Annotated in this window: 51 protein-coding genes (2 of these 51 cut by a window edge); 27 read left to right on the top strand and 24 right to left on the bottom strand. The window is 43.7% G+C overall.

The features are described 5' to 3' along the window. The 10 genes from PSU72_RS01370 to PSU72_RS01415 all read left to right on the top strand — a co-directional run. A protein-coding gene (locus PSU72_RS01370) for an ANTAR domain-containing response regulator (protein WP_300429920.1) crosses the window boundary here: on the top strand, positions 1-244 show its 3' portion. Its footprint begins 332 nt before the window's first position; 244 of the gene's 576 nt are visible here — the last part of the coding sequence; the start codon falls outside the window, past its left edge; the stop codon is at positions 242-244. Between the two features lie 279 nt (positions 245-523). Further along, a complete protein-coding gene (locus PSU72_RS01375; protein ID WP_300429922.1) occupies positions 524-1,813 on the top strand; it encodes a CmpA/NrtA family ABC transporter substrate-binding protein in 1,290 nt (429 codons plus the stop codon). A gap of 63 nt (positions 1,814-1,876) precedes the next feature. Then, positions 1,877-2,839, top strand: coding sequence for a nitrate ABC transporter permease (ntrB, locus tag PSU72_RS01380; protein WP_300429924.1), 963 nt, complete (start codon positions 1,877-1,879; stop codon positions 2,837-2,839). A 47-nt stretch (positions 2,840-2,886) separates the two neighbouring features. Then, positions 2,887-3,723 (top strand): ABC transporter ATP-binding protein, encoded by an 837-nt coding sequence (locus PSU72_RS01385; protein WP_300429926.1) that lies wholly within the window; start codon positions 2,887-2,889, stop codon positions 3,721-3,723. Positions 3,724-3,856: 133 nt separating this feature from the next. Continuing rightward, positions 3,857-5,254 (top strand): alginate export family protein, encoded by a 1,398-nt coding sequence (locus PSU72_RS01390; RefSeq protein WP_300429928.1) that lies wholly within the window; start codon positions 3,857-3,859, stop codon positions 5,252-5,254. A gap of 246 nt (positions 5,255-5,500) precedes the next feature. Next, on the top strand, positions 5,501-7,930 hold the full coding sequence (gene nirB, locus PSU72_RS01395; protein ID WP_300429930.1) for a nitrite reductase large subunit NirB: 2,430 nt from the start codon (positions 5,501-5,503) through the stop codon (positions 7,928-7,930). 150 nt (positions 7,931-8,080) lie between these two features. Continuing rightward, positions 8,081-9,286: a nitrate/nitrite transporter gene (locus PSU72_RS01400; RefSeq protein ID WP_300430151.1), complete on the top strand. Its 1,206-nt coding sequence runs from the start codon at positions 8,081-8,083 to the stop codon at positions 9,284-9,286. A 31-nt stretch (positions 9,287-9,317) separates the two neighbouring features. Further along, positions 9,318-11,012, top strand: coding sequence for a bifunctional protein-serine/threonine kinase/phosphatase (locus PSU72_RS01405; protein ID WP_300429932.1), 1,695 nt, complete (start codon positions 9,318-9,320; stop codon positions 11,010-11,012). Between the two features lie 62 nt (positions 11,013-11,074). Then, positions 11,075-11,404: a nitrite reductase small subunit NirD gene (gene nirD / locus PSU72_RS01410; protein ID WP_300429934.1), complete on the top strand. Its 330-nt coding sequence runs from the start codon at positions 11,075-11,077 to the stop codon at positions 11,402-11,404. Between the two features lie 67 nt (positions 11,405-11,471). Beyond that, entirely contained in the window at positions 11,472-14,186 is a 2,715-nt protein-coding gene (locus PSU72_RS01415; protein WP_300429936.1) for a nitrate reductase, read from the top strand. Positions 14,187-14,234: 48 nt separating this feature from the next. On the opposite strand, the gene PSU72_RS01420 is transcribed toward PSU72_RS01415, so the two are convergent. Then, complete coding sequence (locus PSU72_RS01420; protein WP_300429938.1) at positions 14,235-15,656, bottom strand: sensor domain-containing diguanylate cyclase; 1,422 nt, start codon at positions 15,654-15,656, stop codon at positions 14,235-14,237. Between the two features lie 330 nt (positions 15,657-15,986). Here PSU72_RS01420 and alkB point away from each other — a divergent pair, with 330 nt between their 5' ends. Then, positions 15,987-16,625, top strand: a complete 639-nt coding sequence (gene alkB, locus PSU72_RS01425) for a DNA oxidative demethylase AlkB (protein WP_300429940.1) — start codon at positions 15,987-15,989, stop codon at positions 16,623-16,625. Position 16,626: 1 nt separating this feature from the next. Here alkB and PSU72_RS01430 read toward each other — a convergent pair whose 3' ends face one another. Next, positions 16,627-16,968, bottom strand: a complete 342-nt coding sequence (locus PSU72_RS01430; RefSeq protein ID WP_300429941.1) for a cupin domain-containing protein — start codon at positions 16,966-16,968, stop codon at positions 16,627-16,629. A gap of 111 nt (positions 16,969-17,079) precedes the next feature. On the opposite strand from PSU72_RS01430, the gene PSU72_RS01435 reads away from it, so the two are divergent. The 4 genes from PSU72_RS01435 (at position 17,080) to gndA (ending at position 20,554) form a co-directional block, all read left to right on the top strand. Beyond that, a complete protein-coding gene (locus tag PSU72_RS01435; protein WP_300429943.1) occupies positions 17,080-18,063 on the top strand; it encodes an L-threonylcarbamoyladenylate synthase in 984 nt (327 codons plus the stop codon). Positions 18,064-18,173: 110 nt separating this feature from the next. Further along, on the top strand, positions 18,174-18,533 hold the full coding sequence (locus PSU72_RS01440; RefSeq protein ID WP_300429944.1) for a hypothetical protein: 360 nt from the start codon (positions 18,174-18,176) through the stop codon (positions 18,531-18,533). 107 nt (positions 18,534-18,640) lie between these two features. After that, positions 18,641-18,859, top strand: coding sequence for a hypothetical protein (locus tag PSU72_RS01445; protein WP_300429946.1), 219 nt, complete (start codon positions 18,641-18,643; stop codon positions 18,857-18,859). Between the two features lie 183 nt (positions 18,860-19,042). Beyond that, a complete protein-coding gene (gndA, locus tag PSU72_RS01450; RefSeq protein ID WP_300429948.1) occupies positions 19,043-20,554 on the top strand; it encodes an NADP-dependent phosphogluconate dehydrogenase in 1,512 nt (503 codons plus the stop codon). 193 nt (positions 20,555-20,747) lie between these two features. Here gndA and PSU72_RS01455 read toward each other — a convergent pair whose 3' ends face one another. From PSU72_RS01455 to PSU72_RS01475, 5 genes are all read right to left on the bottom strand, one after another. Then, entirely contained in the window at positions 20,748-21,707 is a 960-nt protein-coding gene (locus PSU72_RS01455) for a TerC family protein (protein WP_367186076.1), read from the bottom strand. Between the two features lie 47 nt (positions 21,708-21,754). Further along, entirely contained in the window at positions 21,755-22,834 is a 1,080-nt protein-coding gene (locus tag PSU72_RS01460; protein WP_300429952.1) for an AI-2E family transporter, read from the bottom strand. Between the two features lie 9 nt (positions 22,835-22,843). Continuing rightward, the gene (locus PSU72_RS01465; RefSeq protein ID WP_300429954.1) at positions 22,844-23,377 is read right to left on the bottom strand and encodes a TIGR00645 family protein; all 534 of its coding nucleotides are present in this window, start codon (positions 23,375-23,377) and stop codon (positions 22,844-22,846) included. 21 nt (positions 23,378-23,398) lie between these two features. Further along, complete coding sequence (htpX, locus tag PSU72_RS01470; RefSeq protein WP_300429956.1) at positions 23,399-24,277, bottom strand: protease HtpX; 879 nt, start codon at positions 24,275-24,277, stop codon at positions 23,399-23,401. Positions 24,278-24,359: 82 nt separating this feature from the next. Further along, on the bottom strand, positions 24,360-24,707 hold the full coding sequence (locus tag PSU72_RS01475) for an HPF/RaiA family ribosome-associated protein (RefSeq protein ID WP_300429958.1): 348 nt from the start codon (positions 24,705-24,707) through the stop codon (positions 24,360-24,362). A gap of 112 nt (positions 24,708-24,819) precedes the next feature. Between PSU72_RS01475 and nhaR the strand changes: the two genes are divergently transcribed. Then, positions 24,820-25,716, top strand: a complete 897-nt coding sequence (gene nhaR, locus PSU72_RS01480) for a transcriptional activator NhaR (RefSeq protein WP_300429960.1) — start codon at positions 24,820-24,822, stop codon at positions 25,714-25,716. A gap of 26 nt (positions 25,717-25,742) precedes the next feature. Here nhaR and PSU72_RS01485 read toward each other — a convergent pair whose 3' ends face one another. Together PSU72_RS01485 and PSU72_RS01490 are read right to left on the bottom strand one after the other, a co-directional pair. Further along, a complete protein-coding gene (locus tag PSU72_RS01485) occupies positions 25,743-26,492 on the bottom strand; it encodes a dienelactone hydrolase family protein (RefSeq protein WP_300429962.1) in 750 nt (249 codons plus the stop codon). 172 nt (positions 26,493-26,664) lie between these two features. After that, entirely contained in the window at positions 26,665-27,297 is a 633-nt protein-coding gene (locus tag PSU72_RS01490) for an alternative oxidase (protein ID WP_300429963.1), read from the bottom strand. Positions 27,298-27,620: 323 nt separating this feature from the next. Here PSU72_RS01490 and thiS point away from each other — a divergent pair, with 323 nt between their 5' ends. The 4 genes from thiS to PSU72_RS01510 all read left to right on the top strand — a co-directional run bounded on the left by thiS (position 27,621) and on the right by PSU72_RS01510 (position 30,463). Further along, on the top strand, positions 27,621-27,836 hold the full coding sequence (gene thiS, locus PSU72_RS01495; protein ID WP_300429965.1) for a sulfur carrier protein ThiS: 216 nt from the start codon (positions 27,621-27,623) through the stop codon (positions 27,834-27,836). A gap of 79 nt (positions 27,837-27,915) precedes the next feature. Next, a complete protein-coding gene (locus PSU72_RS01500) occupies positions 27,916-28,701 on the top strand; it encodes a thiazole synthase (RefSeq protein ID WP_300429967.1) in 786 nt (261 codons plus the stop codon). Beyond that, positions 28,698-29,081 carry a Co2+/Mg2+ efflux protein ApaG gene (apaG, locus tag PSU72_RS01505; RefSeq protein WP_300429969.1) on the top strand — a complete coding sequence of 128 codons (384 nt, stop codon included), beginning with the start codon at positions 28,698-28,700 and terminating at the stop codon, positions 29,079-29,081. Before PSU72_RS01500 ends, apaG begins: the two co-directional genes overlap by 4 nt. Before the next feature lie 44 nt (positions 29,082-29,125). Further along, positions 29,126-30,463, top strand: coding sequence for a murein transglycosylase A (locus PSU72_RS01510; protein ID WP_300430153.1), 1,338 nt, complete (start codon positions 29,126-29,128; stop codon positions 30,461-30,463). A gap of 87 nt (positions 30,464-30,550) precedes the next feature. Here PSU72_RS01510 and pqqA read toward each other — a convergent pair whose 3' ends face one another. From pqqA to PSU72_RS01570, 12 genes are all read right to left on the bottom strand, one after another. Then, complete coding sequence (gene pqqA, locus PSU72_RS01515) at positions 30,551-30,622, bottom strand: pyrroloquinoline quinone precursor peptide PqqA (protein WP_012777389.1); 72 nt, start codon at positions 30,620-30,622, stop codon at positions 30,551-30,553. A gap of 140 nt (positions 30,623-30,762) precedes the next feature. Then, complete coding sequence (locus PSU72_RS01520) at positions 30,763-32,430, bottom strand: hypothetical protein (protein WP_300429971.1); 1,668 nt, start codon at positions 32,428-32,430, stop codon at positions 30,763-30,765. A 1-nt stretch (position 32,431) separates the two neighbouring features. Then, positions 32,432-33,799, bottom strand: coding sequence for an MFS transporter (locus PSU72_RS01525; protein WP_300429973.1), 1,368 nt, complete (start codon positions 33,797-33,799; stop codon positions 32,432-32,434). A gap of 51 nt (positions 33,800-33,850) precedes the next feature. After that, positions 33,851-35,227 (bottom strand): DUF3999 domain-containing protein, encoded by a 1,377-nt coding sequence (locus PSU72_RS01530; protein WP_300429975.1) that lies wholly within the window; start codon positions 35,225-35,227, stop codon positions 33,851-33,853. A gap of 45 nt (positions 35,228-35,272) precedes the next feature. Then, positions 35,273-38,080 carry a DUF2339 domain-containing protein gene (locus tag PSU72_RS01535; protein WP_300429976.1) on the bottom strand — a complete coding sequence of 936 codons (2,808 nt, stop codon included), beginning with the start codon at positions 38,078-38,080 and terminating at the stop codon, positions 35,273-35,275. Positions 38,081-38,104: 24 nt separating this feature from the next. Next, positions 38,105-39,340 carry an amidohydrolase family protein gene (locus PSU72_RS01540; protein WP_300429978.1) on the bottom strand — a complete coding sequence of 412 codons (1,236 nt, stop codon included), beginning with the start codon at positions 39,338-39,340 and terminating at the stop codon, positions 38,105-38,107. Between the two features lie 27 nt (positions 39,341-39,367). After that, on the bottom strand, positions 39,368-40,993 hold the full coding sequence (locus PSU72_RS01545; RefSeq protein WP_300429980.1) for a YiiX/YebB-like N1pC/P60 family cysteine hydrolase: 1,626 nt from the start codon (positions 40,991-40,993) through the stop codon (positions 39,368-39,370). A 26-nt stretch (positions 40,994-41,019) separates the two neighbouring features. Further along, positions 41,020-43,152, bottom strand: a complete 2,133-nt coding sequence (gene aas / locus PSU72_RS01550; RefSeq protein WP_300429982.1) for a bifunctional acyl-ACP--phospholipid O-acyltransferase/long-chain-fatty-acid--ACP ligase — start codon at positions 43,150-43,152, stop codon at positions 41,020-41,022. A 52-nt stretch (positions 43,153-43,204) separates the two neighbouring features. Next, a complete protein-coding gene (locus PSU72_RS01555; RefSeq protein ID WP_300429984.1) occupies positions 43,205-43,510 on the bottom strand; it encodes an ArsR family transcriptional regulator in 306 nt (101 codons plus the stop codon). Between the two features lie 129 nt (positions 43,511-43,639). Next, on the bottom strand, positions 43,640-45,151 hold the full coding sequence (locus PSU72_RS01560; RefSeq protein ID WP_300430155.1) for an ammonium transporter: 1,512 nt from the start codon (positions 45,149-45,151) through the stop codon (positions 43,640-43,642). Positions 45,152-45,161: 10 nt separating this feature from the next. Continuing rightward, a complete protein-coding gene (gene glnK / locus PSU72_RS01565; protein WP_013149302.1) occupies positions 45,162-45,500 on the bottom strand; it encodes a P-II family nitrogen regulator in 339 nt (112 codons plus the stop codon). 68 nt (positions 45,501-45,568) lie between these two features. After that, complete coding sequence (locus PSU72_RS01570; RefSeq protein ID WP_300429987.1) at positions 45,569-46,345, bottom strand: TorF family putative porin; 777 nt, start codon at positions 46,343-46,345, stop codon at positions 45,569-45,571. A gap of 177 nt (positions 46,346-46,522) precedes the next feature. Between PSU72_RS01570 and PSU72_RS01575 the strand changes: the two genes are divergently transcribed. From PSU72_RS01575 to PSU72_RS01605, 7 genes are all read left to right on the top strand, one after another. Next, positions 46,523-46,768: an accessory factor UbiK family protein gene (locus tag PSU72_RS01575; RefSeq protein ID WP_300429989.1), complete on the top strand. Its 246-nt coding sequence runs from the start codon at positions 46,523-46,525 to the stop codon at positions 46,766-46,768. Next, on the top strand, positions 46,765-48,312 hold the full coding sequence (locus tag PSU72_RS01580; protein ID WP_300429991.1) for a YifB family Mg chelatase-like AAA ATPase: 1,548 nt from the start codon (positions 46,765-46,767) through the stop codon (positions 48,310-48,312). Before PSU72_RS01575 ends, PSU72_RS01580 begins: the two co-directional genes overlap by 4 nt. Positions 48,313-48,314: 2 nt before the next feature. Further along, entirely contained in the window at positions 48,315-48,992 is a 678-nt protein-coding gene (locus PSU72_RS01585; protein WP_300429992.1) for an ion channel, read from the top strand. A gap of 92 nt (positions 48,993-49,084) precedes the next feature. Further along, a complete protein-coding gene (metH, locus tag PSU72_RS01590) occupies positions 49,085-52,882 on the top strand; it encodes a methionine synthase (RefSeq protein ID WP_300429994.1) in 3,798 nt (1,265 codons plus the stop codon). Between the two features lie 13 nt (positions 52,883-52,895). Then, positions 52,896-54,278, top strand: coding sequence for a UDP-N-acetylmuramate:L-alanyl-gamma-D-glutamyl-meso-diaminopimelate ligase (gene mpl, locus PSU72_RS01595; RefSeq protein WP_300429996.1), 1,383 nt, complete (start codon positions 52,896-52,898; stop codon positions 54,276-54,278). An 81-nt stretch (positions 54,279-54,359) separates the two neighbouring features. After that, entirely contained in the window at positions 54,360-55,316 is a 957-nt protein-coding gene (locus PSU72_RS01600) for a TonB family protein (protein ID WP_300430157.1), read from the top strand. Positions 55,317-55,461: 145 nt separating this feature from the next. After that, positions 55,462-55,773 (top strand): ferredoxin, encoded by a 312-nt coding sequence (locus tag PSU72_RS01605; protein WP_300429998.1) that lies wholly within the window; start codon positions 55,462-55,464, stop codon positions 55,771-55,773. Between the two features lie 3 nt (positions 55,774-55,776). Here PSU72_RS01605 and PSU72_RS01610 read toward each other — a convergent pair whose 3' ends face one another. The 3 genes in view from PSU72_RS01610 to nudB are tightly spaced (at most 42 nt apart) and all read right to left on the bottom strand, a layout consistent with a single transcriptional unit that may run on beyond the window. Further along, positions 55,777-56,223, bottom strand: a complete 447-nt coding sequence (locus PSU72_RS01610; protein ID WP_300430000.1) for an HIT family protein — start codon at positions 56,221-56,223, stop codon at positions 55,777-55,779. Beyond that, positions 56,223-57,347: a quinolinate synthase NadA gene (gene nadA, locus PSU72_RS01615; RefSeq protein ID WP_300430002.1), complete on the bottom strand. Its 1,125-nt coding sequence runs from the start codon at positions 57,345-57,347 to the stop codon at positions 56,223-56,225. Before nadA ends, PSU72_RS01610 begins: the two co-directional genes overlap by 1 nt. A gap of 42 nt (positions 57,348-57,389) precedes the next feature. Beyond that, on the bottom strand, positions 57,390-57,671 hold the 3' portion of the coding sequence (nudB, locus tag PSU72_RS01620) for a dihydroneopterin triphosphate diphosphatase (protein WP_300430004.1). The gene runs 165 nt beyond the window's last position; only the last 282 of its 447 coding nucleotides appear in the window; its start codon lies beyond the right edge, outside the window; its stop codon occupies positions 57,390-57,392.

The raw sequence follows: 57,671 nt of genomic DNA on the forward strand, positions 1-57,671 counted from the left end.
AGTGATAGACGCAGCAATTGCGCGTTTTGAAGAATTTAAGAATTTACGTGTGGCTTTAAATGAAGCGAACACCAAGTTAAGTGAAAGAAAATTAGTCGAACGTGCAAAAGGCTTGATTATGAAGCAGCGTAAGATTGATGAAGATGAGGCGTACAACTTACTGCGCTCCATGGCGATGCAAAAACATATGCGCATCGGTGCATTATCAAAGCAAATTATAGAGGCAGCAGAGTTGCTGCTTTAGTTGGACGGTAATGAAGTAGGTTAACAGCGATATTCAATGGCGAATATGATTGTTAACAAAAGTAACAAATTTAGAGCCAAAGCTGGCTCAAATTAAATGTAATTCAAGGCAAAGGCGTCTTGGTAAGCAATTGATTCTCTGTAGGAGAGTTGATTGCTTACCAGACGCCTTTTTTGGTGGGCAGAAATAGCGCTACAAGTTTTAAGTAACGATTTTTTAAAATGCAGATTTAGATAGTTTTAAGTTTAGATGGTTTGATTAATTCAGGAGATTAAAAAGATGAATACTAACGATACAGCACTTAATCTAGAGGTTAAGCCAACGGTAGATAATAGCCGTCGTGACTTCTTTCGCACGACGATGGCAGGCGCTTTTGGCGCTGCTGCAGTGATGGGTATTGTGCCAAAAGGTATCAGTACCAATGCTTACGCAGCTGGTTCAGATGCGCCAGAAATTACTGAAGTGAAAATTGGTTTTATTCCTCTGACTGACTGCGCACCGATTGTTGTGGCTGCAGAGATGGGCTTTGATAAAAAATACGGCATCAAAATCACGCCATCAAAAGAAGCTTCTTGGGCAGCGATTCGCGATAAAACAGTGAATGGTGAGTTACATGCAGCTCACGTGTTATATGGCTTAGTGTATGGCGTGCAACTGGGTATTGGCGGCCAACAAAAAGACATGGCAGTGTTAATGACGTTGAACCACAACGGTCAAGGCATTACTTTAGCCAATCAGCTAAAAGATAAAGGCGTTAAAGATGGCCATAGCCTAAAGCGCTTGCTCGACAACGAAAACCGCGATTACACATTTGCGCAAACTTTCCCAACGGGTACACATGCAATGTGGCTTAACTACTGGCTTGCGGCAAATGGTATCAACCCAATCAAAGACGTTAAAACTATTGTAGTTCCTCCACCGCAAATGGTTGCCAATATGCGTATCGGCAATATGGATGGTTACTGCGTAGGTGAGCCATGGAATGCTCGCGCAATTTATGACAAAGTGGGTTACACCGTTGCTACCTCTCAAGATATTTGGGTAGATCACCCTGAGAAAGTATTGGGTACTACAGCTGAGTTTGTTGCTAAAAACCCGAATACTTCACGCGCCATGATTATGGCAATTCTAGATGCTTGTCGTTATATCGAAGCAACAGAAAACCGCGCAAAAGTCGCTAAATTAATTTCAGGCAAAGCGTATGTGAATGCGCCTGAAGAAGTGATTGCTGGCCGTTTTGTGGGTGATTACGACAATGGTATCGGTAAAAAATGGAAAGATCCTAACTTCATGAAGTTCTTTGAAGATGGCAAAGTGAACTTCCCATACTTGTCAGACGGTATGTGGTTCTTAACACAGCACAAACGTTGGGGCTTGTTGAAATCTGATCCAGATTACTTAGCGGTTGCTAAGAAAATCAATCAAGTGCAGCTCTACACAGAGGCAGCAACACAATTAGGTATTAGCGTACCAAAAGATGTGATGCGCTCAAGCAAGTTGATGGATGGCGTGGTGTGGGATGGTAAAAATCCAGCGGCCTATGCCGCTTCATTCAAGATAAAAGCATAAAGCTTTTTAAAAGAAACTCAGTTTAAAGAGACACTTAGGTTTAAAGAAACTCAGGAGCCAATTATGAGCGCGACTAGTATAAGTAAAGAAAGCTTAAAAGCCATCATGCAAAGTAAAGAAACTGTTGTAAGCAAAGGAGCTGCTATGGCTGATACAGAGAAAGTAGTGATTGCCGAAGCTGCAAAAACTGAAGTGGCAAAAGTAGTGACCAAAAAGAGTAGTGCGCTATTGAGCAATAAGCCAAGTAAACGCAAAGCACAAATCTATAGTGTTTTGAATGTGATTTTGCCGCCAGTCTTTGGTGTTTTGCTGCTACTCGCAGTTTGGACATTGATCTCTCATCAATCGCCTAATTTGCCAGGCCCGCTCAAAACTTGGTATTCAGCGATTGAGTTATTTAGCGATCCGTTTTATGTCAATGGGCCAAATGACCAAGGTGTGGGTTGGAATATTCTAGCTTCGTTACAGCGTGTGGCTTTAGGTTTTAGCTTGGCAGCGCTAGTGGGCATTCCGCTTGGCTTCATTATTGGTCGCTTTGAGTTTATGTCTCGTATGACCTCGCCTATCATCAGCTTATTGCGTCCTGTTTCACCGTTAGCTTGGTTGCCAATTGGCTTGCTTGTTTTCAAAGCAGCCAATCCAGCGGCGATTTGGGTGATTTTTATCTCAGCGATTTGGCCGATGATTATCAACACCTCCGTAGGCGTTAGTAAAGTGCCGCAAGACTATATGAACGTGGCTAAGGTGCTTAATTTAAGCGAGTGGAAAATTGTGACTAAAATCCTGTTCCCCTTCGTTTTACCTTACATGATGACAGGTGTACGCCTTTCTATCGGCGTGGCATGGTTAGTGATTGTGGCAGCTGAGATGCTAACAGGTGGCGTAGGTATTGGCTTCTGGGTGTGGGATGAATGGAACAACCTGAATGTAGAACACATCATCATCGCAATTTTTGTAGTAGGTATTGTCGGCTTGCTTTTAGAGTTCGCGCTGACACAAATCGCCAAAAAATTCAGTTATGAGTAATTTGTTTGCTAACTAATTAAATTTTAGACATTACTTTAGGAATAATCATGGAAAAAATACTGAACCCAGAAAAAGCAAATGCTGATAGATATGTGCAATTAGAGAATGTTGATATGACATTCTCGACCAAAAAAGGTGACTTTAACGCACTAAAAAATATCAACCTGAGCATTAAAGAAGGTGAGTTCATCTCAATTATTGGTCACTCTGGTTGCGGAAAATCAACGGTGTTAAACCTGATTGCAGGCTTAACAAAGCCAACAGAAGGCTTGTTGTTTTGCGCAGGTCGCGAGATTGCAGGGCCAGGACCAGAGCGTGCGGTAGTTTTTCAAAACCACTCATTGTTACCTTGGCTAACCTGCTATGAGAATGTGTATTTAGCAGTAGATCGCGTATTTGGCGCTAGTGCAGATGCAAGTGAAAGCAAAGCGCAGCTTAAAGCACGCACTGATGCTGTATTAGAGTTGGTAGGTTTAACGCATGCAACAGATAAACGCCCGAATGAGATTTCAGGTGGTATGAAGCAGCGTGTAGGGATTGCCCGTGCTTTGGCGATGGAGCCAAAAGTGTTGTTATTAGATGAGCCATTTGGCGCATTAGACGCTTTAACTCGCGCAAATCTGCAAGATGAGCTCATGAAGATTATGGCTAAAACTGGCTGTACAGCGGTGATGGTGACGCATGATGTGGATGAAGCCATTTTACTGTCTGACCGTGTAGTGATGATGACCAATGGCCCATCAGCGGGCATAGGTGAGATTTTAGAAGTGAATCTACCTCGTCCAAGAGCGCGTTTAGCGCTAGCTGAAGACAAAGACTACAACCATTTACGTAGTGAAGTATTGCGCTTTTTATACGAGCGCCATGCTAAAAAAGCAGCATAACGGTATATAAGCAGTCACCTAATTCTAATAAAAATGCTTAGTAGGTCGGGTTTTAACCCGACACATCGGACTAAAGTCCGACCTACAAATAATCATGTAAATATAACAATGTAAATTAAAAGGGAATACAAAAATGAACACTAAATTTAAATCTAGCAGCACATTTAAACTTAACCTCTTAATGGCTTGCACGACTTTAGCGCTTACAAGCATGGCGCAAAATGTTTATGCGGAAGACGCGGTAGCGGAACCAGAATACACTTTCTTAGATTCAGTTAAAGAAGGCAAGCCGATGACCAGCTTCAGGCTGCGTTATGAAAATGTACAACAAGATGGTAACGGCCCTGCAGGAACTCCATTTGCAACCAAGCCGCTAGAAGACGCCAATGCTTTTACATTACGTAGCTTAATCGGCTGGCAAACATCACCATTTCACAATTTTAGTTTTGCCGCACAAATCATTAACGTGACTAAGTTAAATGATAACTATAACGATGGTACTGCATTTTCACCTGCTATTTCTGCGGGCTCTAATCAGCCTGATCACCTCGGATATGCCAAAGTTGTAGACCCTGATCAAACTAATATCAATCAAGCTTACATTGACTGGACTGGCCTTAAAAACACTAAATTCCGCTTAGGTCGTCAACAAACTAATTTAGACAATGTACGCTTTATTGGTGACATTGGTTTTAGACAAGTCATGCAAGTGTTTGATGGTGTTTCTGTGACCAATAAATCTATTCCTGATACCAATGTATATGCAGCACACTTTGAATCAGTCAACCAAATCAATACCAGATACCGCACTGCTGGCGCGTTAGATATTGTGAATGCTAAATATAGTATTTCCGGCACTGAGGGTATAACAGGCTATGGTTATTTTTCAAAATTTGATGACTTAGGTTTTGGTAATGCTTGGTTTGGTGGAACAACCAATGCAGGTAGAAATCAATCAAATAAGACATTAGGTTTACGTTTAGATGGTGTACATCCCTTCAATCCAAACTTCAGAGCGGCTTACACGGCTGAGTACGCCAAACAAACGGATTACTCTGGTGGCGATAGTCTTATCGATGCGCATTATTTGAAACTAGGCGGCGGCGTTGGTTTTGACGCATTTAATATCCGTATCGACCAAGAAACGCTCTCAAGCAATGATGGTAAGTTTGCCTTCCAAACGCCATTTGGCACGAATCACTTATTCCAAGGCTGGGTCGATAAGTTTCTAGCGACGCCAAGACAGGGTATTAAAGATACCTTTGTTACTGCAACTTATCGTTTAGATGATTTCCTATTCTTTGCTGATTACCATGTGATTAATTCTGATGTAGATTTCGCTAAAGTCGGTGGAGGTACTGGAGATAAGTACGGTAAGGAGTGGAATGTCGCTGTAACATATAACGTGAATAGTAACATTATGACTAAGCTTGAATACGGTAAGTTTACTGAGAGCGACCAATATGTAGCTACTGCTAACCGCATTCGCGACACAGATAAGCTTTGGTTAACTGCAATGTACACATTCTAAGGCGATTTAATATCAGTTTAAAAAACAATTATGTTTAGATACTTATGCACCATGATGGATTTCCATTTTGGTGCATAAGTACGTTTGTGGGCTTAATTCAAAGATAATTTATTGAATATATAAACTTAAGCAGTTGTATTTAAATAAGATTTAAATTTTCTTGTTTGTTGGTATAGATATTGCTTTTATGGGTCTGTAACTTTGAATTAATGCACCAAATAATCTAACTGAAAAGACGATTGAATTATGCAAAAAATGAAATTAGTAGTAGTTGGTAACGGCATGGCAGGCATGCGTACGGTAGAAGAGTTGCTTAAAATTGCACCTGACATCTACGATATTACTGTGTTTGGTGATGAGCCTTATCCTAACTACAACCGTATCATGCTATCGCCAGTGCTGGCGAATGAGCAGACGATTGACGACATCATTCTAAACACGCGTGAATGGTATGCCGAGCATAACATCACGCTACATACCAATGCGCGCGTCAACAAGATTGATCGTAAAAACCGCGTGGTTTATGCTGAAGATGGCACTAGCGCAGAATATGATCGGTTACTTTTGGCTACTGGTTCCAAGCCATTTATGCCGCCTATCCCGGGCAAAGATCTTGAAGGCGTTTTAGGCTATCGCGACATTAAAGATACTAATGACATGATTGCCGCTGCAAAGAAATACAAGCATGCGGTGGTAGTTGGTGGTGGTTTGCTTGGTTTAGAAGCGGCTAATGGCTTAAGCATTCAAGGTATGGATGTGACTGTCATCCATAGAAACGAATGGTTGTTAGAGAAGCAATTAGATAAAACTGCAGGCATCATGCTGCAAAAATCTTTAGAGGCTAAAGGTCTTAAATTCCATCTGTCTACCAATACGGAAACTATCATTGGTGATGAAAACGGCCGTGTTAAAGCGGTTCAGTTTAAAGAAGGCTTTGAGTTGCCTGCTGATTTATTAGTACTTGCTGTAGGGATTCGTCCGAATTTCGCACTGGCTGAATCTGCTGGTATCCACTGTGACAAAGGTGTGGTGGTGAATGACACCATGCAGACTTTCGATCCACGTGTGTATGCAGTTGGCGAATGCGTTGCGCATCGCGGTATTTCATACGGTTTAGTTGCGCCGTTGTTTGAAATGGCAAAAGTCTGCGCAACGCATTTAGCTAATTTTGGTATTGGTTTATATAAAGGTTCTGTGACGTCAACAAAACTAAAAGTCACAGGGATTGATTTATTCAGTGCTGGCGACTTCACTGGCGACGACGAAACAGAAGAGATTGTTTTGCACGATGCAGTTGGTGGGGTATACAAAAAACTCATCATCAAAAACGACAAAATCGTTGGTGGCGTGCTTTATGGGGATACCACGGACGGTTCGTGGTATTTTCAAATGCTTAGGGATGGCAAGCCTATCCATGAGATTCGTGATCACTTGTTGTTTGGCCCATCTGCGATTGGAGATACTGGCCATCAAGGTCAAAACCAAGCATCCACCATGACCAATGAAATGGAAGTATGTGGTTGTAATGGCGTGTGCAAAGGTACCATCGTTAAAGCGATTCAGGACCAAGGTTTATTCACTATTGATGATGTGAAAAAACAAACTAAAGCAGGTTCAAGCTGTGGTTCATGCGTGGGTTTGGTTGAGCAGATTTTAGCTTCTACTTTAGGCGGCGGTTATGCGCCACCTTCAACCAGCAAGGCAGTTTGTGGTTGTACCGATAGAAATCATGAAGAAGTCCGTGCGGAAATTCGTACACATAAATACTTAAACATTCCAGATGCTATGACGGGCATGGGATGGCGCACGCCGAACGGTTGCGCTACTTGCCGTCCAGCGCTTAACTATTACCTGCTTTCTACTTGGCCGCATGAAGCAAAAGATGATCCGCAATCACGCTTTATTAACGAGCGTGTGCACGCCAATATTCAAAAAGATGGTACTTATTCAGTGATTCCACGTATGTATGGTGGCGTAACTACGCCAGACCAACTGCGCAAAATCGCCGATGTTGCCGATAAATATGCCGTGCCTATGGTAAAGGTGACAGGTGGTCAGCGTATTGACTTGTTGGGCGTGAAAAAAGAAGACCTAGTCGATATGTGGGCAGATTTAGATATGCCTTCTGGATATGCTTACGGCAAAAGTATCCGTACGGTTAAAACCTGTGTGGGTAGTGAGTTCTGCCGTTTTGGTACGCAAAATTCAACCCAAATGGGTATTGATATTGAAAAAGCATTTGACCACATGTGGGCGCCACATAAAGTTAAATTTGCAGTTTCAGGTTGCCCGCGTAACTGTGCAGAATCTGGCATTAAAGACGTTGGTATTATTGCGGTAGATTCAGGCTGGGAAATCTATGTAGGCGGTAACGGCGGTATTAAAACCGAAGCCGCACAATTCTTATGTAAAGTAAAAACCTCTGATGAAGTACTAGAATATTCAGGTGCTTTCATTCAAGTGTACCGTGAAGAAGCGCGCTACTTAGACCGCACGGTGCATTGGCTAGAGCGCGTTGGTTTGGAGTATGTAAAACAACGCATACTTGAAGATGTAGAAGGCCGTAAAGCCGCTTATGAGCGCTTGATTTATACCTTGCAAGGTTCTGTAGATCCTTGGGCTGAGCGTGTGAAAAATCGTGATAAACATAAAGAATTTGAGATTATTGAGGTTTAAAAACCTGCTGACAGCAATGGAAGGTCGGACTTAAGTTCGCCCTATTTCACTCACGTGGCATCTCGACTTGAATTGTCTAGATGCTACGTGAGAATGGTTAAAGTTGTCGTGTGTTGCGTAACAAGATAATGAGTTCAAAAAGGAAATATGATGCAAAAAAGTTTTTGGCAAGTAGGACATAAACCAACGCTGTTCTCAGCGTTTCTATACTTTGATTTAAGCTTTATGGTATGGGTATTACTCGGGCCATTAGCGGTGCAAATCGCTGCTGATTTACATTTATCGCCTGCACAAAAAGGCTTGATGGTGGCAACGCCAGTATTGGCTGGTGCACTATTACGTATTGTTATGGGCGTGTTGGTCGATCAAATCAAACCAAAAATGGCTGGTTTAATTGGTCAAATTATTGTGATATTAAGTTTGCTTATGGCGTGGCTACACGGCATAGAAACTTTTCAGCATGCGCTTATGTTGGGCATAGGCTTAGGTTTTGCTGGCGCCGCGTTTGCAGTTGCTTTGCCGCTTGCAAGCCGCTGGTATCCGCCAGAGCATCAAGGTACAGCGTTAGGTATTGCTGGTGCAGGCAACTCAGGCACCGTGTTTGCTGCATTGTTTGCGCCAAGTTTAGCTGTAGCTTATGGTTGGAATAATGTATTTGGTTTGGCGTTAATTCCGTTAGGCATTGCGATGTTTGTGTACATCATTTTTGCAAAAGATAGCCCAGATGCGCCGCCAGCTAAGTCACTTAGCCAATACGTGGCTATTCTGAAAGACAAAGACGCTTGGTGGTTTATGTTTTTTTACAGCGTGACTTTTGGTGGTTTTGTTGGTTTAGCTTCATCACTCACTATTTACTTTAATGATCTTTATAGCCTAGGTGCAGTTAAGGCGGGTTACTGTACAGCAGCATGTGTTTTTGCCGGCTCACTAGTTCGCCCAATTGGCGGCTTGGTAGCTGATCGTATCGGCGGCGTTCGCACACTATTAACTATGTACAGCATTGCAGCTGTGTTACTCGTGATTATGAGTTTTGGTCAACCGACTTATCAGTTAGCACTTGCGATTATTATCCCTGTGATGGCGATTTTAGGTATGGGTAATGGCGCCGTGTTTCAATTGGTACCACAACGCTTCCGTAAAGAAATCGGTGTGATGACTGGCTTGGTGGGTATGGCTGGCGGTGTAGGTGGTTTCTACCTTGCGGCAAGTTTAGGCTACTTTAAACAAACTCACGGCAACTACCAAATTGGTTTATTGATATTCGCTGGTTTGGCTGTGTTAGCGATGATAGGTCTAGCTGGCGTTAAAACCAGATGGAGAACTACTTGGGGCAGTGTAACAACAGCTAAAGTTTAAGTTAGCAGAAATAGCGCTGTAAAATAGCCCCATGTCATTAAAATTTGAAATAGGCCAATCCAGCCTAACCGGTCCGCGCACACGTAATGAAGATTACGTGGGTGTGGTCACACCAGCGAGTGCGCAGTTAAGCATTAAAGGCGCACTGTTGGCGGTAGCGGATGGCGTCAGCGGCAATGCAGGTGGTGGTGAAGCCTCTGAAATGACCATGCGCACGGTGACCTCAGATTACTACGCCACACCAGATACATGGGAACCACTGACGGCACTAGATAAAGTGCTGACAGCAGCCAATCGCTGGCTAATCGCCCAAGCGAATGCAAACCGCGATATGGTTGGCATGGCGACTACGCTTTCGTTATTGGTATTGCGTGGGCAGCATTATTATTCGGCCCATGTGGGCGATACGCGTATTTACTTGCTGCGAGATGGCAAGTTAAAGCAACTCACTACTGACCACGTGTGGGATAGACCTGAAATGCGCCACGTGTTAAAGCGCGCAGTTGGTTTAGACCGACATTTAGAAGTGGATTATGCAGATGGCACGCTTCAAGTCGGCGACGTATTTGCTTTGATGAGTGATGGTGTTTGGGATGTGCTAGGCGAGCAAAATATTCATAAAACGATGGCGCTTTATGACAGCCCGCAAATGATTTGCGACGAACTCACTAAATTAGCCATTGAAAAAGGCAGCACCGACAACAGCACGGCGGTTGCCGCCAGAATTACGCAACTTGGCGAAGAAACCCTTTCTGAGTTGTTAGCTGACGGTAAACACCTAGTTGTGCCAAATAAATTGCAGGTAGGCGAAACCATAGATGACTTCGAAGTGACCGAGGTTTTATATGAATCTCGCGCAAGTTTGTTATACAAAGTACGTCACCTCAACAGTCGGCAGCTTTTTGTATTAAAAACATTGCAGCCCTTATTAGCCAATGATGTCGATAGTTGCAATGGCTTGCTTAATGAGGAGTGGCTGGCAAAGCGCGTGGTTTCTCAATATGTGCCGCAAGTATTCCCAGTGGCCGCAGAGAAACGCAGCAAACTTTATTATGTGATGAGCTGGCATGAAGGTTCGACGCTGCAACAGCGCTTAGATAGCGGGCATCATTTTACTGTAGCTGGCGTGGCTAAAGTCGGTATAGATTTGTTACGCGGTGTGGCGGCATTGCACCGACTCAATATCGTACATCGGGATATTAAGCCGGATAACATTCATCAAGCGACAGATCAGCGATTGCGTATTTTGGATTTAGGTGTAGCCTTAAGTAGCATGATTGTTGCCACAGAGATGACACAAAACCCTGGTACACCGAGCTTTATGGCACCAGAGTTATTTGATGGTACGCCAGCCACAGTACAGAGTGATATTTATGCTGCAGGTGTCACGCTTTATCATTTACTTACCCGTAAATATCCGCATGGTGAGATTGAGCCGTTTCAACGCCCAAAATTTGGTGAGCCGATTCCACCAACAAGATATAGACCAGATATACCGTATTGGTTAGAGAATATTATTCTTAAAGCCATTGCGCGCGATATAAAGGTGCGTTTTGAAACGGCAGAAGAAATGCTGTTAGCACTTGAACATGGCGAGTTAAAGCCAATTTTAGCACCAGCACGCACACCACTTATTGCGCGAGCTAGATTAGTTAAATGGCAGTGGATCGCAATTTTTTCATTTGTAATCAATCTGCTGTTAATTTATTTGCTGATTGTTTCATAAATAGTTTCGTAAATTTGTTAATAAGTTTAAATGTCCGTAAGTTTGAGTTAAGGTAAAAAATCATGAGTAACTGGGTAAAAGTAGCGCCATTTGAAGACATTCCAAAGTTAGGCGCGCGCGTTGTTCGCACAACAAACAAAGACAATATCAGCGTTGATATTGGCGTATTCCGTTTAGAAGATGACCGCATATTCGCCGTCAATAACAGCTGCCCACATAAAGGTGGGCCACTGTCAGAAGGCATCGTATATGGCGATAAAATTGCTTGTCCGCTACATAGCTGGAAAATCAGTTTAGTCGATGGCAAAGCAGAAGAGCCAGATGTCGGTGAAACTGCCTGTTTTAACACCAAGGTTGAAGACGGCGTTGTGTATTTAGAGTTAAAAGACTAGTTTAATTAAAGCTAGTCTAACTAAGACTCAAATTCCTAAAAGAACCAAATTTAAAGTTCAGCTAAAAGTGATTAAAGAAACCAAATCGACTTGTTGTTACTGCGGCGTTGGCTGCGGCGTCATCATATCTAGCCAAAATGACAAGATTATTGACATCAAAGGTGACCCTAATCACCCCGCTAACTTTGGGCGCTTATGCACCAAAGGGGCTACGCTGCATCTTACTGCCAAGCTTGATAATCGCCTGCTTTATCCTGAAATGCGTCTAACACGTGAAGCAACGCGCAAACGTGTTTCTTGGGACGACTCACTTAACTACTTAACTGAACAATTTGCGCAAACCATAGAAAAGCACGGCCCTGACTCCGTTGCTTTCTATATTTCAGGTCAATTGTTAACTGAAGATTATTATGTGTTCAACAAACTCGCCAAGGGTTTGATTGGTACCAATAACGTCGATACGAATTCACGTCTTTGCATGAGTTCTGCTGTCACGGGCTACAAAGCCACACTGGGTTCAGATGCACCACCAGCGTGTTATGAAGATATAGACTCTACCGAATGCTTATTTATCACGGGTTCAAATACTGCATTTGCACACCCGATTATTTTCCGCCGCATTGAAGATGCTAAGAAAAATAATCCAAATCTGAAAATTATTGTGGTTGACCCACGCCGCACGGATACTGCGCAAGCGGCAGATTTGCACTTGGCTATTTTGCCTGGTACAGACGTCGCTTTATATAACGGTATGTTGCACGTATTACTGTGGGAAGGCTTGCTGGATATGGCTTTCATCAAGGCTCATACCAATGGTTTTGATGCGCTAAAAGATACCGTGCGCGAATACACACCAAAAATGGTGGCAGATATTTGCGGCATTAAAGAAGCGGATATTATCACGGCGGCTAAATGGTTTGGTAAAGGCCCTAGCCTTTCTATGTATTGCATGGGTTTGAATCAAAGCATACACGGCACAGATAAAAATGCGGCCTTAATTAACTTGCATTTAGCCACTGGGCAAATTGGCAAGCCAGGTGCAGGGCCATTCTCACTGACAGGTCAACCTAACGCAATGGGCGGACGTGAAGTGGGAGGCATGGCGAATTTATTATCTGCTCACCGCGATTTAGCAAACCCAGAACACCGCGCAGAAGTTGCTAATTTTTGGGGTGTAGAAAGCGTACCAGCAACGCCTGGTAAAACGGCGATTGAAATGTTTGATGCCGTGAAAGATGGCAGCATTAAAGCCATTTGGATTGCCTGCACCAACCCCGCGCACTCTATGCCAGATGTGAATAATGTGATTACTGCCTTACAAAATGCGGAGTTGGTGGTAGTACAAGATGCCTATAACAACATCGACACCAACCAATATGCGGATGTGTTGTTACCAGCTAGCACTTGGGGCGAGAAAGAAGGCTCAGTCACAAACAGCGAGCGACGCATTACCCGCGTCAATCCTGCCGTTCCAACGCCAGCAGAAGCGCGCCATGACTGGGCGATTATGGTCGATTTTGCACAACGTTTAGAAAAACGTTTAGCAAAAAATTCCAACTTGTTTCCATATACAACGACTGAAGAAATCTTCAATGAACACCGCGAAAGTACACGTGGTCGAGATTTAGATATTACTGGCTTAAGCTATAGCTTGCTTAACGAGCAAGGCCCACAACAATGGCCGTTCAAGGCTGGCGATACCACTGGCGCAGCGCGTTTATACACGGATGGCGTGTTTCAAAAACCAGACGGCAAAGCACAGTTCGTCAATACTATCTACAAAGGCACTGCTGACAAAACTGATGCGCGTCATCCGCTACATTTACTCACAGGCCGCTTGCGTGACCAATGGCACGGTATGAGCCGCACAGGTACGGTGGCGCAACTGTTTAACCATGCCGAAGAACCTGTGATACAAATGAACGCAGATGACATGATGCGCCGCTCCATCAAAAATGGTGACATTGTTAAAGTGAGTAATAAACGCGGTAGTTTAGTGTTGGCAGCCCAATTGTCTGATGAAGTGCAAGCTTCACAAACCTTTATAGCGATGCATTGGGGCAGCCAATTTATGCACGGTTTGGGCGTGAATGCATTAATGCCGCCAACTTTTGATAAAATTTCAAAACAACCCGAGCTTAAACACACCGCAATCAAAATTGAAAAGCTAGAGTTGCCGTGGCGCATGACTGTGATGCGCACCATTCAGAACTTAGATATGCTGGAAAAAGTTCGTGGATTATTAGCCAACTTTGACTATGCGACTTGCGGTTTATTTGGTCGAAAAACTGACCATCATGTCGGTATGCTGATTTTACGCGCTGCCCACACGCAAGCGCCAACTAGTGCATTGATAGAACAGATTGACCAAATACTGGAGATGACAGATGACATGCCATTGCTCAACTATCAAGATGCAAAACGCGGCATTAGCAAACGCATTTTAGTCAGTAACCATAGTGGAAAACCAGAAGTTACTGGCGTACGCTTGGTAGGTGAAACACTCGCTACCGATTGGCTGAAAGAAGTCATGACTTCAGGCGAATTTACAGCAGAACTTCGCCGCTGGGCGCTCGCACCACTGAGCACTCCGCCAGCAGGGCAACGCAGCCGTGGCAAGATTATTTGTAATTGTTTAGATGTCGCCGAAAACGATATTATCGAAACCATACAGCTGGGCGCAGACTTGATTACTCTGCAAAATAAACTGAAATGCGGCACAGAGTGCGGTTCTTGCGTTCCGGAGCTTAAACGTTTAGTCGCGGCAAATAGCAAACATTAGGTTTTGATTCGCAATCTTGATGTTTTGCAGATGCTAATACGGTGACTTTTAAAGAATGATCGAGTCATCATAAAATCGAATTAAATTTCGACCTTCATCTTTGGCTTTATACATTGCAGCATCAGCCCATTTCATCAGGTCAATTTGGCTAGTGTGATCTTTAACAAACACAACAGCGCCAATACTTGCCGTGCACTCAAGCTCTACCACTTTATCTTTCTGCCCAGTATGAGTGACTGTGAGTAAGTATGGCTTAGATAATGCGTCTAGTATTTTTTCAGCAATTAATTTAGTTTCTGAAATTGACTCTGCTTCATCCAGGCTTAACTCACTCAGTATCACAACAAACTCATCGCCACCAAGACGAGCAACCGTATCAACTTCTCTAATGCAGCCTTTTAGGCGGTTAGCAGCTTCAATCAATAGTAAATCACCTGCTTGATGTCCATGAGCATCATTGATAGGCTTAAAGTTATCTAAGTCTAGAAACATGAGTGCGCCGTAGTATCCACTTCGCTTACTGGTTGAAATGGCTTTGGTCAGCCGGTCACCTAACAGGCGTCGGTTGGGCAGCTGGGTCAAGGTGTCATAAAAAGCAAAGTTGCGCACTTGCTCTTCCATATTCTTGCGTTCAGTAATGTCGGTATGCGTGCCACATATGCGAGTAGCTTTATGCTCGGCATCCCATGAGACTACTTGCGCTTGATCTAGCACCCATTTGTATTCACCACTTTTTGTGCGCATGCGGTACTCAAGTGCATGCATTTGAGTGCGCCCTTCAATATTGTCTCGAACTGATTGCCACGCCATTTCACGATCATCCGGGTGAACAAAATCTGCCCATTGCCTAACTGTGAACTCAATATTGCTCAATTGATAACCAAGAATCTCTGCCCAGCGCTCATTTCTAGTCACAATATTGTTTTTGATATCCCAATCCCAAAATCCAAGTTGACTGGCTTTTAATACCAGTTGCAGTCTCTGCTCACTTGCATGCAGTGCAGCTTCGGATTTTTTATATTCATCAACTTCAATGAGTGATGCTTGAGCAGCTTTTAATGCTTCATATGCATTTAAATGCTCATAGACCTCTTTATCGTACTGAGAAGGTGAGGGCAGCTTGAGGGCTTGAGGGGTGATATAGACTAATGCGATTGCGGTAACCACTGAAATCGACGCGGTTACGGCTTTCATGCTGGCATCAATCCAATAGATCGGATTCCAAAAAGTCACAATTTCTAGCAAATGCGTGGTGCCGCATGAAAGAATAAATGCGCTAAATAGCAAAAAAATCCCACGAAATTGCAGGTCTTTTCTGCGCCAGACAAAGTAAGTTAAAGTGATAGGAATTGAGTAATACGCCAGCACAATCGCGGCATCGGATAATACATACAACCATAGAAGACTTGGAGACCAGTTAATACAGTATCCATGTGGCAGCAAATTGCTTGTATTAAGTAATATCGACATGATTAAATTCCAAAAACAAAGTCATCACTAATGTTGTTTAAATCTGTAGTTTTAAATCGTAACTAATTTCAGTATTTAGTGCCTATATCTTGTATTGTTTTTAGTGCTACTAATAACATCTATTCCATTATAAATAGAAGATGGAAAGCCTAGGCAGGTAAGGGTTATAGTGATGATTTAATTTAAACAATTTGTAACAATAGTTTAAATTTTATGTATGTATAGCATTATTTCGGCAGTTTTGCGAATTAATTTAGGGTGGGTCAATCAATTCGCTTAGATAAAATCTGTCCCGTAAGCTTACTCAATGCTAAATATAGGGAAACTTGAATGGATTTGTTTGAGAATATGCAGCCAAACAAGTTGGAGATCATTAAAGATGCCTATTTGCTAAAAAGCTATGCCTTAACGAATGAAAAGGCGCTATTGAGTGATTTAGAGCAGGCTGTCAGTCAGGCACCTTTGCGGCATATGATGACAAAAATGGGTTTCGCAATGTCTGCAGCCATGACCAATTGTGGGGTGCTTGGCTGGGTAAGTGACCACCAAGGTTATCGCTATGATATGAAAGACCCCGCCACTAACAAACCTTGGCCAGTGATGCCAGCTAGTTTTCAGCAACTAGCAACTTTGGCTGCGGCTGAAGCAGGATTTAATGATTTTCAACCAGACGCTTGTTTAATCAATCAATATCAAGTGGGTGCAAGCATGGGTTTGCATCAAGATAAAAATGAGCTGGATTTTAATCAGCCTATCGTCAGCGTTTCATTGGGAATACCCGCAGTCTTTCAATTTGGCGGCTTAAACCGAATGGATAAAACCCACAAAATCCCTTTGATGCATGGAGATATTGTCGTGTGGGGCGGTCAGTCTCGTATTCATTTTCACGGAATAGCGCCGCTGAAAATGAATACGCACCCTATTTTGGGTGCGTATCGGTATAACCTGACTTTCCGAAAAGCGGGTTAAATTATAGTTTTAACGCTGCTTTAATGCGTTTAAATGTTTGGGTAACAATGTTGCCATCTAATTGATAATGTTTATGCAGCGCTTGTTTCACTTCCCAAGTGATTTTTACGCCCGCTGGAAAAGTCACTAAATCACCTTTGCCAAACTTAACAATACTACCGCAGCAAGTTGTCACAACGCATTCACCCTCTAAAATATAAGCAATTTCTTGCTCTGGGAATGACCATGGAAAAGTTGAAACTTCTTTTTGCCAAGTTGGCCATTTACTCACGTTAAGCGTGTCTAGTTTTGCTTGCGCAGGATTATGTTCTACGGTGATTTCTTTAACTGGCGTTTGTTTCATGATGGTTTCTTAATTGATAGAGATGCGCTATTTTAACGTATCACAGGCAAATGATGATTGTTAACTGACATAAGTAGTAAAATAGTCGTTTTGTATCAGCAATTATTTTATATGCGCATTAGTTTAGAAGAAGCAGCAATAAGGCTTCAAAATGGCGAAGTTGTGGCGATTCCTACCGAAACCGTTTACGGCTTAGCGGCGGACGCGACGAATGATATTGCGTTGCAGAAAATATTCACAACAAAGCAGCGCCCTGCTGATCATCCACTGATCGTGCATATTGCCGATATAAGTCAAGTTGCAGAGTGGGTCACGGACTTTCCAGAGGTGGCAGTTAAACTGGCTAAAACCTTTTGGCCAGGTGCTTTAACCTTGATATTGCCAGCAAAGAATCATGTTTCACGTGTGGTGCGTGGTGGCGAGCCAACCATCGCCTTGCGTGTGCCGAATCACCCAGTAGCACTGGAATTGCTAAAACTAAGCAAATTAAGCGTTGCCGCCCCCTCTGCCAATTTATTTACTCAACTTAGTCCAACCACGGCGACTCACGTTGAAGCTGGCTTAGGTGAGAGTATCCCAGTGCTGGATGGTGGTGCGTGCCAGGTGGGGATTGAATCGACTATTGTGAGCGTTGCGGTAGATGGTCAATGGCAACTGCTACGTCCGGGTATGATTAGCGAAGTAGAGGTTGCTAAAGTAGCTGGCAGACCACAGAAGAAAGTGGCTGAGTCTAGTAAAGTCGCCGCTGCGGTTGGAACCCCCAAAGCGCCAGGTCAGCATGCATTGCATTACTCTCCTCGCACGCCGTTATTGTTGTTTAAAGACAGAGCAGCCTTACTTGATACATCAGAGCAACTAATAAAAGCAGGCAAAGCTTGTGCGGCCTTGTTAATCGGCGATGGTGATAAGCCTCGTTGTTATGTCATGCAGTTAACTAAACAACCAGCAGAGGTAGCCGAGCAGTTATATGGTGCTTTGCATCAGCTAGATGCGTTAAAAGTAGATAGACTTTTAGTTGAATTACCACCCAATACTCCAGATTGGGCGGCGGTATTGGATAGGTTAAGCCGCGCTGGTTTTAATAAAGATACTTAAGTTAAGTTATTTCGATGGGTATAACCCTTTATTTTTTATGCATAAAGGTCTAGTGCATGTGTATGATTTGGGTTTGCAATAAGTACGGTAAATTTTAAGGATTAAAGAAGATGACAAAAAAATTAAATCAATGGATTATCGTGGCAGTTTTAATTGCGATGCAGCCATCATGTAGTTCTTTCGGTTATAACCCGTTTAGCACTGGTGTAAATGAGCAATCACGCACGCCACAAAACGCAATTGCCTATGCATGTGATGAAGGAAAGCAGTTTTATGTGCGCATGCAAAATAATGGTAACGATGCTTGGTTAATTTACCCTGACCATGAAGTGAATTTAACCAAATCTACCGACAATAGTAATCGCTTTACCAGTGGCGTGATTACGTTGTTGATTAATGGTGACGCAACGACCTTAAACGATGGTGAAAAGGTCGCTTATACAGGTTGCAAGGCACAAGTCAAAAAGTAACTTAGCAATACTATTTAAGCCTTGCTTACATATCTAAAAAGGCGTAATTTAGTCATCAATCTTTGATTCTTGTTTTAACTACAGGTATTAACTATGGAGGTCTCACCATGGATAATAAATACGGTTTGGGTAGCACTAAAGTGGCTACCGAGCACCATGAAACACATCATAAAGCGCCAGTGGAAACTGCTAAGCACTGTAAGTTCTGCGGCAGTGCAGATTTGGTATTAAGTCCCACTATGCATGACCATCGTTGCGCGCAATGCGGAGAGTTACAAAACGATGTGCCACCAGGCTATTCTTCAGGAAGAAGTAGTGATTTTTAGATGCTAAATTGGCATTGTTTGCCTAGCGTCAAAGACAAGACGAATATTTTTACCATAAACATGTAAAAAAACCAAAATAAAGCGCTAATTATGCGAATTTATAACGATTTAATTCGCTAAAAGTTTTATAATCTTGCGTACAAAAATACCCTTTCCATTAAACAACTCCAAAAGAGAAGATAAATGTCTACACAAAATGCTGATATTGGCCTAGTTGGCCTAGCTGTTATGGGCCAAAACTTGGCTCTAAATATTGCCGATCATGGCTATACCATTGCGGTTTACAACCGTGATTCTAAAAAAATGGTGAACTTCATTGAAGAATGTAAAAAGAATGAGCCATCATTTGAGCGTGTTGTAGGACATGCTGATTTAGCTTCATTTGTTTTAAGCATCAAACGCCCACGTAAGATTATTTTGTTAGTTAAAGCTGGTAGCGCAACAGACGTTACGATTAATGCTTTATTACCTTTCTTAGAGCAAGGCGACATCATTATTGATGGTGGTAACTCATTGTGGACAGATACTATCCGCCGTGAAAAAGAATTAGCGGTTAAAGGCATCGATTTCATCGGTTCTGGTGTTTCAGGTGGTGAAACTGGCGCACGTTTCGGCCCTTCATTAATGCCATCAGGTACACGTAAAGCATGGGCGAGTTTAGAGCCAATTTGGCGCGACATCGCTGCTAAAGTGGACGCTGTCACAGGCGAGCCTATGGAAGGCGGTACACCAGGTAAGCCAGTTGTTGGCGGTTTCTCATGTGCTGAGTACATTGGTCCAGACGGTGCAGGTCATTACGTAAAAATGGTGCATAACGGTATTGAATATATCGACATGCAATTGATTTGTGAAGCTTACTGGTTGATGAAAAACTTGCTTGGCATGCCGGCAAATGAAATCGGTAAAGTATTTGAAGAGTGGAATAAAGGCGAACTATCAAGCTTCTTGATTGAAATTACTGCTGATATTCTGCAACAAAAAGATCCAATGGGTCCTGGCTTCTTGGTAGACAAGATTTTAGATACTGCTGGTCAAAAAGGTACAGGTCAATGGACTGCAGCGAATGCGCTTGAATTGGGCGCACCAGCTAACGCGATTGCTGCTGCTGTTTATGCGCGTGCACTTTCAAGCTTGAAAGAAGAACGTGTTGAAGCTAGCAAAATCTTAAAAGGCCCAGCAATTAAAGTTGAAAGCGACAAAAAAGCGATTATCGACGCAATTAAAAACGCTCTATATTGCTCAAAAATCTGTGCTTACGCGCAAGGTTTCCAATTGATTGATAAAGCACAAGTGGCTTACAACTGGAAATTGAACTTCGGTGAAATTGCTCAAATCTGGCGTGGTGGTTGTATCATCCGTGCACGTTTCTTGCAAAAAATCACTGATGCTTACGCATTGAACTCACGTTTGAAAAACTTGATGTTAGATCCATACTTCACACAAGCCATGAACGATGGTCAAGAAGGTTGGCGTAAAGTGATTGCCTTGGCAGTCACAAACGGTATTCCAGCACAAGGTTTCGCTGCTGCGATGGCTTATTACGATGGTTACCGCAGTGCGGTATTGCCAGCTAACTTGCTACAAGGTCAACGTGACTACTTTGGTGCGCACACGTATGAGCGTACTGATAAACCACGTGGTGAGTTCTTCCACTTGGATTGGCCAGAAGCAGGTCGTCCACAATTAGAAATCTAAGTTAAAAGCTGAGATTTAAAACTAAAAAGCCCGCGAAAGCGGGCTTTTTTGCATCTGTAAGTAAGTAGAAAGTAAAAAAGCACTGCCCTGTACCAGTTCTTGGCATCACCATTCTCGCTAAGTGCTGAAGCACTAAGTCGAATGCGAGAGCCGCATGGATATTGGCTCGTAGGGCAGTGCTTTTTTGAAGTTTTTACTTGTGCAAAGCTTTGTAGCTTGTGCTTTTTAAGCTGAGTAATATGCTAATACCCAGTACGGCAATTACCACAGCGAGCGAAACAGCAACAGGTATCTTAAACCACTCCACAATCAACATTTTTGTACCGACAAACATCAATACCACAGCTAAGCCATATTTAAGTAAGTGAAATCGATCTGCCATATCTGCCAATAAAAAATACAGAGCGCGCAAACCGAGAATGGCAAAAATGTTGGAAGTGAATACGATGAATGGGTCGCTAGTGATAGCAAAAATAGCAGGGATACTATCCATTGCAAAAATCACGTCAGAAAATTCGACTAGAACTAGGACTAAAAACATCGGTGTGAACCAGCGTACGCCTTTTTCCACAATCCAGAATTTGTCACCATGATAGCTATCAGTAATACGCACATGGCGACGCAGCCAACTGAGTAATGGGTTTTTCGCCAAATTTGGCTCTTGGTCTGCAAAAATAAACATCTTGATGCCAGTAATCAGCAAAAATGCGCCGAACACATAGAGCACCCAATGGAATTCGGCAATCAACCAGGCGCCAAGCAATATCATCAGCGCTCTCAGCACAATCGCGCCTAGCACGCCGTAAACCAGCACGCGCTTTTGATATTCAATTGGCACGGCAAAGTAAGAGAACAGCATGACGAAAACAAAAATATTGTCCATCGCTAAGGTTTTTTCCAGCAAATAGCCTGTGATATATTCCATTGTTTTGGCATCGGCAATTGCGCGCCCTGAAGTATGGTCTAACCAAGCCCACAATGCGCCACCAAACGCTAGCGCTAGTGAGAACCAAATGAAAGACCAAACGAGCGCCTCTTTAGCACTGACTTTGTGCGCACCTTTGCGACCTAATGCGAACATGTCTATAGACAGCATAGCAACGACGAATAGGCCAAAACCTGACCACATCCACCATGTTCCAATTGTTTGCATTTCACCCATTTGATTTATCTTTCTAAGTTTTTTATGTGTATTATTTTTTAATTAACTACTGTTACTTCATCTACTGTTACTTGATCCAAATGTGCAGTCCATTCACGCCAAACTGCCCATACAACCGACAGCACAATTGGGCCTATAAATAGTCCAACCAAGCCAAAAGCAAGTAGTCCCCCTAGCACGCCAAACAACACTAATAGAAATGGTATTGGGCTGATACTACTGATGAATAAAGGTCTAAGTACATTATCGAGTTGGCTAACGATAGCTGCACCCCAAATCCATACACCAATGGCCGCACCAGTTTCACCTTGCAACAATAACAACAGTCCTGCAGCACCCCAAGCTAAAGGGGTACCAAATGGGATAAGCGCTAATATCATCGTCAATACGCCAAACATCACAGGTGAACTTAAACCTGCGACCCAGTACCCAAGCCCAGCTACCATACCTTGCACTAAAGCTGTGAGTAAAATGCCATATACTACGGCGCGAGTAGTGGTGCCTGCGGCATGCAAATAGTCGTGAACATGTGCGCCTATAAATCGCTCTAAAACGTGACGTAATTCGCGCACAATACGCGTGCCGTCACGAAAGAAGAAAAATAAAATAACGACAACGAATATCATTTTTGCCAAGCTTTTACCTAGTCCACCCGCTAGCATGCTCAGGTCTGCTGTATGTGCAGCAAGCCAAGTTTTAAATACTAATGAAGCACCATTGGGATTGGCGGTAAAGTGAGCCTGCTGTTGCATTAACCATTCACCTAGCCAAGGTAGACTGCGTAATGTTTCTGGGACCGGTGGAGGGTTCGCTAAAAACGCCTGAAGCGCAGGAAATAAATGACCGAGCTCAAGTTGAGCCAGCCAGATGAGCCAAATTAACGGTAAAAATAGCGTCAGTGCTAGCAATGCCGTAGCTAAAAAGGCCGCCAGTGTATCTTTGTTGTTACACCAGCAACGAATTCGCTCAGCCACTGGCCATGATGCATAAGCTAAAACACCTGCCCATGCGATAGGTGCAAGAAACGGTGCAACCACCATAGACGCGAGTGCTATTAAGCCGCCCAGTGCTAGCCATGGCACGATGCGGCGACTAAATGTAGTTTTAGCATTCAGCACTGTGAAACCTTATTTAGTTTTAGCGCCATGGTTACCACTAGCAATTCTATCCATTAGCGCAAACATTACACCAGAAAATACTAGTGTTAAGTGAATACCCACTAACCAGGCAAGCTGATAATTACCATTAGGCTCAGCTAATACTTCTTTTACGTTGATAAAGTATTTAAGCAATTCAATCCCAGAAATCGCCACGATAGAGCCAATAAGCTTTAGTTTTAAGTCGGAAAATCCAACATGCCCCATCCACTCTGGGCGGTCTTCATTGTCACCCGTATCAATTTTAGAGACAAAGTTTTCATAACCCGCAAAGATGATAATCAGCAGTAAATTTGCGACCAATGTAATATCTACTAGAGTCAAAATCCCTAATAATGCTGCGCCACTATCCCCACCAAATACCGTCGGTACTAGGGCGAAGAATGCCTTGCCAAACTTAACCAGTAACAAGGCAATGCCTGCAATTAAACCGAGGTAGAACGGTACTAACAGCCAACGACTTCCAAACATAAAGTGTTCTAAGAACAGCTCAACACGTTTCATTTTCATTCTTTCATCTCAATTTTATGAATTACTACGCAACGCAGAAATGCGTTCAGACAAGTCTGGATGACTTGAGAACAAGCGTTTAAAGCCGCTAGACCCACCTCCAGAAATTCCGGAAGCCGCCATTTGTTTAGGTAAAGCAGATGGTTCGTGTTCAGCTTGCAAACGTTCTAATGCAGCAATCATCTTTTTAGCACTTGATAACTTTGCCGCACCAGCATCTGCACGGAACTCACGCTGACGTGAGAACCACATGACGATAATGGAAGCTAGTACGCCCAATAGTAGTTCTGCAATGATCATCGTGACAAAGAACGCTGGACCTGTACCTTTTTCAGTTTTGAAAATAATTTTATCCACCGCGTAGCCAATGACGCGTGAGAGGAACATTACAAAAGTATTCACCACGCCTTGAATTAAGGTAAGCGTTACCATGTCGCCATTAGCAATATGCGAAACTTCGTGAGCCAGCACAGCCTCAGCTTCATCTTTACTCATTTTATTAAGTAAGCCTGTTGATACCGCTACTAATGAGCTATTTTTAGTCATGCCCGTTGCAAAAGCGTTGACCTCAGGCGAGTCAAATACAGCGACTTCTGGCATCTTGATGCCGACCATATCGGCCTGAGCACGCACTGTTTTAATCAACCAAGTTTCAGTAGGCGTACGTGCCTCTTCAATGACTACCGCACCAGACATGCGCTTGGCAGACCACTTAGACATTGCCAATGAGATAAATGCACCACCAAAGCCCATGATGGCGGCAAAGGCCAGTAGATTGCCTAAGTCCAGACCGTTGGCATTAAGGTAAGGCTCTACCCCAAGTATGCGCATGGTTAGTGAAAGCACCAACATAATGGCAAGGTTGGTGGCTAAAAAATAAATAATACGTTTCATTGCGAACTCCAAAACATCAAAATTAAGCGGTTAATATAATCTTCAGTTTGCTCAAGCTAAAGTATTGGTAAAGTAAGTTTTCTTAGTCCTCAGTAACTAACGGAGTCGGTGCGGGATCATAAGAATGCTCGCGTAGCTTTTCCAGTCTTCTGGTCAGTGTACGAGCGCAACGGTCACTCGCGCGATCAATGGCGACATACAAGTCAGCTTCGGTGTCTTCTATGACAATGTTACTGTGCCCAGCCAACACCAAATTAATCTGGCATTTTTTATCTATGCCACCACGCGGTCCATTGATATCAGCTAGGCTGATACGTGCATGCATGATATGCCCATCATTTCTATCTAGGGCGAACTGCATGCGGCGTGTGGCGTAATCACGGATTCCGTCTGTCAATGAAAAACCATTGGTTTGAATATCAAGTTGCATCTTAATCTCCTAAGTAAGCATTAACGTTTAGCTATACTAGGTGAATTAACACATCGTAAAAATAAAGATTATACTGATATATAATTCGTAAAAAACTGATGGTTAACCGATTATGTTGAACTACAAACAATTAAATTATTTTTGGCAAGTAGCGCGCGCGGGCAGTATTGCACGCGCTAGTGAACAGCTTGACCTCACACCACAAACCCTTAGTGGGCAGATTGGGTTGTTAGAAGCTTCACTTGAAGCAACCTTGTTTAAACGAGTTGGGCGCGGCTTAGAGCTTACTGAAACAGGGCGTTTAGCATTATCTTATGCAGATGAGATATTTGAAATAGGCGCAGAGATGGAGCAGGCCTTGAGTGGCGGTACGGTGAAGCAAGTGACAACTTTTAGAGTGGGTATTGCGGATGTCATGCCTAAATCCATCGTTTACAGCCTACTTGCACCTGCCATGGCGCTGAGTGAGCCAATCAAAATTATCTGCAGAGAAGATAAGTTAGATAAGTTGCTAGGCGATTTAGCCATACATCGTCTTGATTTGGTGCTGTCAGATAGACCCATGCCTGAGCAATTGGACATCAAGGGGAATAACCATAAACTGGGTGAATGTGGCATCAGCTTTTTTGCCACACCTACACTGGCAGCCAAGTATCAGCAAGGCTTCCCAGCGAGCTTGAATCAGGCGCCATTATTAGTGCCGAGTCTAGATACTGCAATGCGTCGTAGGCTGATGCGCTGGTTTGATGCGGAGCGTATTCGCCCACAAATTGTTGGGGAGTTTGATGATAGCGCATTGATGAAAGCTTTTGGTCAAGCTGGTATCGGTATTTTTATGGCACCCTCAGTCATTGCGTCGGAAATTACGCGGCAATTTGGGGTTGTTGAACTTGGCAAAACTGAAGAAGTGCAAGATTATTACTACGCCATTTCAGTTGAGCGGCGTTTTGATCATCCAGCCGTCGCGGCAATCCGCGATACGGCTAAACAAGGGCTTTTTACAAATTAAGGTGCTTTTTAAAAGTATTATTGCGATTACATTGTTCGGCTGAACAAGTTCAACGCTAATTGGTAGCAGAGCATTGCCGTTTGAGCATCGTAACGCTCATCGCCATCACGCATAAAAGCGTGTTGTGCATTAAACTCATGCCAAGTGAACGTGAGGTTAGCTTCAGTTAGCTTGTTATACACTTGAGTTCTACCAGCGGTTGGGATGTGGTTATCTTGCTTGCCCCAAATCATCAAAAGTTCGCCTGTAATATCGCTTAGGCGCTCCATACTGTGTTGACCCGGTTTATTTGGGATGGTCATGGAATGTAAATCGGTTGCATAGAAACAAGCGGTACTTTTGATTTCTGGCTGTAGTGCTGCACGGAAAGCTAGATGGCCGCCGATACAAAAGCCCATTGCGCCAATGTTACCTTCATACCAATCCTGTTGTTTAATAAACTCAATCATGGCTTGGTTGTCTGTGTCGTAATCTTGCACATCTTTGGCAGCTTTGTCCGCATTGCCTTTATCGCGACCAGCATCGTCATATGCCAATATCGTGCCAATTGGGTTTAATTCATGAAACACTTCAGGCACCAGTACTACATAACCATGGCTAGCGATGATTTTAGCGGCACTTTCAATTGGACCAGTTTGCTGAAAAATTTCAGAATAAAACAATACAGTAGGAAACTTGCCGTCAGCACTTGGCTTGCCGCCTACAGGGCGATGAATATACGTGCGCATCACACCGGTTGCGGTATTGATGTCTGCGATTTGGCTTTGAACTTTCATTGCTTACCTTTTAAATGAGCGCGGGAATGCGCGTCTAAATGAGTGTGTAGTAAAATAATTTCGATATTGTACAACGATGAAATTCATTACGGTAAGGATGATGTTGAATAACTTGGATCAAGCACTTATGATGTTAAGACAAATGCGCCGTCATACTGACGGCTGTTTAGGATTAGCTATTGGTTAAAACATCTGCAAAATAATGGTTTACATCACGGTGATTAGCTTCGTCATCGCGCACAGCAATAATCACTTCTCTAAGCCTAGCGTTCGCATCTAGCTGCCAATAATCAATAGCAATTTGCGGCGCTGGAACATTTTCATAGGTGCCATTATCAACACCTGCTAGATATTCTGTATAGCTGTAAACTGCTTCTTCTTCAAAGTAAGCCACCAAGCGATGCGCTGTTTTAGATGAAATCAAATAAAGTAGAAAGAAAAGATTATAGAAAATACCTTGAGCCAACATAATTAAGCCGCGTTCAAATCGATTGGGCTGGGCAATGTGAATAAACGTCATTAAATGCATGCGCTCATTTTCGGCTTCATCTAAAAGTTTGCGTATCCAGCCATTATCAGGTTGCATAAGACGAATGGCTTTTAAATGCTGTAAAGCCCCAGCCACCATGCCTGGCACGGCAGCTACAGTCTCCAACACAACAGCACGATGCCCATAGCGATTGGCAAAAAAAGTATCTGCAAAGAAACGCAATATTTTGGTCATGGCTAAAGCTACGCGGTCAGAAAAGTCCTCTGGCGTATGGTGAGGTCTGGCAATAAATTGCATTTCAGTGATGTGACTCATAGTGACCACCCCCCCCAAATAATTGAAGAATCATTTTATACCGGATGCGCACCAATCTATTCATGATATTTAACCCAGAAAAATAGTGTTATTCGATTTTTATCATTAACTATAATCAAGACTGGCAGGGAGTCATTTTGTTCAGTCCGTAGGCGATAAGTTTTTAGGTTCCAGTATGATTTCATCCTGAGTGATAACAACGGTACGCTAAAATAGTAGAGATAAGGTTTGCTATACGGGCTACTAATTTCGTAAAATGATGTTTTATAATGTAATTATTTTATGCTGCGCATAAATTTTTACTTCTTGCTAAAGTACACGCTATGTCAGTCACGATACAAATCATTATCAACGGTAAGCCACGCAGTTTTGATGCGGAAAATTTCACAGTAGCGCAATTGGTGGTTAATCTAAATTTAGAAGGTAAGCGCCTCGCTATTGAATGTAATGGTGAAATAGTGCCGCGCAGTCAGTTTGCAGATACACGGTTGGCAGATGGCGATAAGTTGGAAATAGTCGGTGCGGTAGGTGGCGGTTAGGGTCGAAAAAGACTTAGGTCGGACTTGAGATTAAGACGCTGCGTTAACCACTAAACTACAATGTTAAAAGGATAAAAAATTGTTAGACTTATTAAAAATTGCAGGTAAAAGCTATCAATCCCGCTTATTAGTGGGCACTGGTAAATACGCAGATTTCGCGCAAACACGTGCGGCGATTGATGCTAGCGGTGCAGAAATTATCACGGTGGCGATACGTCGTACTAACATTGGACAGAATGCTGGCGAGCCTTCTTTGTTGGATTTTTTACCACCAGAAGAATTTACTTATCTGCCGAATACTGCGGGTTGTTATTCTGCAGATGACGCCGTGCGTACCTTGCGCTTAGCACGTGAGTTGTTAGATGGTCACAAATTGGTGAAACTAGAAGTATTAGGAGATCCTAATACCTTGTATCCGAACATGATAGAAACGCTCGCGGCGGCAAAAACATTGGTAAAAGATGGTTTTGACGTGATGGTGTATTGTTCTGATGACCCTATCATTGCCAAGCAGTTAGAAGAAATTGGTTGTTGTGCTGTGATGCCATTAGCGTCTTTAATCGGCTCTGGCATGGGCATTTTAAACCCATGGAATCTGCAAATCATCATTGCTAATGCTCAAATCCCAGTGCTGGTGGATGCTGGCGTGGGCACGGCTTCTGATGCGGCGATTGCCATGGAGCTGGGTTGTCAGGGTGTGTTGATGAATACCGCTATTGCCGCAGCGCGAGATCCTGTGTTGATGGCATCCGCCATGAAAAAAGCGGTTGAAGCAGGGCGTGAAGCTTATTTAGCTGGCCGTATGCCTAAAAAACTATACTCAGCTAGCCCAAGCTCACCATCTGAAGGTTTGATTACAAAATGACCACAGATAAGCATTACGAATGCACCGTCACGGTTGAAACGGAATTTCTTGCAGATCAATCAGATATTGCACGAAATCGCTACGCGTTTGCTTACCACGTTAAAATCGCTAACACTGGTAATGTTGCGGCGCAGTTAATTAGCCGTCATTGGATAATTCAAGAGGCGAATGGTGAGCAGCAGGAGGTCAAAGGTTTAGGTGTAGTTGGTGCACAGCCTTTATTGAATCCGAATGAACATTTTGAATATACCAGCGGCACAGTATTGAGTACGCCCATGGGTGAAATGCATGGCACTTATCAAATGGTGGCAGATGACGGTACGCAGTTTGATGTTGTGATTCCACCATTTACCCTTGATATGCCTAGAGTTTTGCATTAGTGCTTAATTTCTCGTTTAATCTCTAAAGTGATGACAATCAATTGATAAAAAGAATTACAGCACTTATTTTGGTGGCGTTTATTAGCGGTGGTCTTACTGCATGTGCAAGTAAAAGTCCAAAAGCAAGCCCACCCACTAAGCCAATTGCTAAGTGCGACTGTAGCCCCAATAAAAATGCTGTAAAGGCATTGCCTGATACTAGCCCTGTACAAATTGTTGAGCCTGATAGACCGTTAATAGATGCTAAGCCCACGGATGTAAAACCCACAGATGTAAAGCCTGCTGACTCTAAAATCGCTGACTACGGTTTATTAAAACCCGCGTTATGGGAAGAGGTAGATGGCTTAGGTCAAAGTAAACAAAATTTATCTGATTTGAGCCTATCTTGGCCAGCTTGGATGCAAAGTTGCAGTACCCTTATCAATAAACCTATGTGGCAAAGAGTCTGTAATGCTGCCACGCAACTTAATAGCCAAACAGCCAATAAGCCTAATTCAGAAGCTATACTTGCCTATTTCAAACAAAATTTCTCGGTTTATAAAACGACCAATATTGATGGTACTGATAGCGGCCTAATCACAGGCTATTACGAGCCAATACTAAGAGGCAGTCGTTTTAAATCTGCCAAATATCCTAATCCCTTATACCAAGTGCCAACTGATTTGGTGACGGTCGAGCTGGATAGCTTGTTCCCAGAGCTGAAATACAAGCGTGTACGTGGTCGATTGGTGGGAAATAAATTAGTACCCTATTACAATCGTGCTGACATTGAGTCAGATGCTGCACCGTTAAAAGGCCGTGAGTTTATGTACATAGATGACATCATTGATGTTTTTTATTTACAAGTGCAAGGCTCAGGGCTAGTGCAGTTAGAAAGTGGTGAGCAAGTGCATGTGGGCTATGCAGACCAAAATGGAATGACTTATAACTCTATTGGGCGCTTACTAGTAGAACGTGGTGAGTTGACCATGGCTAATGCCTCTATGAATGGCATTAAAAATTGGGCGCGCAATAACCCAGCCAAGCTACGCGAATTACTGAATAGCAATCCCAGCTACGTATTCTTTAGAGAGCTGCCCGCGGGCTTGCCAGGCCCATTGGGAGCGCTGGGCGTGCCTATTCTAGCTGAACGCGTTGTGGCTATAGATCCAAAATATGTGCCGTTAGGCGCGCCGGTATTTTTATCTACCACGGAGCCGAACAGTTCTAAGCCGCTAAAGCGTTTGATGATGGCGCAAGATACAGGCGGTGCGATTAAAGGTGGCGTGCGCGCTGACTTCTATTGGGGTGATGGCAATGAAGCAGGTGCCAAGGCCGGTGCCATGAAGCAAGCAGGCAAGATTTGGGTATTTTTACCGAAAGAATTTGTGATTAATAAGTAAGAATTTGAATCATTCAATGCATACGGTAGATAACAAAAAAGGGTGCATAAAGCACCCTTTTGCATAAGCCTGAGCTTATTATTTAAACTATTTATTCATTACGTACATTGTAACTTCGAAACCAAAACGCATTTCTGTAGCTGCTGGTGTTGTCCACATAATAATTCTCCTTTTTAGTTTAATTTCGCATCGCATTTCTGCTTAACGTGTTGCTACTATAAGCCTGTGTTGAATTAATAGTATGACTAGAGTCATGAATGTCAGCTAATGAAATTCATTAGATTTATATTAGCTGACGACTAGTTTGCAGCGCTGCGCTTCAGCAGTTTGCGTCTTATCCAAGCCAATCCACCCATAATAAATATTAATACAGCAGCTACTGGTAATGGTAGTAATGATGGTGACGCTAACTTTAAAGCAGCACCATCTTTAAGTGCCTCAGGAAGAGGATTTGGCGTGGTTGGTATGATCTTCCATTGGCTGCGGTCAGCAGGTGCCTGATGCATGTATTGATCAAAGCTATACACAGGTGCTAAACCAAAAGCGCGGCTTGAGGGAATTTGCGGAATACGTACAAAGTAAATCGCTTCAATATCTTCGCCAATTTGGCGCGTAAAAGGTGTAGTTGGGTTATGGTCTGTGTAAAGCTTGCTTGACCATTGATTGGCGCCTAGTAATAGATCTTCACCAATTGCATCAAACGTCACCGCTGGAAAAAGACGCGTAGTTTCGGTGTTGAGATAATCATAAATCGCACGGCCTTTGCTTAGGCTCATTTCTGTGGCGCTCACGTAAAAGTAAGCTGCGGTGGCTTTAAGTAGGCTTTCTACACCACGGGTTGGGATGTTCCAACCTAGGGCGCGTAAAGCATCAATGCTGATACCCGCACAGTTATTACGTGAGTGTTCATAAACCAAATCATTGCGATAAAAATGCGTAAAGGTTTTATTGATAGCTGCTTGGAATTGTGTAGGAACTTTGTACGTTTTTAACACCGCGACCAACATATAAGATGGACGATAATAACTTTGCCCACTATTTAAGTCTGCTAGGTATTTATCCATTGGTGTCACGGCGGCAATAATGCCTTTTTCACTATTGGATGCGAGATTATAAAAGTTATTCACCAACCATCGCGAGTAATCGCCACTGTGTTCCATGCGACCAGTTACCACCGCAAAGTGGCCGCCGTGCGCTTCGTCATCATCACCTTGCGCACCGTTAAGCAAGAACCCAATGACGGCTTTGCCAGCCAGTTGCCTTGGTTCATTTTCAGTAGGAAGCGCGTTTTTGGCCCATAACAAACGACTTTCATACGCACTTTTAGCGCCACCATTTTCAAATTGCACTAAAGACTTTAAGCTCTCTTCTTTTTGTAATGGCTTAAGCTGCCCTAATAGATCTATTTTATAATCCTCAGGCCAAATAGTGTGTGCTGTAATCCATAACGGCTGAGTGTATTTAGAAGTTTTGCCTGCAAAATCTAATGCTTCATTAGACCAATTGCCGCGAATTCTTACACTACGCTGACTAAAAAATTGTAATGTGCTGTCATTCCAGTAAGATAAATTAGTGGCAATTTTAGGCGCAAGACGCAGGCTCATGTCTTGGCTACCACTGGCTTGAACTTGCTTGCCATTTTCAGTCAATACGGCATCGGTCACCACACCTTCCGCCCCAACCCAAATCAATGGTGGTAAATCCTTAACCGCCATATTTTCATCTGTGGAGTCAGCATCCCAGAACCATTTTTTGACGACAATTTTTTCTTTATTAAAATACCAAAACATTTGTCCGGGGCTATCTGCCGCACAGCTTTCTGTGCATGACTGCCCCGTAGTCAGTGCCATGCTGTTTTCAGGGTAAAGCCCTAATTTTTCATCTTCGGCATCAAAATTTAGTGCAAAAACATGTGTGCTGGCCAATAACAAACTGGATGAAAGTAACGTCTGATTGATTTTATGCATGTTATTTAGCTAATTTAATCCATGCCATAAATGTTTTGAAATATTCAGGTTGGCGAATACACAGGTAGATAGTCACCAATACATTAAGCAATGCGGTGGCTAAAAATAACTGTGGAATATTAAGACCTTTACCGAGCAAGAGAATAGAGAAGCCCGCTGAAACCACCATAAACAAGGCATTCAAAATATTATTAGCAGCAATTACGCGGGATTGATGGCTTTTTTCAGCGCGTGATTGAATTAGGGCGTATAGGGGGACGATATAAAGCCCGCCAAAGAAACCTGTTAAGGCAATATCAGCCAACAAGCGCCAGCGTGCCACGGACTCATGGTTAAAACTGTATACATCAGGGTTGTAAGCATGGCTGTAGGTGATAAATGATTTGTAATCGAACATGGCTTTAAGATTTACAGTTTCATGCAGGTAAGTGCTAGAAAAGTATAAATCAGCGCCAAATATAGTGAGTCCGATGGCGCCGAATACCACCAATCCCACTTCTAACTTCCCTTTGGATAGCTTTTCGCACATGAGTGAACCAATGCCGATGCCGATTGAGAAAATAGACAGCAGTAAAATAAAAACACTTTCATCGCCTAGCAAGATGTCTTTTGCAAAATTTGGGAATTGCGCTAATAAAGTTGCGCCGTAAAACCAGAACCAAGAAATACCAACAATCGCTAGCCATATGGTTTGGTCTGCCCAAATAAATTTAATGTTTTTTACCGTTTCGGTGATGGGGTTCCAATTGATTTTGAGGTTAGCGTCCGCGGCAGGGGAGGTGGGTATGCCTCGGCTACTAAAGTAACCTAAAAAGCCAATGGCAATAATGGCGATACTGGTAAATAGCTCGTGATGTGCAACGGTGGCAAGTGATGCGCCTAATACTTGGCCTAACAAAATTGCTACGAAACTACCCATTTCCACCATGCCATTGCCGCCTATGAGTTCCGCTTCTTTTAGATGCTGTGGCAGGTAAGAATATTTAACTGGGCCGAATATGGTTGAATGCATGCCCATCATGAATAAGGCTGCGGCTAGCAGCCAGATGTTATGCAAAAAGAATCCAGCGCTGGCGAAAGTCATAATCCCTATTTCAAATATTTTTACATACCGAATGATTTGCGACTTCTCGAATTTATCGGCGATTTGCCCCGCGGTGGCGGAGAATAGAAAGAACGGCAAAATAAATAACCCTGGCAGCAAAGTGGCGAGTGTTGCACCATCTATGCTACTCAGGCTTGAAGCATGAAAAGCCACCAGTGTAATGAGCGCGGTTTTAAATACGTTATCGTTAAATGCGCCTAAAAACTGTGTAAAAAAGAATGGTCGAAAACGCTGCTCACTCATTAATGTGAATTGATTACTCATGGATTGATTCCTATTTTCTAGTTTTTATTTGAATACTTTATTTGGACGTATCTATTCTTTAGTATCAGTTTTAAGTAATGAAAATGCCATGCCAGCCAATAGCAGCACGCCTAAAAATAAACCACCCCATAGCAGCCAGCGTTTGTAGTCAATAGGTGCAGTCCAAGTGTTTGCTTGTTCAGTTGTTGTGTTGTTAGTACTCACTTCTAATGTAAGGCCTGCATTTGCTAGAGTTTGGATTTTCTCAATTTTGTATTCCGGAATTAAGCTAGCGATTGAAACGTTGTTAACAATGCTAGGTTTTTCACCAACATGGAGTGTGAAGGGTGCTTGTCCGCGTGCGTTCCATACCACAGTGGATGGTAGCCAGCCTAAAGATAAACTTGGGTTCTCTGCGCCGATACCGCCGCTTGCCTGGTTGAATTGCAGGCGCCAATAACGAGCAGCAGTTGGCGATAAAACTACGTCAGGGCTAGTGAAAGTTTTGCCTTGTTGCATCAGGCGATACACCGATGCGCTTGTGAGGTATTCCCAAGGCTCGTTGGTATTGTTACGCACCTGTATGGTTGCATTGGTAATCGTGTTATTTTGCGGTAGTTTGACATGCAAGTAACTTGCAGGAAAATGTCCGGAAGATTCGAAATCGATATTCACTAAGCCATTTTTAGTGTCTTCGCTGCGTTCGATAAATTGAATTGTTTGCAGCACTAGTTGAGGTGCGATGCTTTGCACTTTGCTGTATTCCGCATTGGCTTTTGTGAGGTTAAAGCTGGAGCTACTTGGATCCGTGGCGCGAATTTGTAAATAGCGTGCTTCGGTTGGGCTATCTAGCGAAATGGTATTTTGTAATAGACTATTGTTGGCATTAACAGTTTTGAGTAATACGGCATTTCCTGCATGCGACCAGCTTTGTAAATCGTTACTAATCAGCACTTCTAACGTGAGCAACTTGCCGTCCACGCCTTGCCAATCAACTGAAATAGTCTCTAAAGGCGCATGTTTTTTGCCAGCATCTAGCAGATAAATGGCATTGGTTTTTTTGCTAGCCGCAGCTTCGCCGTCGCTTGAAACAATATCAAGTGAAGTATTGCCTGCACCTTTCTGTAAATGAATACGTAACTCGTTTGGGTTGCCCAGCGCACTTTCTTTAATCGGATAAATAATCAGCGGCTTGCTGTCTTGGTGCGTTGTGGTTTGTGGATGTAAATCCTCATAAGGCATTAGCGCATATGGCACTTGTTCGCCTGACGCGTTTTGTATGGTCAGGTCTTGCAGTGTGCTGCTGTGCGTGTATTGATAGACCTCTTTGCTGATATTGGTTTGGTAAAATGGCTCGTTACCATTGGCATCTAACTTAAAGTTGGCAGCCATTGCGGATGGCGTAAGCACAACGAGCAAGCCAGCAATCATGAGTTTAGTTTTTTTCATGGCTATATCCTTTTTGAGTCTGTTCTTATTTTTAGATTTCTATTTTTAAGCGGTATGAAGTTCTTTTTTAACTGGCGGTAGTGGCGCAAAATAACCCATCACCAGCAACATCAAACCTGCACCTATGAACGAAGCGATGCGTTCAACCGAGCCATGTTGTGATAAATCGAGCAAGAATAATTTAGCCACCACTAAGCCCATTAATGCTGCGCCAACAATCCAAATTTGGCGTTGACCACGTTTATGTGCAAGCAGCATGAGTGCGAAGGCTGTGATGCCCCACAAGAATGTGAACGACATTTGCACGGTAGAGTTGGTGAATATTGACGCCCATTCGAATGGCGTGCCTACCCAATGATGCAGCGTGCGCAACAATATACCATTGAGCAAGGTAAAGCCCATGAGGCTAGGTATTACAGGCATCATGCTTTGCAGCTTGCCTAAATGTTTATACACACCGCGATGCCAGATGAATAACAATAGTAGTACGGCGGCTAAGGTAATATCTAGCGGATTAATAAGCGGCACATAAGGCAATGGCGCTGCGTTGCCGCTTGAGTTAAGCGACATGAACATAAACCAACCGATTAGTGACGCAACTAGTGGCACGCAGCCAATCCAAGCCCAAGTGTGGGCGCTGCTTAGTTGCTCACTAGTAAGCGCACTCTTTTTAGCGAACTGCCAGCGTGTGATGCCCAATACAATGGCAATTGGAATGATTGCCCAGCCAATGTCTTTCCAAACGTTGGATTCTTGCACATATAGCCCAAGCTGATATTGCCATTCCATCACGCCAACAATTGCACCTATCCATAACAATGGTGCGCGTAAAAACGAGCCATTTGGAATATGGTCACGTTTAATCAGCCAGATGTATGCGGCAAAAGCTCCAATCCAGCTGTAAGCACCGAAGTAGGCAAATGGGTGTTTGTTATCAAACGCAGCTAAGAATAACTCCCAAAGTAGGGTGATTGCCATGGCTGGCATTAATAGCAGGCTAAATTTCGCAAGTTTCTCCCATCTAAAAAAGCGCGAAACAAATGGCAACAACACGCTAGTGATGGCGATAAATGCGAGGCTTGCATGCATGAATAAGTCTTTATCTAACAACTCATCAACGGCAGTTAAGCCCGATGACACCCACCATAACCAGCCCCACAAAGCTAACAGTGTGGTCAGTAATGAGAACTTTTCAGGACGTAATTTATTCCACAAAGCACCACATGCCCAGCCAGAAAGCGCGATAAATCCAACGCCTAAATACATATTTTGGTTAGTCACTCCTGTGTAACCAGTAAGTCCCCAGCCCTTAATAAAGGCTAAGGCTGCGAGTATTTGTAAGGCAAGACCTGACAAAGTCGGGAATGTGCGATTTTGACGTAAACCCACCCATAACAAGCCCACACCTTCAACAGCCCAAGCGGCAGACGTCCAGCGACCATCTAACGCTAATGGTAAAGTCAGCGTGATGAAGCCTATGCCTAGTGCTAAAAAGCATTCACCCAAGAATTTCAGCGTTTCGAGTTTATGCTTTAGCACCCACCAAGCTAAACCTGTATAGAACACACCAAGTGCTAACGCGCTGTAAGCAAGGCCGAAATGTGAATCTCTCAGCAAAGCATATTGCAGACTAAACGCGACTAATGGTGTGCCAAAGACTAAAGTAGCGTCTACATAATCACTCGCTTTTGCCGCTTGGCGATGGGCGAATAACACTGCAATGCCTGTGAACAACAGGAAGAAAATAATTAGGAATGGCTCGGTGGTGGCAAAGTTGTCTGGCACGTAGTTTTTCGCACCCCACAAAGTGCCAATGACAAACGTGAAAGCCCAACCAAGCACGTTTAGTGGGCGCCAGCTCTTATTGAATGCAACATAAGCAATCGCCAAATTTAGCACTAGGTAATAGCTAAACAACGCCACATGGCTACCATGCCCAGTTGAGGTAAGTACAGGCGCTAAAAAGCCGCCTGCAAAGCCGAGTACGGCGAGTGGCATGGCAGATTGCTTGACCGCGATGAATGCTGAAAGAAATGCGATTGCAACCAGCAATGGAAAAGCAGCGCCTGCAGGTATTAATTGATACAGCTTCAATGCGGCAAAAATCGTGAGGTATAAAATGCCGATACCACCACCTTGTAAAGCCCATGAGTACTCAGTGCGTTTGTCGCGCAAGCGCCAGCCGACTACCAGTAAAGCAATGCCGCCTAAAGCAACCGCGGCTAAACGTAACTCAATAGGAATAAAGCCATTATCAACCGCAAGTTTGAGTAAAAAGCTAATGCCGATAAACAAAATCACGATGCCAGAACGCACGAGCGTGTTGCCGCCAAATAGCCAATCTTTTGCAGCGGTAATACCATTTTCAAGAAAGTTAGGCTCGGCTAGTTTAATTGGGGGTCTTGTGATGGTTTTTGGCGCAGCAGAACTTGTGGTCGAAGCGCTGACTCGTTTGATAGAGATTTCTTGAGCGCCTGCTGCGTGAATGTTTGGTTTTACAGAAGCCAAAGCTTGCTCAGTTAAGTCGTTATCAGAGCTTGTATTGAGGGTTGTTGAGGCACTCGTTTCAATCGCAGACTCAGCCACTGGCTCAATGATCATACTAGGCACCTCTGCTTTAAGTGCAGCAATTGGCAGCGACGTGTTCTGTTGCTGGTTTTCCACAAATTTTTTTAGGGTATCCAGTCGCGTGCTTAATCGAGTGATTTCAAGGCTTAACTTTTCAGTTTCTCGCTCAACTTCTTTAATCTTGGTGTCTTTATTGTTGGACGAGAATAGTGAGAAAAAGCCCGTTATGCCGCCAATTGTGACGACTATCCCCAATAATCCCAGCATTAAAAATAATGATTCCATGACGCTCCCCCTTTGCTTTTCTTGTTATGCTTTTGTTTTAATTAATTCTGTATCAAAAACTCTTCTTGTTTCAAAAGTCTCTTTTGAAAATCCTACACCCTGCCATTGAATTAAACGTTTTAAAGCAAAATCAAACATTAGCGGATTGTAATTGCGTAATGCCTTTAAAAATAATAAATGTGACTCTTCCAGCAACCCCTCTCGGTATAGCTGCTTGGTGGAAACAAGTGGCAATATGGCGGGCAACGGATAATCAGTGCCATTGAGCAAGCGTCCGTGCCAATCTGAGCGTGATAGAAGAGGCTTAATAACCCACGCATGATTAAATAAGGTGATTGCGGAAATTTCGCCGAATACTAAATGTTGATAAGCGGTTGTATCCATCATGCGAGTAAACAAATCAAAACTTTTTACTGTTTTATTCTGATTGTCTAAGTCATCGTCATAACCATCACTTGCGAAGTGAGCGAGTACCACGCGCACGCCAGAGTCTAGCGCTGTGCGCATTTTCAACGGATTACCAAAAGCCTGGTTACCGACTTTTACTGCACTTTCGCGGCCTGTGTGACTAATGATGGGCATATCTAAATCATGCAACTTTTGGTAAAACTTAGCGCATTTAGGCGATGCTGGGTCTATATTCATACCTGTAGGCAGCCACTTAATGGCGCAAGCACCTTCGCTGTGAGCTTTTTCTAGTGCATCTATAGCATCTGGACGATATGGGTGAATCGAAGCGACACATTCAAAATACTGTGGATATTGATTAGCGATTTTTGCCGCATATTCATTAGGCACATGAAATATAGAACTTTTACTATCAGCCACACCTTGCTCATCGCGAAACCAATCAAAGGCAAACAGCATGGTTTTATAACCGTGTGGCATCTCGCTCGCCAATTGCGTCATGCGCCTTACAAAACTGGCATCTTCATTATGCTCAACGATGCAGCCACCATTCATATAAAAATTCTTTTGCACTTTTAAAATCGGGTGCATCCAGCTTTCCATATTAGGGTTAAACCATGCACCACTGCCACTATCGCCCGCTCCCATGATATGGGCATGGCAATCCCACACTTGGCTTGCGTCAATGCCTGCCCAAATTTGTGCCATCAGTGGGTGATTTTTTAACTCGTCTGGCAGACCAGATAAACATGGGTTGGTGAATCCAGATTCAGGCCAAAGTCTGATGCCCGCAACGGCGCTGGTTGATAGGCCAAGTGCCGCTGTGCTAAGTAAAAACTGTCTGCGATTCATGTGGTTTTGAAGTTAAGCTAAGAGCTTTTATAGAAAGCCAGTAAAAGACGCACGCACGCTGGGGCGATTGTCTTCGCCTGGCATCGACTTGCCTTTCACTAACTTTTCATACAAGGCTAAGCCATTCTCATCTAGTTTGCTGTCGCTGCCATTGTCAAACACCAGCTTGCCATCATGACCGAATAACACTAGTTGCAAAGGGTCGGCCTCAGTAGCGCCTGCTCGTAAAGCAATGTCGTCTGGCGTTATGGCAAAGCTGCCGAGTACATTCTTAGTGACAAAATCTACCTGCGGATAGGCGATGTAAACTAGCTCGGAACAGACGATAGTATCGGTAGTGTTGACGTCAAAATTAAAGTCATATTTCTTACCTAAGTTCCCTAACGCAAGTTCTACTGCTTCTAGTCGATCTGCCAGAGTGAGATTTTTAGGGCGCAAAATCGCCACGTCATCCACATTCATAAAGTCTTGCAGTTTATTAAGCTGCACGCCGTTTCTTAAAGCTTCAACTACGCCGCGACCTTCAGTGATTTTAGCTAGATTTTTTTGCACTATAGGTAAATCTAGTGCGTTCATTTCACGAAGCTGATCGGCTGTGCCTATGTAAATCGCTGCATGACCAAAATGACCTGGGATACTTTTGTCTGTGAGTGTGAAAGGAGTTTTCTCAAGCAAAATATCGCCAGGCTGTAATTGTGCCAGCATGTTTTTCAACATTACAGCATCATCCTTAAGCTTGCCAGCACGCCAGCGCACTATGCCCATGGTATTGCCAACTAGTTTGGAGCTGGTAAATTTGATTTTATTTAAACCGCGCCCTGACAAATCAACCGCGCCACCTGCAGCTTTCACGGGTAAAGTGAAAATTTCTTTAAACACATTGCCGCCCTTTAAGCCTTTAATCATCGGGCTTTGCGCAACTTCGCGATATAGCGATTGAATAGAAGGCGAGCTCTGGCTTATTTGCAGCTCAATTTCAGATTTATTATCTGCAAAGAAACGTACAGCATCGTTAAACGTTTTCCGATATTCAGGGTTGTTAGAGCGCACGGTTGACGAGTCATAAAAACCTTCTGGTATACCGAATTCTGGGTAACCCTCGTTGAGTTTATTGCGTTGTAAATGATTGTTATCCAAGGCTTCATGCATTTCTTTGCTATTTTCAAACAAGGTCACCGCGGCTGACATAGCAATCACGATTTCAGTCACGCGTGCTTTATCGTCAATTTCATTATCCACGCGATATAACGCACTTCTATGTGATAAAGCTTGTTTGAATAGGTTATTGCGTAACTCATGTGCCTCAGAAAGTGCTTTTGCCACGCGCAAGGCATAAGCGGAAGGTAGTGCGCCGTGATGCTTTTTTATCGCCTGATTAGACTCATCCACAAAATGTGGCAGTTGTTCACGCAGTTTTTTTGATTGATCTATTAGCGTTAAAACTTGCAGCGCGTCTTGCTCAAAATAAGAGGGATTACTTAATTTTTGGATTGGACTGTTAGGGTTTATAAGGCTGCTGTCTGGATTGGCTGCACCTTCAGTTGAGTTGGTCGCGTAAGCAGGAGTAGCCAATAGCAGCGATAGGCAAAGAACATGAAAAATCTTTTTGTTAGATGCGGTTATTTTTTTGAGCGTCGTTTTATTGTATTTCAATTGAAAGTCCCCGATTGAGTGCTTATTTAAGCGGCTTCTGCCATTTTTTTAAGTGTGACGTAATCTGTTTTACCTGTGCCAAGTAATGGCAATTCTTCTACATGAATGATTTTGCGAGCAATGGCAATTTCTGGACTGCCTAAATTTTTAGCCACTATTTGTAAGTCTTCGCGCTTTAATTCAGGGTCAGATGTAAATAGAACAATGTTCTCACCGCGCTGAACATCGGTTTGCGTACTTGCTGCGTGCTGATGCTCTGGTGCGGCAGTGCATGCGATCTTCTCAACCACTTCAAGCGAGACCATTTCCCCAGCTACTTTTGCAAAGCGTTTTACGCGTCCTTTAATATGTATAAATCCTTGAGCGTCAACATCTACAATATCGCCAGTGTTGTACCAGCCATCTTCAGGTGGAATGAGTACGCCAGGGTTATCGAATAAATAATAACCCTTCATGACATTTTCGCCTTTCACATGTAGCAAGCCGCCCGAGTCAATACCTGGTATCGACTCAAGTTTGTGTTCCATGCCTGGCACGAACTGGCCAACACTGCCGTTTAAGTTGGCCATTGGCGTATTAGCCGAAAGTACTGGTGCGCATTCTGTTGCGCCATAGCCTTCTAAAATGCGAATACCGAATTTTTCCGTGTAAGTTTTGCGGACTTCTTCATTAAGCTTTTCTGCGCCCGCCACCACGATTCTCAGTTTGTAGAAGTCATATGGGTGTGCGAATTTGGCGTAGTTACCTAAGAACGTACTAGTGGCAAAAAACACGGTACAGCCACGGTCATAAATCACTTCTGGGATGACTTTGTATTGTAACGGTGATGGGAAAAGATGAATTTTGATGCCATTAAGCACCGGTAATAATGAGCCAGTAAAACCAAAAGCATGGAATATCGGCAACACCATCATGAATTTGTCTGTTGGGCTAAAATCTAAAATGGCCATGATTTGCGACATGTTAGACAGCAGGCTTTTATGGGAATGCACCACGCCTTTTGGTTTGCCTTCAGAGCCTGATGTAAATAAGACCACAGCAGGCTCATCTGGCTTATTCACTTCCATGGCAGCGCGTGGGTAATGCAGCGCATAGCCCACCAGCCAAGCACGATCGACTACGGTAAAATCCGCACGTAAATCTTCTAAATATAGTACTTTTAGATTTTTAAGTTCAGCAATGACGCTTTCTAATTTAGCCGTTTCAATAAACTTATGTGAGGTAATGATGGTTTTTATATTGGCCGCGATACATGCGTTTTGCATGCCTGAAGTGCCTGATGTGTAATTAATCATGGCGGGTACACGGTTGAATGCGGTCATACCTAAAATGAGTGCGATCGTGTTGGTGATGTTAGGCATCAGCACGCCCACTGTTTCGTTAGCGCTGCTCACTTTAGTCACGATGCGACCTAAAGCAAGACTCTTTTTGAGTAAATCTTGATAAGTTTCTTCCGTCTCATTCAGATCTTCAATGAGCTTGTAGTTGCTGCCAAATTTATCAACGGCGTCTAAAAAAGATTCAAATAATGTGCGGCTTTTTTGCGCTTGGAATAACATTTTTTGCATGACGCTACGCATACCCTCGCCGGCGATGCGGCGGCGTTGCTTGCCTGTTGGGAAGCCGTAATGGGTGGCTTTAGGCATGGCGATACTTGTAGTCGGCATCACAGTAAGCGTGACTTTTGGTAACAATCTTCTTGGATGGTGATTTGTTAAACGTCCAAAATAAGACTCAGCCGCGCCATCAATACGCACTGGCAGAATAGATGCGCCTGTTTTTGCCGCCACAAAACCGGGGCCGTCATAAACCTTCATTAAATTGCCAGTTAAGGTGATGCGGCCTTCTGGGAAAATCACTACATTTTCGCCAGTTTCCAGCAGTTTAATCACTTTTTTCATGGCTAGTGGGCTGGTTGGGTCTACTGCCAAATGGGGTGTTAAGCGTAAAGCTTGTCTAAACGTCCATTTCTTTAGCACTGAAGTGTGTACAACGAAAGTTGCCCTTTTAGGTAAAAATAAGCCAAGTAATAAGCCGTCTAAAAAGGATTCGTGATTGGCGACGATGAGCAGTCTATTTTCGGCTGGCACATTCTCTAACCCGCGCACTTCAACACGAAACAGAATTTTGCAAATAAATCGTAATATATTGACCAACATTTCAGCTCTCCCAGCTTGAGTTGCTATCACTAATAGTGATAATTATTTTTCTTTATATTTCGGTTTCAATATAATGCAATACGCCTTTTATAGCGCTAGTGATTAGGTTTTTATTCACCCAAAAATATACTTCTTTACCAATTTTTTCACTTTGCAGCGCACCGCTTTGATGCAGAATTTTTAGGTGATGCGTCACCGCTGTTCGGCTTAATGTAGAGGCTGCTGCAATTTGCAAAATATTGAGTCGCTCTTCTTTTTCAAATGCCAATAGAATGCGCTGTCTATGCGCATCACCTAGCGCAATAAACAGATGCGCGATATTTTGCCATTCGTCAGGAATCGTTGTGATTTTCTTCATAACTATATAATTAGTTATTTAGTTTTATATGTCAAGTGGTTTTATAATTTTTTACAGAAGTAGTATAAATAAAAACGGGCACCTAGGTGCCCGTTTTTAAATTACTAGCTTACTAATTAAACATATTGCTTATGCGTGATATGCACGTTCGCCATGTTCAGTAGTATCTAAGCCTTCACGCTCAGACTCTTCAGAAACACGTAGACCGATTAACACATCCACAATTTTGAAAGCGATGAATGACACAACTGCAGAAACTACGATTGCTGTCACAACTGCGTAAATCTGTGCAGTCATTTGAGCAGCGAAGTCATAAGTGCCTACAGCGTTTGCAACGTAGTCATATACGCCCATACCACCTAGTGCTGGGTTAACAAGCACACCAGTAGCTAACGCACCGAATACACCACCAATAGCATGTACACCAAATACGTCTAATGCATCATCGTAGCCAAACATGTATTTCACTTTAGCAACCATGAAGTAGCAGATTGGTGAAACAAGCAGGCCGATAACAATTGCGCCCATAGGGCCTACAAAGCCGCAAGCAGGTGTAATTGCAACCAAACCAGCAACTGCACCAGAAGCCGCACCTAACATTGATGGTTTGCCTTTGATGAACCACTCAGAAAATGCCCATGACAATGTAGCTGCACCAGTTGCAATCATCGTGTTCACTAAAGCTAAAGCTGCATAACCGTTAGCCTCTAAGTTAGAGCCAGCGTTGAAGCCGAACCAACCTACCCACAGTAAGGCTGCACCAACCATCGTTAATGTCAAGCTGTGAGGAGCCATAGACTCTTTACCGTAACCGATACGTTTACCAACCATGATTGCACCAACTAAACCAGCAACACCAGCGTTGATGTGAACTACTGTACCACCTGCAAAGTCGATTGCACCTTTAGCCCATAACCAACCTGCGTTAGCAATAACAGTTTTAAGTGACTCAGCATCAGTAATAGCATCAGGACCGTCCCAGTACCAAACCATATGAGCCATTGGTAAGTATGAGAATGTGAACCACAACACCATAAATGCCAAGATGGCAGAGAACTTCATACGCTCAGCAAAAGCACCGATAATCAACGCAGGTGTGATGGCCGCAAACGTTAGTTGGAAAGCAACGAACACTAATTCAGGAATAACAACACCTTTGCTGAATGTAGCGCCCACTGAATCAGGTGTAATGCCAAACAAGAAGGCTTTACCTAAGCCGCCAAAGAATGGATTGCCGCCCGTGAACGCAACGCTGTAGCCGTAAATAGCCCAGAGTACGCCCATGAAAGAGAAGATCATGAAGGTTTGCATTAAGACTGACAACATATTTTTCTGGCGAACTAAGCCACCATAAAACAAACCTAAGCCAGGGATTGCCATTAGTGTTACCAGAATGGTTGCTAGTAACATCCAAGCAGTGTCGCCCTTGTTTGGCACAGGTGCGGGTGCTGCTGCAACTGCAGGAGCCGCTTCTGGTGCTGCAACCGCAGCCGTTGGTTCAGCAGCAGGTGCTGTTGCCTCTGGCATTGCCGCTACTGGTGCTGCATCAGCCGCTGGAGCAGCATCTTCAGCAAATGTGTTTGCTGTAAAACCAAATCCAAGTGCCGTGACTAAAGCAAACATCGAGAGTAATTTTTTCATCATGATCCCCTTATAGAGCCTCAACGCCGGTTTCACCGGTACGAATGCGAATTGCTTGTTCTAAATTGGTAACGAAAATTTTACCGTCACCGATTTTGCCTGTAGCAGCTGATTTTTCTATCGCCTCAATCACTTGGTCAAGTAAATCGTCATCAATCGCGACTTCCAATTTAACTTTAGGTAAAAAATCTACCACGTATTCTGCGCCACGATACAGCTCTGTGTGACCCTTTTGACGGCCGAAACCTTTTACTTCAGTAACGGTGATGCCCTGCACGCCAATGTTTGAGAGGGCTTCGCGCACCTCGTCAAGCTTAAATGGCTTGATAATTGCGGATACAAATTTCATGTGTGTCTCCTGGTTGAGTAGAATTGCGTGATGAAAAGTTTACACTTTCCAATCACGCGTTTGTAAAATTAGAATGTTTTTTGTACAAAAACAGTAAATGCGCTATCACCAATATTATGGTTAGTAGCTGCCACTAAGTAACCAGCATCTTTTGCAGTTGTATCTGAGTAGTATGCACCTAGATTTACGCCGTTGCTCCATGCTTTTGTGGCGCCGATTTTCCAGTCAGTATAGTCAAAATTACTAGTTCCTTGACCAGTAAATTCTTGGCGACCTAGGTGAACGTTTGCAGTAACTCCTGTGTCAAGAATGGGGTAGTTTGCGTTTACTTCTGCATACCAGCTACCATCTGCATTTCTGAAGCCAAAAGCACCATCAGATGCCACAACGGATAGCTTTGCTGCTAACCATTTGTAGCTCAAGCTGCCATATACTTCCGTTGTTTCTGCTTTTTTAACGCCAGGAAGTGCGTCGCCTGGATAAATATATTGTAATAATCCAACGTTATAACCAATGCCCGTATCGCCAATTGTGCTAGCAAAACCACCATAAAGATCTAATTCAAGGCTAGAGCTAGTATATTGAGCCGCATCTTCTAACCAGCTAATATTAGAGGCCCAAGCACCTGCATAGAAACCACTAGAGTGAGCATAGTCGACACCTCCTTGAACAGCTAACTCTTCGTTGGTTTGTGTCAAGCCACGGAAAATATATTGGCTGAATAAGCCAACATTGTATGTAAAGGTATGAGGTGATGTTGCTGCTGGGGCAGCATCTTCAGCAAAAGATATTGATGGAATAGATAGTGCAGCTAAAACTGCCACAGATAATAATGATTTACGCATATTGCATTCCCCTAATTAATAAACGAATAAATAATATTCTTTAATATGGTAAGCAAGTCGCGTGCCAATATAAATTTTGTTTATAATCAATATGATAGGAATAATGCTATTGGAGCAGAGTTATGTATATATGTATCAAAAGCTGATAAACTAACACTTGAAACTAAAGGAAAAAACATGTTTAACACAGATAAATTAAATGAAATATCAAGTAAAATCAAAGGGATAGTGAGCGACTCGCCCTTAGGTGATGCAGAAAAGAATATTCATGCACTATTAAAGAGCATGCTCACCAAAATGGAGCTAGTTTCACGCGAGGAGTTTGATGTGCAAGCAGAAGTGCTGCGCAATACGCGTGAAAAGCTTAATCAGTTAGAGGCGAAATTAGCTGAGTTAGAGTCGCTGCAAAAGCATCAGCAATGAGTTTAGCGGTTTTATATAGCCGTGCACTAAATGGCATGGATGCGCCAGAGGTGGTGGTTGAAGTGCATTTGGCAAACGGTTTACCGAGTTTTACAATTGTAGGTTTGCCAGAGGCTGAGGTAAAAGAGAGTAAAGACCGCGTACGAGCCGCTTTGCAGACCGCTCAGTTTGAGTTTCCAGCACGCCGCATTACCGTAAATTTAGCACCTGCGGATTTACCAAAAGAGAGTGGGCGTTATGATTTGCCGATTGCTTTAGGCATATTAGCCGCAAGTGGGCAAATACCAACCGAGCCATTATCCCGTTACGAGTTCGCTGGCGAGCTTGCATTAACTGGCGAATTAAGGCCAATTCGCGGTGCGTTAGCGATGACATCAAGCATGATGCGCGATGCAAATGTGCCTCAAAATAATAGCCATGTTCAAAATGGAGGCATGCCACAAAAGCGTGCATTTATTTTGCCTCAAAATAGTGCAGCCGAAGCTGCACTGGTTAAAGAGGCTATTATTTACCCAGCAAATTCACTATTAGAAGTCTGTGCGCATTTGAGTGGGCATACTGCGTTAACGCAATTGGAATCAGCTGACGTTGTGCATGAGGTGAGCTATCCAGATTTTAGCGATGTAAAAGCGCAAAGCATGCCTAAGCGCGCACTAGAAATTGCTGCTGCTGGAGGGCATAGTGTGATTATGAGTGGTCCGCCTGGCACAGGTAAAAGCATGTTGGCATCGCGCTTTGTTGGTATTTTGCCTGAAATGACTGAGCCAGAAGCTTTAGATTCGGCTGCCATACAATCACTTAACGGCAATTACAAGCTAGAAAACTGGAAGCGCCGACCTTATCGAGCACCACATCATACTGCTTCAGCGGTGGCGTTGGTGGGCGGTGGAGGCATTCCGCGCCCAGGTGAAATTAGCTTGGCGCATCATGGTGTATTGTTTTTAGATGAGCTACCAGAATTTGATCGCAAAGTACTTGAGGTTCTGCGCGAGCCATTAGAAAGTGGACGTATTACAATTTCGCGTGCTGCTAGGCAGGCAGATTTTCCAGCCAGCTTTCAATTAATTGCGGCGATGAACCCATGTCCATGTGGATATTTAGGGCATCACAATAATAAATGTCGCTGTACGCCTGACCAAGTTTCGCGCTACAAAGCTAAAATTTCAGGGCCACTTCTAGACAGAATTGATATCCATATTGAAGTGCCTGCACTGAGTGAAGATGAGCTGACAAAAGCAAGTGTAAGTGAAGACTCACAATCGATAAGGTTAAGGGTAGAAGGCGCTAGAGAAAAACAGCTAAGCCGGCAAGCTAAACCGAATAACTTACTCGGCACCAAAGAAATCGAGCAATATTGCATGACCGATGAAGCTGGAATGCAGTTACTTAAGCAAGCCATTAGCCGATTAAGTTTATCTGCGCGTGCTTACCATCGCATATTAAAAGTCGCCCGTACGATTGCCGATTTGGCAGGGGACGATGCGATTAAATCAGTTCATATTGCAGAAGCTGTGCAATATCGCAAATACGACAAAGCAGTTTGAATATGCAGTTTACAAATCTGCAAGCCACAATAAAGAAAATGGCAAAGTACCCTTCAGCATGGCTTTTGTTGGTGCAAGTGCTCAGCTTGATTATTCATCCGATATTGGAAGTCACAAAGTTTCATCAGGCAATATTTAGCTGTTTTAATGTAGCTGCGCTGGCCTTGGCTGTTTGGGTGGTGAATCGTAGCCCTTTGTTTAACTGGGCTGCATGGATACTTGCTTTTCCTGCGGTAGTGTTAACGATCACCTACGTTACAACAGAAAATGCGCAGTATCTGCTATGGGCACAAGTTTTTGAAAGCGCGATGTATTTTTATACGGCAGTTGGCTTGGTGATGTATATGTTTAACGACAATGTGCTTACACGAGATGAGCTGTTCGCAGCAGCCAATACGTTCACTGTTCTCGCTTGGGGATTCGCGCTCGCTTATTCAGTATGCCAACAGCTCTACCCAGGTAGTATTACTGGTACATTGAACCCAGACCAGCCACGCTCATGGGTGGAGCTTATATTTTTGAGCTTTTCGATATTATCGAGTACGGGATATGGCGATATTTCACTCGTACATCCCATTGCAAAAGTCATCGGCACATTTCAAATGTTTGTTGGCTTAATGTATATGGCATTGATTGTTTCGCGCCTAGTTACGCTTACTGCGGCAGTACGTAAAGATTGATGCCATCTCTTTGCCAGCATCGCCAGCGGCAAGGATTAGCGTGGTAAAATGTCCGCCTAAGATAACACTTACTGCTGAAAACATTAATCAACATGCCTGCTACCTCTCTTAAAGAACAAAGTCTGACAGAACAAACACTGCGAAGCTTACTTCAACAGCGCATCTTAATTTTAGATGGCGCAATGGGGACTATGATTCAGCAATACAAGCTGACAGAGGCTGATTATCGGGGCGCACAGTTTGCCGATTTTAAAGCCCCCGCAGGCGAGCGCGAGTTGTTTGTTAAAGGCAATAATGAGCTGTTGACGCTCACCCAGCCGCATATCATCCAAGAAATTCATGAAAAATATCTAGCCGCAGGCGCTGATATTATTGAAACCAATACTTTTGGCGCCACCAGCGTGGCACAAGATGATTACCACATGGCGCATCTTGTATACGAGATGAACGTACAAGCTGCAAAGCTTGCTAAAGCTTCATGTGAAAAATACAGCACGCCAGATAAACCGCGCTTTGTAGCGGGCACGCTTGGCCCTACGCCTAAAACTGCCAGTATTTCGCCCGATGTGAATGATCCCGCTGCGCGGAATGTTAATTTTGACCAGTTAGTAAACGCTTACTTAGAGCAAGCGCGCGCTTTGGTCGAAGGTGGCTCGGATATCCTAATGGTCGAAACTATTTTCGATACGCTAAATTGCAAAGCCGCTTTGTTTGCCATAGATGCGTTTTTTGAAGAGGTTGGCTACACGATGCCGATCATGATTTCAGGCACGGTGACCGATGCTTCTGGTCGAATTTTGTCGGGCCAAACCGTTACTGCTTTTTGGAATTCAGTACGCCATGCAAAACCCATCACTATTGGTTTAAATTGTGCCTTAGGTGCTACTTTAATGCGGCCTTATGTAGAAGAGCTTTCAAAAATTGCCGAAACTTTTGTGTGCATTTACCCAAATGCAGGGTTGCCCAATCCAATGTCAGATACTGGCTTTGATGAAACGCCAGATGTGACCTCAAGCTTGGTGAAGGAGTTTGCAACCAGCGGCTTTTTAAACATCGCAGGCGGCTGCTGCGGCACTACGCCAGACCATATCAACGCAATCTACAATGAAATTAAAGACATCGCACCGCGCCAATTGCCCGTTATACCTGCATACACGCGCCTTGCAGGCTTGGAGCCGTTTGTCATCGACGAAGATTCTTTGTTTGTTAACGTAGGTGAGCGTACCAACGTCACGGGCAGTAAAGCTTTTGCGCGTATGATTATTAACGAGCAATACGATGAGGCGCTTTCTGTCGCGCGTCAGCAGGTAGAAAACGGCGCGCAAGTCATCGACATCAACATGGACGAAGGCATGCTGGATGCCGTTAAAGCCATGACGCACTTCCTCAATTTAATTGCCAGTGAGCCTGATATTGCGCGCGTGCCTATCATGATTGACTCAAGTAAGTGGTCAGTCATAGAAGCTGGTTTGAAGTGCGTGCAAGGCAAATCAATTGTGAATTCAATCTCGATGAAAGAAGGCGAAGCAGAGTTCTTACGCCAAGCTAACCTTTGCCGTCGTTATGGTGCAGCAGTCATAGTGATGGCGTTTGATGAAAAAGGCCAAGCTGATACTTACGCCCGTAAGATTGAAATCTGCAAACGTGCTTATGATTTATTAGTTGGCATGGATTTTCCGCCAGAAGACATTATTTTCGATCCAAATATTTTTGCGATCGCCACGGGTATTGAAGAGCATAACAACTACGCGGTTGATTTTATTGAAGCCACGCGTTGGATTAAGCAAAACCTGCCGCATGCCAAAATTTCAGGCGGCGTTTCAAATGTGAGCTTCAGTTTCCGCGGTAACGACCCAGCGCGTGAAGCGATTCATACCGTGTTTTTATACCACGCGATTAAAGCGGGCATGACCATGGGTATTGTCAACGCAGGCATGATGGGCGTCTATGATGACCTAGCGCCGGAATTGAAGGAACGAGTAGAAGATGTGGTGCTTAATCGCATTACCGACCACGATAACTTACTTGCGCCAACAGAACGTCTGATTGAAATTGCAGGCACCTTGGTTGCTGGAGGCAAAAAAGAAGCTGCGACGCTTGAATGGCGTGGCACGCAAGATGCGCCTGCGTCCGTTGAAAAACGCCTTAGCCATGCCATGGTGCATGGTATTACTGAGTTTATTGTAGAAGATACTGAAGAAGCGCGGGCTGCTGTTGAAGCGAGTGGTGGCCGACCAATTCACGTCATCGAAGGTCCGCTGATGTCGGGCATGAACGTGGTGGGCGATCTATTTGGGCAAGGTAAGATGTTTTTGCCACAAGTGGTGAAATCTGCCCGTGTAATGAAGCAAGCTGTAGCGCATCTCATCCCGTTTATTGAAGCTGAAAAAGCTGCCGATGAAAAACGCACGGGCATTGTTTCTAAGCCCAAAGGCAAAATGGTCATCGCCACCGTGAAAGGTGACGTGCATGATATTGGCAAAAACATCGTTTCTGTCGTGCTGCAATGTAATAACTTTGAAGTGGTCAACATGGGCGTGATGGTGCCAGCGGCCGAGATTTTAGCCATGGCAAAAGCCGAGAATGCCGATATTATCGGCCTGAGCGGCTTAATTACGCCAAGCTTAGAAGAAATGACGCACATCGCTAAAGAAATGCAACGTGACCCATATTTTAAAGATATGAAAATGCCGCTATTAATTGGTGGCGCTACTACTTCACGCGCACACACAGCGGTAAAAATCGCCCCACATTACGATGGCCCGATTGTGTATGTGCCAGATGCTTCACGCTCAGTTTCTGTGATGCAAAATCTGCTCACGCCAGAAACGCGCGGTGCTTACTTAGCTGAGATTCAAGCGGATTACGAAAAAGCGCGTACTCAGCATGCCAATAAAAAAGGCGTGCCATTACTCACGCTGGCAGACGCGCGTAAAAACAAAATGGCTTTAAGCTTTACTGGCGAGTTTGCACCAGTAAAGCCAAAGTTTATCGGTCGCCGCGTGTTTAAAAACATTGATTTAAGCTTAATCGCCAAATATATCGATTGGGCGCCGTTCTTCCAAACGTGGGATTTAGCAGGTGCTTACCCCGCGATTTTGAGCGATCACGTAGTCGGCGAAGCCGCCACTAAAGTGTTTGCCGAGGCGCAAGATATGCTGAAAAAAATTATCGACGGCCGTTGGTTAAGCGCCAATGGTGTCATTGCTTTGCAGCCAGCAAATACCGTGAATGACGATGATATTGAAATCTATACGGATGAAAGTCGCAACCAAGTAGCGTTTACCTATTACGGAATGCGCCAGCAAAGCGTAAAACCAGTAATTGATGGCGTACCGCGCCCTAACCAATGTTTAAGTGACTTCGTTGCGCCTAAAGGCATTGCAGATTATGTAGGTTTATTTGCCGTCACCGCAGGTTTAGGTATTGAGAAAATCGAAAAACGCTTCATTGATGCGCAAGATGACTATAGCGGCATTATGTTCAAATCCTTAGCGGATAGGCTGGCCGAAGCTTTCGCTGAGTATATGCACGAACGTATTCGCACTGATTTTTGGGGTTACGCTGCCGATGAGAAGCTAGGTGTCGATGCTTTAATTAAAGAACAGTATCAAGGCATCAGACCTGCTCCAGGTTACCCCGCTTGCCCAGACCATACGGTAAAACCTGATATGTTTGCATTATTGCAATGCGATGAAATCAGCATGACGCTGACCGAATCATTCGCCATGCAACCAGCCGCCGCCGTTTCAGGCTTTTACTTTGCGCACAAAGAAGCCAAATATTTTAGCGTAGATAAAATTGGCACAGATCAATTAGAAGATATGGCAAAACGTAGAAATCTACCTAAAGACTATTTAGAGCGCTGGTTAGCGCCGAATTTGAGTTAAGAAAATAAATAATATGCACATTCACATTTTAGGTATTTGCGGTACATTCATGGGTGGCATTGCGGTGCTGGCAAAGCAGGAGGGGCATCGCGTCACAGGTTGTGATGCTAACGTTTACCCTCCTATGAGCACGCAACTTGAGGCGCAAGGTATTGAACTGATTGAAGGTTTTTCACCTGAGCAAACCAAGCTGAACCCTGATATTTATGTGATTGGTAACGTGGTTTCACGTGGCAATCCGTTGATGGAGGAAATTTTAAACCAAGGCTTACCTTATATTTCTGGCCCACAATGGTTGGCTGAAAATGTGCTGCAAGGCAAGTGGGTGCTGGCTGTTGCAGGCACTCATGGCAAAACGACGACAAGTTCTATGTTGGCTTGGGTGCTGGAGTATGCGGGTTTAGCGCCAGGCTTTTTGATAGGTGGTGTGCCTGAGAACTTTGGCGTTTCTGCGCGTCTGCCTCAAACACCTGGTTTAGCGAAAAGCAAGCAAGATGCTAAAAGTACTTCACCATTTTTTGTCATTGAAGCTGATGAATATGACACGGCTTTTTTCGATAAACGCTCTAAATTCGTCCATTACCGACCACGCACAGCGGTGCTGAATAATCTTGAGTTTGACCACGCCGATATTTTTGACGATTTAGCTGCGATTGAAAAACAATTCCATCATTTGGTGCGTACTGTTCCGCAGCAAGGTTTGGTGGTGAGCAACAAGCAAGAGAGCTTGCAGCGCGTGATTGATAAAGGCTGCTGGAGTAACTTGGAATACTTTGGTTCAGCTGGTGGTTGGGAAGTGCAAAATGTCGATGCACAAGGTCGTTTTGATGTGGTCTTTAAAGGCGAGCGACAAGGCAACTTAAGCTGGGATATACTCGGCGAGCATAACCGTATGAATGCACTTGCCGTGATTGCTGCTGCACGCCATGTAGGTGTGGCGCCTTGTATTGCGATTGAAGCTTTAAGTGAATTTAAAAATGTAAAACGCCGTATGGAAATCAAAGGCGTGGTAAACGACATTACCGTTTATGATGATTTTGCGCATCACCCAACTGCCATTGATACTACGGTGGCAGGCTTGCGTAGTAAGGTGGGCAAAGCTCGAATATTAGCCGTCCTAGAGCCGCGCTCTAATACAATGAAATTGGGTGTGATGAAAAATGCATTACCCGCCAGTTTGAAAGAGGCTAATTTAGTATTTTGTTATGGCGCAAATCTAGGTTGGGATGCGGCAGAGGCCTTATCGACAATAAAAGATAAAGCTTCAGTATATGAAGACCTGAATACCATGGTGGCAGCCATTGCTATGGCCGCAAAACCGGGTGATTATGTGTTGGTGATGAGCAACGGCGGCTTTGGTGGCGTACATCAAAAAATATTAGATGCTATCAAGTAAGCTATTCAAGTATAGATTTTACAATTGTAGATTTTGGTAGATTAGAACTTGGCTCAATCGATTAAGAAAAAACAAGCGGGCATGGTGGATTCACTTATCGTTAAGGTACAAGCGATGAGCGTGATGGCTATGGCGCTTTGGGTTTCCTTTCTGGTACACGCCATCATATTGAGCATTCACTTCGAGCCAGAGCTTAAGAAATTCAAAGATAAGCTTCCTACATTAGAAGTCATGTTGGTTAATGCTAAAACGCTCACTAAGCCAGATAAAGCGGATGTATTGGCACAGGCCGATTTGGATCGTGGGGGAAATACTGACCAAAATCGCAAAATGAAATCTGCATTACCCGCTATTAAGCAGCAAAAATCCGAGTTCACATTGAAACCCATGGCTGAAGCGAAGGCTGGTAAAAAAGCCGCGAAAATGACGGCAGAAGAAACAAAAGAGCAAAAACATATCGCTGAGTTGGAAAAGCAAGCACAAGAGTTAATGACTCAGTTGCAGTCGACGAATAAAGTCGAGTCTGCACCAGCACAAAATGCTGCAGCTAAAGAAGCTGATATGGGTAACCAAGAAAACCCGAATAAAAAGCTGAATATGAGTGATTTAACCGCCGCAGCTTTAGAAATGGATAGATTAGAAGCGCTGATTGCGAAACAGCAAGATGACTATCAAAAGCGCCCAAAGCGTAAATTCATCGGTGCAAGAGCGCAAAAATACAGAGATGCCTTGTACGTAGAATCTTGGCGTCAAAAGGTAGAGAAAGTAGGTAATCTCAATTATCCAGAAGCGGCTAAGAACTTAAAAATGTATGGTCAATTGCAATTAACAGTGTCGATTAATGCAGATGGCTCGATTGAGTCGATTGAAATCAACCGCAGTTCAGGGCATAAAGTGTTAGACGAAGCCGCCAAACGCATTGTAGAGCTAGCTGCGCCGTATTCTAGGTTTTCCGATGAGATGCACAAAGAAGTAGATATTTTGAGCATTACGCGTACTTGGACGTTTACTAAAGAAGATAGCCTAGCCACCGAATAATTCTGCTTGAAAATTGCAATACTCGGCGTCAGATTCACCTTGCCGTACTAATCGTACTGTCTGCGGCTCTCTTTCTTGATTATTACAATTTTGAAGCAGAATTAATTAGGTAATCTTTATATTTTGAGAAAAAAGAAATTTAAAAATGACCAACTATTTTGAACACCACGTTTTTTTCTGCCTCAATCAGCGCGCTGACGGTGCAGCCTGTTGCATGGATAAAGGCGCAGAAGCCGCATTTGACCATATGAAGTCGCGCGTTAAGAAGTTGGGTTTGAGTGGTGAGGGCAAAGTGCGCATCAATCGTGCAGGTTGCTTGGATCGTTGTGGAGAAGGGCCTATATTGGTGATTTACCCGCAAGCGATTTGGTACACTTTTGTAGATAATGAAGACATCGACGAAATTATTGAAAGCCATTTGATCAATGGAAAAGTCGTTGAGCGTCTTGCTATTTAGTCTTTAAGCTGTAGCTGAATTCAAGGCGCATTCGACTAGTGAGCTTACTTTCTCGCTCAGTTTCTTAATGGTGATCTCATCAAGCGCAACCGCATTGCTATCACGTGCAGCGTCGCCCCAGTGCGAATTAGGAAAGTGCTTATCGTTTTCAAAACGCGGAATTACATGCCAATGTATATGCGGTGTTTTATTGCCCAAGCTGGCTAAATTGATTTTATCTGGATTAAGCATTTCCCTAAGCGCAGTTTCTACCGCAAACACTGTCTTCATCATGCGTGCCCGCTGCAATGGCGCTAGATCTGTCATTTCCTTGATGTGTTCGACTAATTCTACGCGACAATACGCTGGATAATCAGCGTCATTAAGTAACACTACACGGCAGAAATCGTCTTGGTAAAGTACGACATGGAGCATAGGTGTGCACAAGGCGCATGCGGTCACTTCAGTCATTAAGAAGCCGCTAACATTCTATCCAAAGTCAATTTTGCTAACTTTGCTTCATGCGCTGGTACTTTGATTTGATTGACGATATTCCCATCTACCAAGTTTTCTAGCACCCAAGCTAAGTGTTGTGGGTCTATTCGTGCCATAGTGGAACATTCACACACGACATGACTCATAAATTGCACTAACTTACCTTGCGGTTTCATTTGCTCTGCTAATCGATTAACTAAATTTAATTCAGTACCCACTAGCCATTTAGTATTGGCTGGCGCCTCAGAAACCGTTTTAAGAATATATTCGGTTGAGCCAACATAATCAGAGTTCTGACACACTTCAAATGGCGCTTCTGGGTGAGAAATCACGATGCCATCCGGATGTTCAGCACGGAATTTGGTAATATTCTGCAGGCGGAACATTTGATGCACCGCGCAATGGCCTTTCCACAGCAAGATTTTTGCTTTTTTGATTTGCTCTTCAGTCAGGCCACCCATCGGTTGGTCTGGATCCCAGATCGGCATCTCATCTAGCGGAATGCCCATTTTATAGCCGGACCATCTGCCTAGATTTTGGTCAGGGAAAAATAACACTTTTTCGCGTTGTTTGAAGCTCCACTCTAAGATTTTTGGTGCATTAGTGCTAGTGCAAACAATGCCGCCATGCTCACCACAGAAAGCTTTTAAGTCTGCGGCTGAATTAATGTAAGTGACTGGTGTAATCGTTTCATCAAAATCTAGTACTTTACTAAGCTCGCGGTAGCTGCGTTCTACTTTGGCAAGATTCGCCATGTCGGCCATTGAGCAGCCCGCTGCAAGGTCAGGCAGAATGGCAATTTGGTCTGGGCGGCTTAGAATATCAGCCACTTCTGCCATAAAGTGCACGCCTAGAAATACGATATATTCTGCATCTAAAGTTTCGCAATAGCGCGATAATTTGAGTGAGTCACCTGTGAAGTCGGCATGGCGATAAACAGTTTCATTTTGGTAATGGTGACCAAGAATTACCAAGCGCTTACCCAATTTTTCTTTAGCGGCAATAATGCGGCGCTGGCAGTCAGCGTCTTCACTCGCTTGAAAACGCTCAAATTTAATAGGGATACTTTTACTCTCGGTGCTGATAGTTTCTGTTTGCATGATTTTTTACTTAATTTAAGTCATTCACTTCAAAGTAATAGTTTACAACTTTAAGCCGTGTCGTTCACCTAATTTACTTAAGGCATCTACATTTGTCCACGAAAAAACCCGCGTGGCTGCCTCGCGCCAATCGACCCATTCATAGCGCAAATGCTCGTCTGGTGCTAGTTTGATAGGTAACGGAGTAGGAAGTTCTAAACCAAATAGATGTTCTGTGTTGTGAGTCACATCTAGCGCATAGCGATGCCGCCAATGCGGATAAATTTCATATATATTTGAGGCTTGCCAGTCTTGCAAATCATACTGTAACGCATTTAAGCCAGT

This window comes from Methylotenera sp. (assembly GCF_029945535.1).
GTDB lineage: Bacteria > Pseudomonadota > Gammaproteobacteria > Burkholderiales > Methylophilaceae > Methylotenera.

Excerpts from the sequence above, each read along its gene's own strand:
- PSU72_RS01580 (WP_300429991.1), top strand. The coding sequence starts at position 46,765 with ATGAGTTTAGCGGTTTTATATAGCCGTGCACTAAATGGCATGGATGCG.
- PSU72_RS01610 (WP_300430000.1), bottom strand. The coding sequence starts at position 56,223 with ATGACTGAAGTGACCGCATGCGCCTTGTGCACACCTATGCTCCATGTC.
- PSU72_RS01600 (WP_300430157.1), top strand. The coding sequence starts at position 54,360 with ATGGTGGATTCACTTATCGTTAAGGTACAAGCGATGAGCGTGATGGCT.
- PSU72_RS01485 (WP_300429962.1), bottom strand. The coding sequence starts at position 26,492 with ATGAAAGTTCAAAGCCAAATCGCAGACATCAATACCGCAACCGGTGTG.
- PSU72_RS01440 (WP_300429944.1), top strand. The coding sequence starts at position 18,174 with ATGACAAAAAAATTAAATCAATGGATTATCGTGGCAGTTTTAATTGCG.
- PSU72_RS01530 (WP_300429975.1), bottom strand. The coding sequence starts at position 35,227 with ATGAAAAAAACTAAACTCATGATTGCTGGCTTGCTCGTTGTGCTTACG.
- nhaR (WP_300429960.1), top strand. The coding sequence starts at position 24,820 with ATGTTGAACTACAAACAATTAAATTATTTTTGGCAAGTAGCGCGCGCG.
- PSU72_RS01405 (WP_300429932.1), top strand. The coding sequence starts at position 9,318 with ATGTCATTAAAATTTGAAATAGGCCAATCCAGCCTAACCGGTCCGCGC.
- PSU72_RS01435 (WP_300429943.1), top strand. The coding sequence starts at position 17,080 with ATGCGCATTAGTTTAGAAGAAGCAGCAATAAGGCTTCAAAATGGCGAA.
- thiS (WP_300429965.1), top strand. The coding sequence starts at position 27,621 with ATGTCAGTCACGATACAAATCATTATCAACGGTAAGCCACGCAGTTTT.
- PSU72_RS01560 (WP_300430155.1), bottom strand. The coding sequence starts at position 45,151 with ATGAAAAAATTACTCTCGATGTTTGCTTTAGTCACGGCACTTGGATTT.
- PSU72_RS01430 (WP_300429941.1), bottom strand. The coding sequence starts at position 16,968 with ATGAAACAAACGCCAGTTAAAGAAATCACCGTAGAACATAATCCTGCG.
- PSU72_RS01390 (WP_300429928.1), top strand. The coding sequence starts at position 3,857 with ATGAACACTAAATTTAAATCTAGCAGCACATTTAAACTTAACCTCTTA.
- PSU72_RS01525 (WP_300429973.1), bottom strand. The coding sequence starts at position 33,799 with ATGAGTAATCAATTCACATTAATGAGTGAGCAGCGTTTTCGACCATTC.
- PSU72_RS01540 (WP_300429978.1), bottom strand. The coding sequence starts at position 39,340 with ATGAATCGCAGACAGTTTTTACTTAGCACAGCGGCACTTGGCCTATCA.
- glnK (WP_013149302.1), bottom strand. The coding sequence starts at position 45,500 with ATGAAATTTGTATCCGCAATTATCAAGCCATTTAAGCTTGACGAGGTG.
- metH (WP_300429994.1), top strand. The coding sequence starts at position 49,085 with ATGCCTGCTACCTCTCTTAAAGAACAAAGTCTGACAGAACAAACACTG.
- PSU72_RS01445 (WP_300429946.1), top strand. The coding sequence starts at position 18,641 with ATGGATAATAAATACGGTTTGGGTAGCACTAAAGTGGCTACCGAGCAC.
- htpX (WP_300429956.1), bottom strand. The coding sequence starts at position 24,277 with ATGAAACGTATTATTTATTTTTTAGCCACCAACCTTGCCATTATGTTG.
- gndA (WP_300429948.1), top strand. The coding sequence starts at position 19,043 with ATGTCTACACAAAATGCTGATATTGGCCTAGTTGGCCTAGCTGTTATG.
- alkB (WP_300429940.1), top strand. The coding sequence starts at position 15,987 with ATGGATTTGTTTGAGAATATGCAGCCAAACAAGTTGGAGATCATTAAA.
- nadA (WP_300430002.1), bottom strand. The coding sequence starts at position 57,347 with ATGCAAACAGAAACTATCAGCACCGAGAGTAAAAGTATCCCTATTAAA.
- PSU72_RS01375 (WP_300429922.1), top strand. The coding sequence starts at position 524 with ATGAATACTAACGATACAGCACTTAATCTAGAGGTTAAGCCAACGGTA.
- PSU72_RS01570 (WP_300429987.1), bottom strand. The coding sequence starts at position 46,345 with ATGCGTAAATCATTATTATCTGTGGCAGTTTTAGCTGCACTATCTATT.
- PSU72_RS01455 (WP_367186076.1), bottom strand. The coding sequence starts at position 21,707 with ATGCAAACAATTGGAACATGGTGGATGTGGTCAGGTTTTGGCCTATTC.
- PSU72_RS01400 (WP_300430151.1), top strand. The coding sequence starts at position 8,081 with ATGCAAAAAAGTTTTTGGCAAGTAGGACATAAACCAACGCTGTTCTCA.
- PSU72_RS01555 (WP_300429984.1), bottom strand. The coding sequence starts at position 43,510 with ATGAAGAAAATCACAACGATTCCTGACGAATGGCAAAATATCGCGCAT.
- apaG (WP_300429969.1), top strand. The coding sequence starts at position 28,698 with ATGACCACAGATAAGCATTACGAATGCACCGTCACGGTTGAAACGGAA.
- mpl (WP_300429996.1), top strand. The coding sequence starts at position 52,896 with ATGCACATTCACATTTTAGGTATTTGCGGTACATTCATGGGTGGCATT.
- PSU72_RS01535 (WP_300429976.1), bottom strand. The coding sequence starts at position 38,080 with ATGGAATCATTATTTTTAATGCTGGGATTATTGGGGATAGTCGTCACA.
- PSU72_RS01605 (WP_300429998.1), top strand. The coding sequence starts at position 55,462 with ATGACCAACTATTTTGAACACCACGTTTTTTTCTGCCTCAATCAGCGC.
- PSU72_RS01575 (WP_300429989.1), top strand. The coding sequence starts at position 46,523 with ATGTTTAACACAGATAAATTAAATGAAATATCAAGTAAAATCAAAGGG.
- ntrB (WP_300429924.1), top strand. The coding sequence starts at position 1,877 with ATGAGCGCGACTAGTATAAGTAAAGAAAGCTTAAAAGCCATCATGCAA.
- PSU72_RS01490 (WP_300429963.1), bottom strand. The coding sequence starts at position 27,297 with ATGAGTCACATCACTGAAATGCAATTTATTGCCAGACCTCACCATACG.
- PSU72_RS01420 (WP_300429938.1), bottom strand. The coding sequence starts at position 15,656 with ATGTCGATATTACTTAATACAAGCAATTTGCTGCCACATGGATACTGT.
- nirB (WP_300429930.1), top strand. The coding sequence starts at position 5,501 with ATGCAAAAAATGAAATTAGTAGTAGTTGGTAACGGCATGGCAGGCATG.
- PSU72_RS01520 (WP_300429971.1), bottom strand. The coding sequence starts at position 32,430 with ATGCATAAAATCAATCAGACGTTACTTTCATCCAGTTTGTTATTGGCC.
- aas (WP_300429982.1), bottom strand. The coding sequence starts at position 43,152 with ATGTTGGTCAATATATTACGATTTATTTGCAAAATTCTGTTTCGTGTT.
- PSU72_RS01475 (WP_300429958.1), bottom strand. The coding sequence starts at position 24,707 with ATGCAACTTGATATTCAAACCAATGGTTTTTCATTGACAGACGGAATC.
- PSU72_RS01585 (WP_300429992.1), top strand. The coding sequence starts at position 48,315 with ATGCAGTTTACAAATCTGCAAGCCACAATAAAGAAAATGGCAAAGTAC.
- PSU72_RS01385 (WP_300429926.1), top strand. The coding sequence starts at position 2,887 with ATGGAAAAAATACTGAACCCAGAAAAAGCAAATGCTGATAGATATGTG.
- PSU72_RS01465 (WP_300429954.1), bottom strand. The coding sequence starts at position 23,377 with ATGAAACGTGTTGAGCTGTTCTTAGAACACTTTATGTTTGGAAGTCGT.
- nirD (WP_300429934.1), top strand. The coding sequence starts at position 11,075 with ATGAGTAACTGGGTAAAAGTAGCGCCATTTGAAGACATTCCAAAGTTA.